Origin of the sequence: Morganella psychrotolerans (assembly GCF_965118875.1) — a bacterium.
GTDB lineage: Bacteria > Pseudomonadota > Gammaproteobacteria > Enterobacterales > Enterobacteriaceae > Morganella > Morganella psychrotolerans_C.
Genome location: NZ_CBCPJD010000007.1, coordinates 57,672 through 115,342 on the forward strand (window position 1 = coordinate 57,672; position 57,671 = coordinate 115,342).

The 57,671-nt window shown below is 49.1% G+C and carries 53 protein-coding genes and 9 tRNA genes (2 of these 62 cut by a window edge); 37 read left to right on the top strand and 25 right to left on the bottom strand.

Features of this window, described 5'->3' with window-relative positions; genetic code table 11:
- From lnt to miaB, 5 genes are all read right to left on the bottom strand, one after another.
- Window positions 1-832: the 5' portion of an apolipoprotein N-acyltransferase gene (lnt, locus tag ACMHKJ_RS09425; protein ID WP_413493400.1), read on the bottom strand. The gene continues 722 nt to the left of window position 1, outside the view; the window shows 832 of its 1,554 coding nt (coding positions 1-832); the start codon lies at window positions 830-832; the stop codon falls past the left edge of the window.
- Entirely contained in the window at window positions 829-1,719 is an 891-nt protein-coding gene (gene corC, locus ACMHKJ_RS09430; RefSeq protein ID WP_413493402.1) for a CNNM family magnesium/cobalt transport protein CorC, read from the bottom strand. Before corC ends, lnt begins: the two co-directional genes overlap by 4 nt.
- A 70-nt stretch (window positions 1,720-1,789) precedes the next feature.
- Window positions 1,790-2,257: an rRNA maturation RNase YbeY gene (gene ybeY, locus ACMHKJ_RS09435; protein WP_413493404.1), complete on the bottom strand. Its 468-nt coding sequence runs from the start codon at window positions 2,255-2,257 to the stop codon at window positions 1,790-1,792.
- Entirely contained in the window at window positions 2,250-3,332 is a 1,083-nt protein-coding gene (locus tag ACMHKJ_RS09440; RefSeq protein WP_413493405.1) for a PhoH family protein, read from the bottom strand. Before ACMHKJ_RS09440 ends, ybeY begins: the two co-directional genes overlap by 8 nt.
- Window positions 3,333-3,380: 48 nt before the next feature.
- Window positions 3,381-4,820 carry a tRNA (N6-isopentenyl adenosine(37)-C2)-methylthiotransferase MiaB gene (gene miaB / locus ACMHKJ_RS09445; RefSeq protein ID WP_413493407.1) on the bottom strand — a complete coding sequence of 480 codons (1,440 nt, stop codon included), beginning with the start codon at window positions 4,818-4,820 and terminating at the stop codon, window positions 3,381-3,383.
- A gap of 204 nt (window positions 4,821-5,024) precedes the next feature.
- Here miaB and ubiF point away from each other — a divergent pair, with 204 nt between their 5' ends.
- Window positions 5,025-6,206 carry a 3-demethoxyubiquinol 3-hydroxylase gene (gene ubiF / locus ACMHKJ_RS09450; RefSeq protein ID WP_413493409.1) on the top strand — a complete coding sequence of 394 codons (1,182 nt, stop codon included), beginning with the start codon at window positions 5,025-5,027 and terminating at the stop codon, window positions 6,204-6,206.
- Window positions 6,207-6,440: 234 nt separating this feature from the next.
- Here ubiF and ACMHKJ_RS09455 read toward each other — a convergent pair.
- The 9 genes from ACMHKJ_RS09455 to nagB form a co-directional block, all read right to left on the bottom strand.
- Window positions 6,441-6,515 (bottom strand) — tRNA-Gln (locus tag ACMHKJ_RS09455).
- 5 nt (window positions 6,516-6,520) lie between these two features.
- Window positions 6,521-6,597: transfer RNA gene (locus ACMHKJ_RS09460), tRNA-Met, on the bottom strand.
- 41 nt (window positions 6,598-6,638) lie between these two features.
- Window positions 6,639-6,713, bottom strand: a tRNA-Gln gene (locus tag ACMHKJ_RS09465).
- A 48-nt stretch (window positions 6,714-6,761) separates the two neighbouring features.
- A tRNA-Gln gene (locus ACMHKJ_RS09470) sits at window positions 6,762-6,836 on the bottom strand.
- 44 nt (window positions 6,837-6,880) lie between these two features.
- Window positions 6,881-6,965 (bottom strand) — tRNA-Leu (locus ACMHKJ_RS09475).
- Between the two features lie 7 nt (window positions 6,966-6,972).
- Window positions 6,973-7,049, bottom strand: a tRNA-Met gene (locus ACMHKJ_RS09480).
- A gap of 200 nt (window positions 7,050-7,249) precedes the next feature.
- Entirely contained in the window at window positions 7,250-8,485 is a 1,236-nt protein-coding gene (gene nagC, locus ACMHKJ_RS09485; protein WP_413493411.1) for a DNA-binding transcriptional regulator NagC, read from the bottom strand.
- Between the two features lie 13 nt (window positions 8,486-8,498).
- Complete coding sequence (nagA, locus tag ACMHKJ_RS09490) at window positions 8,499-9,662, bottom strand: N-acetylglucosamine-6-phosphate deacetylase (RefSeq protein WP_413493413.1); 1,164 nt, start codon at window positions 9,660-9,662, stop codon at window positions 8,499-8,501.
- A gap of 43 nt (window positions 9,663-9,705) precedes the next feature.
- The gene (gene nagB, locus ACMHKJ_RS09495; RefSeq protein ID WP_413493415.1) at window positions 9,706-10,512 is read right to left on the bottom strand and encodes a glucosamine-6-phosphate deaminase; all 807 of its coding nucleotides are present in this window, start codon (window positions 10,510-10,512) and stop codon (window positions 9,706-9,708) included.
- A gap of 457 nt (window positions 10,513-10,969) precedes the next feature.
- On the opposite strand from nagB, the gene nagE reads away from it, so the two are divergent.
- A complete protein-coding gene (gene nagE / locus ACMHKJ_RS09500) occupies window positions 10,970-13,006 on the top strand; it encodes an N-acetylglucosamine-specific PTS transporter subunit IIBC (protein WP_413493417.1) in 2,037 nt (678 codons plus the stop codon).
- Between the two features lie 174 nt (window positions 13,007-13,180).
- Entirely contained in the window at window positions 13,181-14,848 is a 1,668-nt protein-coding gene (gene glnS / locus ACMHKJ_RS09505) for a glutamine--tRNA ligase (protein WP_413493419.1), read from the top strand.
- Window positions 14,849-15,062: 214 nt separating this feature from the next.
- On the opposite strand, the gene fur is transcribed toward glnS, so the two are convergent.
- The 3 genes from fur to ybfE all read right to left on the bottom strand — a co-directional run bounded on the left by fur (window position 15,063) and on the right by ybfE (window position 16,676).
- Window positions 15,063-15,509 (bottom strand): ferric iron uptake transcriptional regulator, encoded by a 447-nt coding sequence (gene fur, locus ACMHKJ_RS09510; RefSeq protein WP_067370238.1) that lies wholly within the window; start codon window positions 15,507-15,509, stop codon window positions 15,063-15,065.
- A 179-nt stretch (window positions 15,510-15,688) separates the two neighbouring features.
- A complete protein-coding gene (fldA, locus tag ACMHKJ_RS09515) occupies window positions 15,689-16,219 on the bottom strand; it encodes a flavodoxin FldA (RefSeq protein ID WP_067370243.1) in 531 nt (176 codons plus the stop codon).
- A gap of 163 nt (window positions 16,220-16,382) precedes the next feature.
- Window positions 16,383-16,676 carry a LexA regulated protein gene (gene ybfE, locus ACMHKJ_RS09520; RefSeq protein ID WP_067370359.1) on the bottom strand — a complete coding sequence of 98 codons (294 nt, stop codon included), beginning with the start codon at window positions 16,674-16,676 and terminating at the stop codon, window positions 16,383-16,385.
- Between the two features lie 309 nt (window positions 16,677-16,985).
- Between ybfE and ACMHKJ_RS09525 the strand changes: the two genes are divergently transcribed.
- On the top strand, window positions 16,986-17,240 hold the full coding sequence (locus tag ACMHKJ_RS09525; protein ID WP_413493421.1) for a hypothetical protein: 255 nt from the start codon (window positions 16,986-16,988) through the stop codon (window positions 17,238-17,240).
- Window positions 17,241-17,256: 16 nt separating this feature from the next.
- Here the strand turns inward: ACMHKJ_RS09525 and ACMHKJ_RS09530 are convergent, their stop codons facing one another.
- A complete protein-coding gene (locus ACMHKJ_RS09530; protein ID WP_413493423.1) occupies window positions 17,257-18,036 on the bottom strand; it encodes an alpha/beta fold hydrolase in 780 nt (259 codons plus the stop codon).
- Between the two features lie 259 nt (window positions 18,037-18,295).
- Here ACMHKJ_RS09530 and seqA point away from each other — a divergent pair, with 259 nt between their 5' ends.
- The 4 genes from seqA to ACMHKJ_RS09550 all read left to right on the top strand — a co-directional run bounded on the left by seqA (window position 18,296) and on the right by ACMHKJ_RS09550 (window position 22,153).
- Window positions 18,296-18,844 carry a replication initiation negative regulator SeqA gene (gene seqA / locus ACMHKJ_RS09535; protein ID WP_413493425.1) on the top strand — a complete coding sequence of 183 codons (549 nt, stop codon included), beginning with the start codon at window positions 18,296-18,298 and terminating at the stop codon, window positions 18,842-18,844.
- A 77-nt stretch (window positions 18,845-18,921) separates the two neighbouring features.
- Window positions 18,922-20,562, top strand: coding sequence for a phosphoglucomutase (alpha-D-glucose-1,6-bisphosphate-dependent) (gene pgm, locus ACMHKJ_RS09540; protein ID WP_413493427.1), 1,641 nt, complete (start codon window positions 18,922-18,924; stop codon window positions 20,560-20,562).
- A 502-nt stretch (window positions 20,563-21,064) separates the two neighbouring features.
- Entirely contained in the window at window positions 21,065-21,277 is a 213-nt protein-coding gene (locus ACMHKJ_RS09545; protein ID WP_067370256.1) for a YbfA family protein, read from the top strand.
- 132 nt (window positions 21,278-21,409) lie between these two features.
- Entirely contained in the window at window positions 21,410-22,153 is a 744-nt protein-coding gene (locus ACMHKJ_RS09550) for a type 2 GTP cyclohydrolase I (protein ID WP_413493429.1), read from the top strand.
- 66 nt (window positions 22,154-22,219) lie between these two features.
- Here ACMHKJ_RS09550 and ACMHKJ_RS09555 read toward each other — a convergent pair whose 3' ends face one another.
- Window positions 22,220-23,365: a multidrug effflux MFS transporter gene (locus ACMHKJ_RS09555; protein ID WP_413493431.1), complete on the bottom strand. Its 1,146-nt coding sequence runs from the start codon at window positions 23,363-23,365 to the stop codon at window positions 22,220-22,222.
- A gap of 105 nt (window positions 23,366-23,470) precedes the next feature.
- Between ACMHKJ_RS09555 and ACMHKJ_RS09560 the strand changes: the two genes are divergently transcribed.
- Window positions 23,471-24,235, top strand: a complete 765-nt coding sequence (locus tag ACMHKJ_RS09560; RefSeq protein ID WP_413493434.1) for an AraC family transcriptional regulator — start codon at window positions 23,471-23,473, stop codon at window positions 24,233-24,235.
- Window positions 24,236-24,313: 78 nt separating this feature from the next.
- Here the strand turns inward: ACMHKJ_RS09560 and ACMHKJ_RS09565 are convergent, their stop codons facing one another.
- Complete coding sequence (locus ACMHKJ_RS09565; protein WP_413493436.1) at window positions 24,314-25,600, bottom strand: citrate synthase; 1,287 nt, start codon at window positions 25,598-25,600, stop codon at window positions 24,314-24,316.
- 712 nt (window positions 25,601-26,312) lie between these two features.
- On the opposite strand from ACMHKJ_RS09565, the gene sdhC reads away from it, so the two are divergent.
- The 12 genes from sdhC to ybgE all read left to right on the top strand — a co-directional run bounded on the left by sdhC (window position 26,313) and on the right by ybgE (window position 40,391).
- A complete protein-coding gene (gene sdhC / locus ACMHKJ_RS09570) occupies window positions 26,313-26,702 on the top strand; it encodes a succinate dehydrogenase cytochrome b556 subunit (protein WP_413493574.1) in 390 nt (129 codons plus the stop codon).
- Complete coding sequence (gene sdhD, locus ACMHKJ_RS09575; RefSeq protein ID WP_067370269.1) at window positions 26,696-27,055, top strand: succinate dehydrogenase membrane anchor subunit; 360 nt, start codon at window positions 26,696-26,698, stop codon at window positions 27,053-27,055. Before sdhC ends, sdhD begins: the two co-directional genes overlap by 7 nt.
- Window positions 27,056-28,822, top strand: coding sequence for a succinate dehydrogenase flavoprotein subunit (sdhA, locus tag ACMHKJ_RS09580; RefSeq protein WP_413493439.1), 1,767 nt, complete (start codon window positions 27,056-27,058; stop codon window positions 28,820-28,822).
- A gap of 34 nt (window positions 28,823-28,856) precedes the next feature.
- Window positions 28,857-29,573, top strand: a complete 717-nt coding sequence (locus tag ACMHKJ_RS09585) for a succinate dehydrogenase iron-sulfur subunit (protein WP_413493440.1) — start codon at window positions 28,857-28,859, stop codon at window positions 29,571-29,573.
- Window positions 29,574-30,144: 571 nt separating this feature from the next.
- Window positions 30,145-32,967: a 2-oxoglutarate dehydrogenase E1 component gene (sucA, locus tag ACMHKJ_RS09590; RefSeq protein ID WP_413493442.1), complete on the top strand. Its 2,823-nt coding sequence runs from the start codon at window positions 30,145-30,147 to the stop codon at window positions 32,965-32,967.
- A complete protein-coding gene (gene odhB, locus ACMHKJ_RS09595) occupies window positions 32,964-34,175 on the top strand; it encodes a 2-oxoglutarate dehydrogenase complex dihydrolipoyllysine-residue succinyltransferase (RefSeq protein WP_413493444.1) in 1,212 nt (403 codons plus the stop codon). The genes sucA and odhB overlap by 4 nt, the downstream gene beginning before the upstream one ends.
- 167 nt (window positions 34,176-34,342) lie before the next feature.
- Window positions 34,343-35,509, top strand: coding sequence for an ADP-forming succinate--CoA ligase subunit beta (gene sucC / locus ACMHKJ_RS09600; RefSeq protein WP_413493446.1), 1,167 nt, complete (start codon window positions 34,343-34,345; stop codon window positions 35,507-35,509).
- Entirely contained in the window at window positions 35,509-36,381 is an 873-nt protein-coding gene (gene sucD / locus ACMHKJ_RS09605; RefSeq protein ID WP_413493448.1) for a succinate--CoA ligase subunit alpha, read from the top strand. Before sucC ends, sucD begins: the two co-directional genes overlap by 1 nt.
- Window positions 36,382-37,260: 879 nt before the next feature.
- Window positions 37,261-38,823: a cytochrome ubiquinol oxidase subunit I gene (gene cydA, locus ACMHKJ_RS09610; protein ID WP_413493449.1), complete on the top strand. Its 1,563-nt coding sequence runs from the start codon at window positions 37,261-37,263 to the stop codon at window positions 38,821-38,823.
- A 14-nt stretch (window positions 38,824-38,837) separates the two neighbouring features.
- On the top strand, window positions 38,838-39,980 hold the full coding sequence (cydB, locus tag ACMHKJ_RS09615) for a cytochrome d ubiquinol oxidase subunit II (protein ID WP_413493451.1): 1,143 nt from the start codon (window positions 38,838-38,840) through the stop codon (window positions 39,978-39,980).
- A gap of 13 nt (window positions 39,981-39,993) precedes the next feature.
- Window positions 39,994-40,101, top strand: a complete 108-nt coding sequence (cydX, locus tag ACMHKJ_RS09620; RefSeq protein WP_067370303.1) for a cytochrome bd-I oxidase subunit CydX — start codon at window positions 39,994-39,996, stop codon at window positions 40,099-40,101.
- A gap of 5 nt (window positions 40,102-40,106) precedes the next feature.
- Complete coding sequence (gene ybgE / locus ACMHKJ_RS09625) at window positions 40,107-40,391, top strand: cyd operon protein YbgE (protein WP_413493453.1); 285 nt, start codon at window positions 40,107-40,109, stop codon at window positions 40,389-40,391.
- A 56-nt stretch (window positions 40,392-40,447) separates the two neighbouring features.
- Here the strand turns inward: ybgE and ACMHKJ_RS09630 are convergent, their stop codons facing one another.
- Window positions 40,448-41,341, bottom strand: a complete 894-nt coding sequence (locus ACMHKJ_RS09630) for a LysR family transcriptional regulator (RefSeq protein WP_413493455.1) — start codon at window positions 41,339-41,341, stop codon at window positions 40,448-40,450.
- A 91-nt stretch (window positions 41,342-41,432) separates the two neighbouring features.
- On the opposite strand from ACMHKJ_RS09630, the gene ACMHKJ_RS09635 reads away from it, so the two are divergent.
- The 12 genes from ACMHKJ_RS09635 (at window position 41,433) to ACMHKJ_RS09690 (ending at window position 49,495) form a co-directional block, all read left to right on the top strand.
- Window positions 41,433-42,821, top strand: coding sequence for an MFS transporter (locus tag ACMHKJ_RS09635; protein WP_413493456.1), 1,389 nt, complete (start codon window positions 41,433-41,435; stop codon window positions 42,819-42,821).
- Entirely contained in the window at window positions 42,808-43,215 is a 408-nt protein-coding gene (locus tag ACMHKJ_RS09640; RefSeq protein WP_413493458.1) for a hypothetical protein, read from the top strand. Before ACMHKJ_RS09635 ends, ACMHKJ_RS09640 begins: the two co-directional genes overlap by 14 nt.
- A gap of 427 nt (window positions 43,216-43,642) precedes the next feature.
- Entirely contained in the window at window positions 43,643-44,035 is a 393-nt protein-coding gene (gene ybgC, locus ACMHKJ_RS09645; RefSeq protein ID WP_413493460.1) for a tol-pal system-associated acyl-CoA thioesterase, read from the top strand.
- On the top strand, window positions 44,032-44,718 hold the full coding sequence (gene tolQ / locus ACMHKJ_RS09650; protein WP_067370319.1) for a Tol-Pal system protein TolQ: 687 nt from the start codon (window positions 44,032-44,034) through the stop codon (window positions 44,716-44,718). The genes ybgC and tolQ overlap by 4 nt, the downstream gene beginning before the upstream one ends.
- A 14-nt stretch (window positions 44,719-44,732) precedes the next feature.
- Window positions 44,733-45,158, top strand: a complete 426-nt coding sequence (gene tolR, locus ACMHKJ_RS09655) for a colicin uptake protein TolR (RefSeq protein ID WP_413493462.1) — start codon at window positions 44,733-44,735, stop codon at window positions 45,156-45,158.
- A 46-nt stretch (window positions 45,159-45,204) separates the two neighbouring features.
- Entirely contained in the window at window positions 45,205-46,278 is a 1,074-nt protein-coding gene (gene tolA, locus ACMHKJ_RS09660) for a cell envelope integrity protein TolA (RefSeq protein ID WP_413493464.1), read from the top strand.
- A gap of 133 nt (window positions 46,279-46,411) precedes the next feature.
- Entirely contained in the window at window positions 46,412-47,704 is a 1,293-nt protein-coding gene (gene tolB, locus ACMHKJ_RS09665; protein WP_413493466.1) for a Tol-Pal system beta propeller repeat protein TolB, read from the top strand.
- 42 nt (window positions 47,705-47,746) lie between these two features.
- Window positions 47,747-48,241: a peptidoglycan-associated lipoprotein Pal gene (pal, locus tag ACMHKJ_RS09670; protein WP_067370330.1), complete on the top strand. Its 495-nt coding sequence runs from the start codon at window positions 47,747-47,749 to the stop codon at window positions 48,239-48,241.
- Window positions 48,242-48,250: 9 nt separating this feature from the next.
- Window positions 48,251-49,042: a cell division protein CpoB gene (cpoB, locus tag ACMHKJ_RS09675; RefSeq protein WP_413493468.1), complete on the top strand. Its 792-nt coding sequence runs from the start codon at window positions 48,251-48,253 to the stop codon at window positions 49,040-49,042.
- A gap of 166 nt (window positions 49,043-49,208) precedes the next feature.
- A tRNA-Lys gene (locus tag ACMHKJ_RS09680) sits at window positions 49,209-49,284 on the top strand.
- 25 nt (window positions 49,285-49,309) lie between these two features.
- Window positions 49,310-49,385: transfer RNA gene (locus ACMHKJ_RS09685), tRNA-Lys, on the top strand.
- Window positions 49,386-49,419: 34 nt separating this feature from the next.
- Window positions 49,420-49,495: transfer RNA gene (locus tag ACMHKJ_RS09690), tRNA-Lys, on the top strand.
- Between the two features lie 68 nt (window positions 49,496-49,563).
- Here ACMHKJ_RS09690 and ACMHKJ_RS09695 read toward each other — a convergent pair.
- Window positions 49,564-50,430 carry an aminoglycoside 6-adenylyltransferase gene (locus ACMHKJ_RS09695; RefSeq protein WP_413493470.1) on the bottom strand — a complete coding sequence of 289 codons (867 nt, stop codon included), beginning with the start codon at window positions 50,428-50,430 and terminating at the stop codon, window positions 49,564-49,566.
- A gap of 225 nt (window positions 50,431-50,655) precedes the next feature.
- On the opposite strand from ACMHKJ_RS09695, the gene pnuC reads away from it, so the two are divergent.
- The 3 genes from pnuC (at window position 50,656) to aroG (ending at window position 53,686) form a co-directional block, all read left to right on the top strand.
- A complete protein-coding gene (gene pnuC / locus ACMHKJ_RS09700; protein ID WP_413493471.1) occupies window positions 50,656-51,357 on the top strand; it encodes a nicotinamide riboside transporter PnuC in 702 nt (233 codons plus the stop codon).
- A 149-nt stretch (window positions 51,358-51,506) separates the two neighbouring features.
- Window positions 51,507-52,436: a DUF808 domain-containing protein gene (locus ACMHKJ_RS09705; protein WP_413493473.1), complete on the top strand. Its 930-nt coding sequence runs from the start codon at window positions 51,507-51,509 to the stop codon at window positions 52,434-52,436.
- Between the two features lie 197 nt (window positions 52,437-52,633).
- On the top strand, window positions 52,634-53,686 hold the full coding sequence (aroG, locus tag ACMHKJ_RS09710) for a 3-deoxy-7-phosphoheptulonate synthase AroG (RefSeq protein WP_413493475.1): 1,053 nt from the start codon (window positions 52,634-52,636) through the stop codon (window positions 53,684-53,686).
- 147 nt (window positions 53,687-53,833) lie between these two features.
- Here the strand turns inward: aroG and gpmA are convergent, their stop codons facing one another.
- The 3 genes from gpmA to modF all read right to left on the bottom strand — a co-directional run bounded on the left by gpmA (window position 53,834) and on the right by modF (window position 57,407).
- Window positions 53,834-54,586, bottom strand: a complete 753-nt coding sequence (gene gpmA, locus ACMHKJ_RS09715) for a 2,3-diphosphoglycerate-dependent phosphoglycerate mutase (RefSeq protein ID WP_413493477.1) — start codon at window positions 54,584-54,586, stop codon at window positions 53,834-53,836.
- A gap of 362 nt (window positions 54,587-54,948) precedes the next feature.
- Window positions 54,949-55,767 carry a CPBP family intramembrane glutamic endopeptidase gene (locus ACMHKJ_RS09720; protein WP_413493478.1) on the bottom strand — a complete coding sequence of 273 codons (819 nt, stop codon included), beginning with the start codon at window positions 55,765-55,767 and terminating at the stop codon, window positions 54,949-54,951.
- A gap of 188 nt (window positions 55,768-55,955) precedes the next feature.
- Window positions 55,956-57,407 (bottom strand): molybdate ABC transporter ATP-binding protein ModF, encoded by a 1,452-nt coding sequence (gene modF / locus ACMHKJ_RS09725; RefSeq protein WP_413493480.1) that lies wholly within the window; start codon window positions 57,405-57,407, stop codon window positions 55,956-55,958.
- 213 nt (window positions 57,408-57,620) lie between these two features.
- On the opposite strand from modF, the gene ACMHKJ_RS09730 reads away from it, so the two are divergent.
- Window positions 57,621-57,671 carry the beginning of a WG repeat-containing protein gene (locus tag ACMHKJ_RS09730; RefSeq protein ID WP_413493482.1) on the top strand. Its footprint extends 1,881 nt past the window's final position, so 51 of the gene's 1,932 nt are visible here — the first part of the coding sequence; the start codon lies at window positions 57,621-57,623; its stop codon lies beyond the right edge, outside the window.

Consider the following 57,671-nt stretch of genomic DNA (forward strand, 5'->3'; position numbering starts at 1 on the left):
CCGTCTGACTGGCAGCAAAATCAGGAATAGCGGATTCAGGCCAGATAATCAGCGTGTCAGGGCGGAAATACGGGCGGCTCTCTTTGAGATAGATTCCCAGGGTTTTATCCAGCATGCCGGATTCCCATTTCAGGGATTGTGCGATATTACCCTGTACCAGCGCGACCTGTGTCGGGTCATTGTTCATCTGATACCACTGATAATTTCGCGCCAGCCACGGGGCGAACAGGAGCACCAGCGCCGGGATTAGCGGCCACATCCGGCGTTTGACCACTGTGAGTGCGGCAAAGCCGCTTATCATCATCAGCAGGAAGGTAATCGCATTGACGCCGAGCAGTGGCGCAAGCGCCCGCATAGGCCCGTCAATCTGGGTGTAACCAAATTGCAGCCACGGAAACCCGCTCAGCACCCATCCGCGTAAAAATTCAGTCAGTTGCCATAATGCAGGCGCGGCAATCACCAGGCGCCAGAGTGTGGCATTGGGGAAGCATTTTACCAGCAATCCGGCAAACAGCATCGGATAGAGCGAGAGATAGGCGGCCAGCAGCACGACCAGGAACAGATTGACCGCTTCCGGCATGCCGCCGAAATCAGCGATACTGACATAAACCCAGTTAACACCGCTGCCGAATAAACCCAGTCCCCATGCAAAGCCGATAGCACAGGCTTGTTTTGCCGTCCGGTTCAGAGTTAAAAGCAACAGGGCGGTCAGCGCTGTCAGCGCAAAGAACCAGATATCAAATGGCGAAAAGGCCAGCGTTCCGCCGGCCCCGAAAACAAGCGCCAGCAGCAAACGCGGCCACTGGCGTAAACCATGAGACGATTTCATCATGTCAGATTATCTTCATCTAAAGTCGGGATGGGAGCATCGTCCGGAATCTTAACATGTAACTGGATAATTTTACGACTGTCCGCCATCGCAACTTTAAACATATAGTTATCTATTTCTATCGTTTCACCGCGTGTCGGCAGATGACCGAATGCCTGCATAACCAGCCCGCCGACAGTATCCACCTCTTCATCACTGAAGTGTGTACCGAATGCGTCGTTAAAGTCTTCTATCTGCGTCAGGGCGCGGACTGAGTAGGAATGCAGACTGAGCTGACGGATATCCACATCATCCTCGTCATCATACTCATCTTCAATTTCCCCGACGATTAACTCCAGAATGTCTTCAATGGTGACAAGCCCGGAAACCCCGCCGAATTCATCGATAACAATCGCCATGTGATAGCGCTGCGAGCGGAACTCTTTGAGCAGGCGATCCACCCGCTTACTTTCAGGCACGACAACGGCATGGCGCAGCACTTTATCAATACTGAACTCTTCGGAATCACTGCGCATAAACGGCAGTAAATCTTTCGCCATCAGCAGCCCTTCGATGTGATCTTTGTCTTCGCTTATCACCGGAAAGCGGGAGTGGGCGGAGTCAATAATTACATCCAGGCACTCGTCGAGTGTCTGATTGCGTTTGAGAGTCACGATTTGTGAGCGCGGGATCATGATATCGCGAACCCGCTGATCTGAAATATCCATCACCCCTTCGAGCATGTCACGGGTGTCGGGATCAATCAGTGAGTTTTGTTCGGAATCACGGATGACCTCTACGAGGTCTTCACGGCTTTTTGGTTCGCCGTGGAACAGTTGCTGACGCAACTGAGAAAAGAAGCCTTTCTTCTGGTTCGGTGTATCGCTACCCGATGGATGGTCGTCGCTCATGGCGGTTTTTTTTAATTCCCCGGTTCAATAAAAGTTGCCGTCATATTTAGCATATAAACGGCACCTCTGACTATGCTTTTTCTGTGATATAAGGGTCAGAATAGCCTAATTTTTTTAAGATTTCCGTTTCCAGCCCTTCCATTTCTTCGGCTTCATCGTCTTCGATGTGGTCATAACCCAATAAATGCAGGCAACCGTGGATGACCATGTGCGCCCAGTGCTCTTCTTCTGTTTTCTCCTGTTCGGCGGCTTCACGTTCAACCACCTGGCGGCAGATAATCAGATCACCCAGCAGCGACAGTTCAATTTCCGGCGGCGCTTCAAACGGAAAAGAGAGTACGTTGGTCGGCTTATCCATGCCACGATATGTCAGATTCAGCTCATGACTTTCAGCTTCATCCACCAGACGGATGGTGACTTCGCTTTCTGCCTGAAACATCGGCAGCACCGCGTCAATCCAGCGCTGAAACATCGCTTCAGCGGGCATTCCGTCTACATTTTCGCAGGCGATTTGTAAATCCAGAACCGGTTTACTCATGAGATTGTTCCTGCTGCGCCTGTGCGCGTTCAGTTTCGCGCTGCTGTTTCAGTATCTGTTTGCGTTTCTGATCTGCGGCTTCCCACGCTTCATAGGCAATAACCACTTTTGCCACAATTGGGTGGCGCACCACATCTTCGCTGTGGAAGAAGTTAAAGCTCAGTTCCGGGACGTCTGCCAGCACTTCAATAGCATGGCGCAGCCCGGATTTATTGCCGTTCGGCAGGTCAATCTGGGTAATATCCCCGGTAATGACCGCTTTGGAATTAAAGCCGATGCGGGTCAAAAACATTTTCATCTGTTCGATGGTGGTGTTCTGGCTTTCATCGAGAATAATAAAGGCATCGTTCAGTGTGCGTCCGCGCATGTAAGCCAGCGGAGCAACTTCAATCACGTTGCGCTCAATCAGTTTTTCCACTTTTTCAAAGCCGAGCATCTCAAACAGTGCGTCATAAAGCGGGCGCAGATACGGATCGACTTTCTGGCTCAGGTCGCCGGGCAGAAAACCGAGTTTTTCACCGGCTTCAACGGCAGGGCGGGTCAGCATGATGCGGCGCACTTCCTGACGTTCCAGGGCATCTACGGCGGCGGCAACAGCCAGGTAGGTTTTCCCGGTCCCGGCAGGCCCTATGCCGAAGGTAATATCATGATCCAGAATATGGGCGATATATTGCGCCTGATTCGGCGTGCGGGGTTTGACCACGCCACGTTTGGTTTTGATATTGACGGCTTTGCCGTAATCAGGAACGTGCCCGTCATTCTGCTCAAGTACACGGCTCTCTGCGACCGCGAGGTGAACCTGTTCCGGGTCAATATCACAGATAACGCCGCGCACCGGCGAGGTATCCACATAGAGCTGACGCAAAATAGCCGCAGCGGCTTTGACGCAGTGTGGTTTGCCGGTCAGCCGGAAGCGGTTTTCGCGGCGGCTGATTTCGGTGCCCAGGCGGCGCTCCAGGAGTTTGATGTTGTCATCAAACGGTCCGCACAGGCTCTGCAGGCGCGCATTTTCTGCAGGCTCCAGGAAAATTTCCTGTGTGGCAACCTGTGAAGGTGATGTATAGGTATCTGTCACTGAATCTCTCTGTTTTTTATTACGGGCATGAATAACTGCCCGCAATGATTAATGTGTGGTTGGCCGATATGAGCCCACACCCAGTTCATCTTCTTTACGGGTACGGGCGATAACGGATGCCGGTGTTTCATGAACACGCAGGTTCATCTGGTCTTCCGTCCGGATAACCTTTCCGCGCAGTGAATTGGTGTAAACGTCGTCAATTTCAACGTCCACAAATTTACCGATCATCTCAGGGGTTCCCTCAAAGTTGACCACGCGGTTGCTTTCAGTGCGTCCGGATAACTCCATCACGTTTTTGCGGGACGTTCCTTCCACCAGGATGCGCTGAACGGTTCCCAGCATCTGACGGCTGTGGATCATCGCCTGTTGGGTGATACGCTGTTGTAACAGGTACAGACGCTGTTTTTTCTCATCTTCGCTGACATCATCGGGCAGGTCTGCCGCCGGTGTTCCGGGACGTGCGGAGTAAACAAAGCTGTAGCTGATATCAAATTTGATATCATCAATCAGCTGCATTGTTTTTTGGAAATCATCTTCTGTCTCGCCCGGGAAGCCGACGATAAAATCAGAGCTGATAAGCACATCCGGACGCGCTTTGCGCACCTTACGGATGATGCTTTTGTATTCCAGCGCGGTATGGGCGCGTTTCATCATCGTCAGAATACGGTCTGAGCCGCTTTGTACCGGCAGATGCAGGAAGCTGACCAGCTCCGGTGTATCTTCATACACAGTAATAATATCATCTGTAAATTCAATCGGATGGCTGGTGGTAAAACGGACACGATCGATACCGTCAATAGCCGCAACCAGGCGGATAAGTTCGGCAAAGCTGCAAATTCCGCCGCCGAATGCTGGTCCGCGGTAGGCATTTACGTTTTGCCCCAGCAGGTTAACTTCGCGCACACCTTGTGCGGCTAACTGTGCGATTTCATACAGAATATCGTCACACGGACGGCTGACTTCCTCACCACGGGTGTAAGGTACCACACAGAACGTGCAGTATTTATTGCAGCCTTCCATGATAGAGACAAATGCAGAAGGGCCGTCAGCACGCGGCTCCGGCAGATTGTCAAATTTTTCGATTTCCGGAAAGCTGATATCAACAATCGGGCTGCGATCGCCTCTGAGCCTGTTGATCATTTCCGGCAGACGGTGCAGGGTCTGCGGGCCGAAAACAATATCAACCGCAGGGGCGCGGCGGCGGATAAAATCCCCTTCCTGTGACGCAACACACCCGCCGACACCAATAATAATGTCCGGATTCTTGTCTTTCAGGTTTTTCCAGCGACCGAGCTGATGAAAAACTTTCTCCTGTGCTTTTTCCCGGATAGAGCAGGTATTTAACAGGAGAATATCGGCTTCATCAGAGTTGTCTGTTAAAGTGTAGCCGTGGGTGCTTTCCAGCAGGTCTGCCATTTTGGATGAATCATACTCATTCATCTGACAGCCCCAGGTTTTTATATACAGTTTTTTACTCGTCGACATTTTCTCAATCCGCTGTTTTCAGTGAAATAATACCCGCAACACTGAAAAGCATTGTGCGTATCCAATCAGGTTTTGATAGAACCAATGGTCGATATTGTATTCATTTGACACACCGGTGACCAGACCCGGTAGCACGGATCTTCACCTTTCCCGGTGAATTTACGGCAATTGAACAAAAAATCAACGTTTTAAAGTAGGTATCTTATGGATAACCCGATAACACATTCTGAAGTCACCGTCGTCGGCGGAGGTATGATTGGTGCCGCCTGCGCACTGGGACTGGCTGAGGCCGGTTTTCGTGTCACGGTTGCCGAGCAGCAGGCTCCCGCACCTTTCGATGCACAGGCGCGCCCTGATGTGCGGATTTCCGCTGTCAGCCGCGCATCAATTGAATTATTAACCGCACTTGGCGTGTGGGATGCGGTCCGCGCGATGCGCTGTGTGCCGTACCGGGCACTGGAAACCTATGAAACGCCGGGGTCTGAAGTTACCTTTACCGCTGAGAGCCTCGGGTTACCCGAACTTGGGTATATGGTGGAAAACCGGATATTGCAACTGGCGTTGTGGGAGAAAGTCACCGGGCACGAGCGCATCACTTGCTTGTGTCCGGCTCAGTTACAGACAATGACGAAGCAGGCAGATGAATGGCTGCTGACGTTCGGCGGCGGGGAGCAGATAAGCAGTCGCCTGGTGATTGGTGCTGATGGCGCGCGCTCGCAGGTCAGAACACTGACCGGCATCGGCAGCCGTGGCTGGCAGTACCGTCAGTCCTGTATGCTGATTTCGGTCGATACTCACAGGGCGCAGCAGGATCTCACCTGGCAGCAGTTTTCCCCGTCGGGTCCGCGCGCATTTCTGCCACTGTTTGATTCATATGCGTCACTGGTTTGGTATGACTCACCTGCCCGCATCCGCCAGCTCAGCAAGTTGCCGATGGCACAGTTGCAGGACGAGATCCGCACGGCATTCCCGGCACGTCTGGGTGAGGTTACCCCTCTGGCTGCCGGTTCGTTTCCGCTGGTGCGCCACCATGCCGCGCATTATGTTCAGGATGGCGTTGCACTGATTGGTGATGCGGCACATACCATTAATCCGCTTGCCGGGCAGGGGGTGAACCTCGGATACCGGGATGTGGATGCGTTGCTGGATATATTAATTAATGCGCGGGCGTGTTGTGAGGACTGGAGCAGTACTGAGGTGCTGAAACGCTATGAGCGCCGCCGCCGTCCGGATAACCTGCTGATGCAGGCGGGGATGGATGTATTCTATCTGGCGTTCAGTAATACGCTGCCGGGATTGCAGCCGCTGCGTAATTTGGCACTGACGGTGGCGCAACGTGCCACTCCGCTGAAGAAGCTGGCGCTGAAGTATGCGCTGGGGGTTTGAGTATATGATTCAGGCGGGGCAGGAGAATTTCTTCTGCTCCGGGGATCGCCTGACAGCAGGCAAAAACGAAAAGTCGCTGTAAACACCTCCCTGTGCGCTCAGGTGCGCCATCCATGGCGCACATGCTTTTCGTTTGTTTTGCCTGCTGACGCGCGTTGTACATTAGAAAACAGATAAAACAAATGTCCTGATTCAGAAAAGCAAAAAGCCCGTCATAGACGGGCTTTCAGAATTTGGCTGGGGTACCAGGATTCGAACCTGGGAATGCTGGAATCAGAATCCAGTGCCTTACCGCTTGGCGATACCCCAAAAGATGGTGGCTATGACGGGATTCGAACCTGTGACCCCAACATTATGAGTGTTGTGCTCTAACCAACTGAGCTACATAGCCATCCCGTACTTCTTACTTCTGACATCGTTTTTCAGATTAAATGGCTGGGGTACCAGGATTCGAACCTGGGCATGCTAGGATCAAAACCTAGTGCCTTACCGCTTGGCGATACCCCAACTGAAAAACGACATCTATCATACTTCATTTTTCCACAAAGTGGAAGATGGCTGGGGTACCAGGATTCGAACCTGGGCATGCTAGGATCAAAACCTAGTGCCTTACCGCTTGGCGATACCCCACCTGAAATACAATAAACAACAACGAACAACAAATGTCACGAGAATGGTGCGGAAGGCGAGACTTGAACTCGCACACCTTGCGGCGCCAGAACCTAAATCTGGTGCGTCTACCAATTTCGCCACTCCCGCAAAAAGATGGTGGCTATGACGGGATTCGAACCTGTGACCCCAACATTATGAGTGTTGTGCTCTAACCAACTGAGCTACATAGCCATCTTTTTCGCGTGACCTTCTATCGGCGTTGCGGGGCGCATTATGCTGATTACAGGCAAAAGCGTCAACTTCTTTTTGCAGATATTTTGACGGAATCCGTTTGTTTGCCTGCATAATAATCACTTTGCAGATAAAGAGAACAAAAAACAGGATAAAATCACGGAGTTGACGTATTTCTTTGTGGCTGACGCACCTTGTATTCACCCGGCGTCCGGTGGTTTATTTTCCAGAATATGCTGAAGTAATTCGCCGTATAACATCGCCCGTTTTATCAGGGCAAATGCTCCGATTGCTGAATTAGACGGTAATTGTGAAATCACCACCGGCAGATCCTCACGGAAATTTTTCAGCACCTGGGTGTTGATGCAGCTTTGCAATGCCGGTAGTAAAACCGTACTTGCAGCGGTAATTTCCCCTGCAATCACCACTTTTTGCGGGTTAAACAGGTTAATCATGATAGCAATGGCTTTTCCCAGGGAATTCCCCACCTGTTTAATCACTTCGGTTGCCAGCGGGTCGTTGCGGTTTGCGGCGAGGCAGATAGCGTCAATGGTACAGGTTTCCGGTGTCAGTTCACTTTTAAAGCCCTGTGCCAGCTGATGACGGACCCGGTTTTCGATTGCCGCATTGGATGCTACTGTTTCCAGACAGCCGAAATTGCCGCAGTGGCAGCGCTCGCCCAGCGGATCAATCTGAATATGACCGATTTCACCTAAACTTCCGCGCCGGTTCAGCAGAATCTGATGATTGATAATGATCCCCGCGCCGGTGCCACGGTGAATGCGCACAAGCAGGGAGTCAGCGCAGTCCTGTGTCGCGCCGGAGTAGTGTTCTGCCAGTGCCAGGCTGCGGATATCGTGACCTGCATAGCAGGGCAGCTGAAAATGTTGATGCAGGTTATCGGTCAGCGGCCATTCATCAACGGTAATATGCGGCATATAGCGCACTATACCGCGTTCAGGATCGACAAGCCCGGGCATGATAACCGCAATCGCAATAAGTTCGCGGATACGCCGCTGGTGCGTCTGAATAAACGTATCGATAAGCGTGATGAGCTGCGCCTGGGCATCATCCTGAGAAATAACATTCAGTGCTGTGTTGTGCTCGGCAATTGCCCGTCCGCTGAGATCATAAAGGGCAATGGTGGCATCAAAGCGCCCGAGACGCACACCGATAGTCTGAAATGCGCGGTGCTCTGAAATAATAGAGATAGCGCGGCGCCCGCCGGTGGATGCCTGTTGATCCACCTCTTTTATCAGGCCGCGCTCCAGGAGCTGACGGGTGATTTTTGTGACACTTGCCGGCGCCAGCAGGCTGTGCTCGGCAATCTGAATACGTGAAATGGGGCCGAGCTGGTCTATCAGGCGATACACCACCGCCCCGTTAAGCTGCTTGACTAAATCAATGTTTCCTATCTGCGGATTTCCGTTACCCATCGACGTATTTTACTCACGATATTGTGACCTCTTTCCCGTTAACCACTGTCATGCAGATGGAAAAATCAGCGGTAAAGGCGGTCAGATTGGCAATATTGCCGGCTTTTATGCTTCCCAGTCTGTCCGCAACACCGATTGCCCGTGCCGGATAGAGCGTGGCCATACGCAGTGTTTCGTCCAGCGGGATACCAACGTGCTGAACACAATTTTGTACTGCGCGGATCATGGTTAATGAGGAACCACTTAATGTGCCGTTTTCGTCAACACATAAACCATCACGATAATATATCGTTTTGCCTGCAAATATAAAATGATCCAGACCGCTGGTTTGCGGATCAAGACCCGCCGGAGCGGTTGCATCAGTGACTAATATCAGCTTGTCGCCCTTGAGTGCCTTGCTGTTGCGGATATTTGGCCAGGAAACATGCAGTCCGTCAGCTATAATTCCGGCGTATATTTCGCTGGTATCATAAATAGCACCAATCAATCCCGGCTGACGACCGGAAATATACGGCATAGCATTAAACAGGTGAGTGGACAGTGTAATACCATTTTCAAACCCGGCTCGGGCCTCTTCATAGGTCGCATTAGAGTGTCCGGATGAGACAACAATCCCGGCATCTGTTAATTTGCGGATAACCGCAGGGTCTGCCATTTCAGGTGCCAGGGTGAGTTTGGTGATGACATCAGCATTTTCACACAGAAAATCAATCATGGTGGCATCCGGTTTGCGGATATAGGCCGGGTTATGAGTCCCTTTTTTTACCGGATTGATGTAAGGCCCTTCAAGATGCAGTCCCAGCGCCTGATTTTTATAAGTTTTAAGGTATTCACGCATAGTGCGGATGCTCAGTTTCATCAGCGCATCCGGGCTTGTTATCAGCGTCGGCAGGAAACTGGTGCAGCCGGTGCGTTCATTGGCTTTTTGCATAATTTCAAGCGTACGGACACTGATATCCGCTTCGTTATCATTAAATTGTACGCCGCCGCAGCCGTTAACCTGTAAATCGATAAAGCCCGGGGAGAGGATAGCGCCGCCCAGATCTTTTTTCTCAATATCTGCGGGTAGTTCATTTTCCGGACACACCCGGTGGATTAACTCTCCGTCAATAATAACCGCGTGGTTTTCCAGACGATCATGACCGGTGTAAATAACAGCATTGGTTAACGCGTACATAGGACCTCCGTGAAAACTGCCCGTGAAGGGCAGTCAGCATCAGTTATTCAGAAAATTGCGTAATAATGTCAGACTCAAGATGACAGAAATATTTCAGTGTTTTCACTTTGAGTTCCAGTGTGGCCGGCTCGTCGCACACTACGATGGCTTTCGGGTGGATCTGCACGCAGGTGATGGTCCACATGTGGTTGACGGAACCCTCCACCGCCTGCTGTACCGCCATGGCTTTATTATGACCGGTTGCGAGGATCAGCAGCTCTTTTGCATCCATCAGCGTACCGACACCTACAGTGAGTGCGTATTTCGGTACTTTATTGATATCATTGTCAAAGAAACGGGAGTTCGCGTTGCGGGTTTCCGGTGTCAGTGTTTTGACCCGGGTGCGTGAGGCGAGAGAAGAGCCCGGTTCATTAAAGGCGATATGTCCGTCATTACCCACGCCACCCATAAAGAGCTGCACGCCGCCGTATGCTTTTATTTTATCTTCATAGCGGGCACATTCAGCATCGGTATCCGGTGCGTTACCATTGAGCAAATTGATATTTTCTGCTTGAATATCAATATGATTAAAGAAATTTTCATGCATAAATGAGTGATAGCTCTGCGGATGTGCTTCCGGCAGACCAATGTACTCATCCATATTAAATGTCACGACGTGCCGGAAACTGACAACACCGGTTTGGTGCAGTACAATCAGTGCCTTATACGTCGCCAGTGGTGTTCCGCCTGTCGGCAGACCCAGAACAAACGGGCGATCTGCGGTGGGTTTAAACGCATTAATTTTGTCAGCAATATATTGTGCTGACCACTGACCGACATCCTGCGCGCGGGCAAGAGGGATTAAACGCATATCAGTTCTGCCTTATTAGATTTATACCCTTATTCATTCAAACTGCAGGTTTGTTGGCTGAACACAGCCTGCCTGCATCCTGAATAACGTTGGGTAGACCGGTTCATCGGATTCAGGTATCTGTTGTCTCAGGAAGATAGTTCCTGCTTTATCTATAGCATGAATATCCGTGATTTATTAGTCACGGGGACTGAGACTGCCGGACAAAAGATATTTTTTATCTTAAAATAAGTTTTGAGTGACCGCCAGCATTTTAACCATACGATAACGAATATTGGTGATTGAAGTCACAAAACATAGCTATTTAATTTGCGATGCAAAATAAACTTTTTAGACTGATACGTACAGTTAGCAGTAAAATAAGCTGTAATAAAATAAATGCGGACCAATCATAATTGGCCGCGATAATAATGCTGTAAAACAAAAAGCCATCCGTGAGGGCGGCAAGGGGGAGTGAGTGGGTATATTGAATTATTTGCAGCGGATTGGCCGTGCACTGATGGTGCCGGTTGCCACACTGCCGGCTGCGGCAATTCTGATGGGGGTCGGATACTGGATCGACCCGACTGGCTGGGGTGCGGATAACGTTGTCGCTGCTTTCCTGATCAAGTCCGGTGCAGCTATCATCGAAAATATGTCGATGTTGTTCGCTATCGGTATCGCTTATGGTATGTCAAAAGACAAAGACGGTGCGGCTGCACTGACCGGCTTTATCAGCTTCATGGTGGTGACAACACTGTGTTCTACCGCTACAGTCGGTATGATTCAGGGGATACCTGCCGCAGACGTCCCGGCTGCATTTGGTAAAATCAACAATCAGTTTGTCGGTATCCTGGTCGGTGTTATTTCTGCTGAGCTGTATAACCGTTACAGCAGTGTTGAACTGCCGATGGCGCTTTCCTTCTTCAGCGGACGTCGTCTGGTGCCGATTCTGGCATCATTTGTGATGATCCTGGTCTCTGCAATTCTGATGTATGTCTGGCCGCTTATTTATGATGCGCTGGTCTCTTTCGGCAAGAGTATTAAAGACCTGGGCGCATGGGGCGCGGGGATTTATGGCTTCTTTAACCGCCTGTTAATTCCTGTCGGTCTGCATCACGCGCTGAACTCGGTATTCTGGTTCAACGTGGCAGATATTAACGATATCCCTAACTTCCTCGGTGGTCAGCAATCGATTGATTCGGGCAGTGCGATAGCCGGGATAACCGGCCGTTATCAGGCCGGGTTCTTTCCGATCATGATGTTTGGTATTCCGGGCGCTGCGCTGGCGATTTATCACTGCGCCAAACCGGAGAATAAAGCAAAAGTTGCCGGTATCATGCTGGCGGGGGCATTTGCGGCATTCTTTACAGGTATTACCGAGCCGATTGAGTTCTCCTTTATGTTTGTGGCGCCGGTGCTGTATGTCATCCACGCATTCCTGACCGGTGTTTCACTGTTCATTGCGGCATCAATGCAGTGGATTTCCGGTTTCGGCTTCAGCGCCGGGCTGGTGGATATGGCACTCTCTTCACGTAATCCGCTGGCGACCAACTGGTATATGCTGATTGCGCAGGGGCTGGTTTTCTTCGCACTTTATTATGTGGTCTTCCGTTTTGTTATCAAAAAATTCAATCTGTTAACCCCGGGACGTGAAGCGGCAATGGCCACAAACGATACCATCGATGGTTACAGTGAGAATGTCAGTACATCCGCAAGCGCCAAAGATGAGAAAAAATCCATTCACAGCGAAGCGCGTCAGTATATTGCGGCAATCGGCGGCTCAGATAATCTGACCGGCATTGACGCCTGTATCACCCGTCTGCGACTGAATGTAAAAGATTCTGCGCTGGTGAGTGATGCGTATGCGAAGCAGATTGGCGCCTCAGGGGTTATCCGTCTGAATAAAGAGAGTGTGCAGGTAATTGTCGGCACACGTGCAGAACTTATCGCCAGTGCGATGCGTGATGTGCTCAAAGATGGTCCGGTTCCTGCAGCTCAGGTCACTGCTGCTGCACCGGCAGAAAGTAAAGCGTCTGCAAAAGGGAACGGAAAAATTGTTCTGAGCCTGGTGGCGCCGTTTGACGGTGAAGTGGTGGACTTATCCGATGTACCGGATGAAGCATTTTCCGGGCGTGTGGTCGGCGATGGTCTGGCGATCAAACCGGAAAGTGAGCTTGTTCTGGCACCGGCTGCCGGTACGGTAGTGAAAATTTTCGATACTAACCATGCATTTTGTCTGGAAACAGATGAGGGTGCCGAAATTATCGTCCACATCGGTGTTGATACGGTGATGCTGAAAGGTAACGGTTTTACCCGCCTGATTGAAGAGGGCGCACAGGTTGCTGCCGGCGACCCGGTGCTGAAACTGGATCTGGTGTATCTGAATGAACATGCCAAATCTATGATAAGCCCGGTGATCATCAGTAATATCGATGATTATGATACGGTAGAGATAGTGGCGAAAGGGTTGGTTAAAGCGAATGAATCTGTGCTGTACCATGTCATGAAATAAGTGATTGCAGTTATGATAATAACGGGAGGCTTCGGCTTCCCGTTTTTTTATTCGTTTTTTATGCGATGGTGTCCGTTCTGCTGATATTTACGTGATCAAGTGGTTGTATATAAGCGCGGCATATTAGATGATAACAAGTTATTACTGCGCATATTGCATTGAGGAATTATGACAATGAACGAGGCTGATGCCCGCCCGACAAATTTTATTCGCCAAATTATTGACGAAGACCTGGCTACCGGAAAACACACCACGGTTCACACGCGTTTCCCGCCTGAGCCGAATGGCTACCTGCATATTGGTCACGCAAAATCTATCTGCCTGAATTTCGGCATTGCGAAAGACTACCAGGGGCAATGCAATCTGCGTTTTGATGACACCAATCCCGCAAAAGAAGACGTCGAATACGTCAATTCTATTGAAAATGATGTCAAATGGCTCGGTTTTCAGTGGAGCGGAAAAGTTTGTTATTCCTCTGATTATTTTGACTCGCTGTATGATTATGCTGTTGAGTTAATTAATAAAGGTCTGGCATTCGTTTGTGAATTAAGTGCAGAGCAAATCCGCGAATACCGTGGCTCACTGAAAGAGCCGGGTAAAAACAGCCCTTACCGTGACCGCACTCCGGAAGAGAACCTTGCGCTGTTTGAAAAAATGCGTGATGGCGGCTTTGAAGAAGGGAAAGCGTGTCTGCGTGCCAAAATTGATATGGCATCCTCCTTTATCGTAATGCGCGACCCGGTTATTTACCGTATTAAATTTGCCACACATCACCAGACCGGTGATAAATGGTGCATTTATCCGATGTATGATTTCACCCATTGTATTTCTGATGCGCTGGAAGGGATCACGCATTCACTTTGTACTCTGGAATTCCAGGACAACCGCCGTCTGTATGACTGGGTTCTGGATAACATTACGATTGCCTGCCATCCGCGTCAGTACGAGTTTTCCCGTCTGAATCTCGAATATACGGTGATGTCAAAACGTAAACTGAACCAGTTGGTGACAGAGAAATTTGTTGATGGCTGGGATGATCCGCGCATGCTGACTATTTCCGGTTTGCGCCGTCGTGGTTATACCGCCGCGTCTATCCGTGAATTCTGCCGCCGTATCGGTGTTACCAAGCAGGATAATAATGTCGAAATGGCCGCACTTGAATCTTGTATCCGTGATGATCTGAATGACAGCGCACCGCGCGCAATGGCAGTGATTGATCCGGTGAAACTGGTGATTGAAAACATGGCGGAAGGTGATGTTGTGTTAGCCATGCCTAATCATCCGAATAACCCGGATATGGGCACGCGTGAAGTGCCGTTCAGCCGTGAAATCTGGATCGACCGTGCCGATTTCCGTGAGGAAGCTAATAAACAGTACAAACGCCTGGTGCTGAATAAAGAAGTCCGTCTGCGTAATGCGTTTATTATCAAAGCAGAGCGTGTGGAAAAAGACAGCGAAGGTAATATCACCACGATTTTCTGTACTTACGATCCGGAAACGCTGAATAAAGACCCGGCTGACGGGCGCAAAGTACGCGGTGTTATCCACTGGGTCAGTGTGAAGCACGCTGTACCGGCTGAAATTCGTTTGTATGATCGTCTGTTCAGTGTGGCAAACCCGGGCGCACAGGATGATTTCCTGTCTGTTCTGAATCCGGAATCATTAGTTGTTCGTCAGGGTTTTGTGGAACCATCACTGAAAGGTGCTGACAGCGCGAAGCCGTACCAGTTTGAGCGCGAAGGGTATTTCTGTGCCGATGTTAAGTTATCATCAGAAGACCGCCCTGTATTTAACCGCACAGTCGGTTTGCGTGATACCTGGGCAAAAATTGAGAGTAAATAATACGGATAATATATTGTAATTATTCAACTATACCCTTATTCATTCAAACTGCAGGTTCGTTGGCCGCATTCAGATAGCCGGGTCACATACTGGTGTATGCTCCCCGTCTATCCTTCCCTTGCCGCCTGCCTGCATCCTGAATGACGTTGGGTATATAAAAAAAGCCGTTCATCTGAACGGCTTTTTTATGTCTGAAACAGCACATAACGAAAAATTATTTTTCGTTATGAATACCGTCATCTGAGCGGCAGTCACCATCTGCACAGTGACCATACAAATACAGGCTGTGGTTGGTGAGTTTGATACCGTGGCGCTGCGCAATATCTTTCTGGCGTGACTCAATAGATTCATCACTGAACTCAATGACTTTTCCGCAATCCAGGCAGATCAGATGGTCATGGTGATGTTGCTGAGTCAGTTCGAAAACTGATTTTCCGCCTTCAAAGTTGTGGCGGGTGACAATGCCTGCATCATCAAACTGATTGAGTACGCGGTAGACTGTTGCCAGTCCAATCTCTTCACCGATATCAATCAGTTTTTTATAGAGATCTTCCGCACTGACGTGATGGCACGTCGGATCCTGCAACACTTCCAGAATTTTCAGGCGGGGAAGTGTGACTTTCAGTCCTGCATTTTTCAATGCTTTATTGTTATCTGTCATGCGGATTTAGTCCTATATTGTCGCGGGTAAGCGTATGCACAGTGAATGCGCTCAACGGCTGAACACAATGTCCGGCTATCGTGTACTGTCAGGTGCGATTCGCCTGACCGATACCGGATCGGATTGTAATATCATTACATAAATAAGCCGGATTATCATTCGCAATTTAAGGGAAATACTTAAATTGCGAGGATCTCGTTGAGGCTCATCTCTTCACGGATTTGTTCAACCCACTTTGCAACGCGCTCGTTGGTCAGTTCAGGCTGGCGATCTTCATCAATAGCGAGTCCGATAAAATGAGTGTCATCTGCCAGACCTTTCGACTCTTCAAAATGATAGCCTTCAGTCGGCCAGTGGCCAACAATCACGGCACCGCGCGGCTCAATGATGTCACGGATAGTCCCCATGGCGTCACAGAAGTATTCAGCATAATCCTCCTGGTCACCACAGCCGAAAATGCCCACTATTTTTCCTTCAAAATCAATCTCTTCCAGTGTCGGGAAGAAATCATCCCAGTCGCACTGTGCTTCACCGTAATACCATGTCGGGATACCGAGCAGTAAGAAATCATAGCCTTCGATGTCCTCTTTGCTGCACTTGGCAACATCGCGGACGTCGGCAACACCATCACCAAGTGATTTCTGGATCATTTTAGCGATATTTTCTGTGTTCCCGGTGTCACTGCCGAAAAATATACCTGTGATTGCCATAACTAGCCTCTTAATCGAAAATCTCTGTGCCTGCAAAAGGACGCCGCAGCGACAACAAGCAGAAATTATAACTATTTCATCTTTGTAAATACCATTCTGACTAAAACAGTATTTGAAGTCTGTCAAATTTGTGTGGTGTGTCGTCTCACAACCGTGTGTCGTCTCACAACTTAGTACACAGATTTAAACTCTGAAGGTGTTCGAGCAGAATTTGTTCAATCAACTCACCCCGGGTTACATTTTCCTCATACGCCCGCTCATTTAAGGCATCCACGATATCAGCACTCAGTTTGAGTTCAACGCGGCGCAATCCGTTGACCTTATCACGCCGTAACTGATTGCGTTTGTTAATACGCAACTGCTCATCGCGGGAGAGCGGGTTTGTTTTCGGTCGCCCGGGCCGGCGTTCATCTGCGAACAAATCCGGGGTGGTACGATCTGTTTGTTCTTTGGCCATAATTTTACTACGAAAAGGCGGATAACGATGATAAACGCGCAATGATACACCGGCGTCCTGTATATCGCTACCGCTTAGCACATTGTTCTCTGTGATTTCAGGCAGATTGCTTAACATCCCGCCATAAGGGGCTTGCAGAGATAAACAGTCGCACAGGCATGAATAATGGGATCAATGAGTCCGTCCTGGTGATTATTCTGATGAATATATTAGGAAAAAAGGAATTTATTGCTCAGGATAACGGAGTGTTTTTGCCGCAATGCATTGCGTAGTATGTATTTTCAGCAGGCGAACCGCAGGGAAACGCGCATGGAACGCATCACCGGACAGCACGAACCACAGAGTATTCAACGCAGGAAAGCCGTGCTTCAGAACCGGGTATTGCGGCTTTTGGGAATTATCAGTTGGCCGTTGCAGTATACTGTCTTTATTTTATCCGGCTGTTTTTTACTGGATCTCTGTTTTGATTTACCGGGCCATGAAGTGAAATACCATGTAAAGCTGCTGGTTTCCTGGTGGCAGGAAAGTGGCGCAGAAAATATGTTGGTGAGTTTCCGCCACTGAATTTTTGTTTTTGCTGTCAGATTTTTTCCAGAAACCGCCCGATGGCACGCAGGACCGCATCCGGTTTTTCGGCGTGAACCCAATGCCCGCATCCGGCAATAACATGCGCGGTTGCCTGCGGAAACTGCTGCATAATGGCTTCGCGGTATTCAGGTTTGACATAGGATGATTTTCCGCCCGGGATAAGCAGCAGCGGAACATTTTGTGCGGGTAGCGGCTCCCAGCCGATTATAGATTCATACTGCGCTTTTATGACCGGCAGGTTGAATTTCCATTCTCCCTGAGCGAAGGATTTGAGCAGAAACGGGATCACACCGTCTTCTCTGATGCGCTGTTCCATTACAGATGTGGCCGCCTGACGCGTTGTGACACCGGCATTGGTCACGTCTTCGAGTGCAGCGATGATTTCATCATGACGGCGCACTCCGTAAGCTACCGGCGCTATGTCTATCACCACAAGGGCTTTCACTGTTTCCGGTGCCAGTGCCGCCAGCGCCATCGCTATTTTTCCACCCATGGAATGTCCGATAACAATGACTTTTTCAAATGTCAGTGCGGTGATGAGATCAAGCACATCCTGCGCCATTTCGGCATAACTCATCGTGTTCGCACGCGGTGAATCGCCGTGGTTACGGACATCAATCTGCACGACGGTGTGTGTGGTGCGCAACCCGCGCCCGAGCACACCCAGATTATGCAGATCACCGAATAACCCGTGGATAAGAATAACAGGAGTGGCAGATTGTGATATTTCAGGCGTAAACATTTCATAGTGCAGTAATGCAGGTAATTTCATAATAACGGCCGATCCGCAGAGCAAAACATATCCACTATGATGACATGCCTGCGCGGGGAAACCAAGATGTTGCGAAGATGTATCTGCAGGAAAAACAGCGTCTGAAAACGATAACTTACTGATTTATTTTTTAAATGAGGATGAGGAACATAACCGGATGTTTTTAGTTTAAGTTATTGAAATTTTACTTGTTTTGTTTTGCTGTTTTCTATCTTATAATAAAGCGTTTCGCGTTAACGAATAAAAGAACCGGGTAGAAATGAAAACAATCGACGTAGATGAAGAGCTTTATCGTTATATTGCAGGCCATACACAGCATATTGGTGAAAGTGCATCGGTGATTTTACGCCGTATGCTGAATTTAGGGCCGCAGGCACCGGATGTCAGCAGCGCACCAGTCAGCGCCACAGACAATAAGACGCCGGCTGCCGCATCCCGTCCGGTGAAAACCGCCCCTTTGGATCCTGTCCGTGCGGTGCGTGAGTTGCTGTTATCTGACAGCTACGCGGAAAAAAAGAAAACGATTGATCGCTTTATGCTGGTGCTCTCCGCGTTGTACAGTATTGATCCGCTGAGTTTTCAGAAAAGTACGGATGAGCTGCATGGTCGCACCCGCGTTTACTTTGCCGGTGATGAACACACACTGCTGGCCAGTGGTAAAACCAGCAAACCCCGGCATATTCCGGGTACCCCGTTCTGGGTTATCACCAACACAAATACACAACGAAAACAGAGTATGATCGAGCAGATCATGCAGGGAATGGGCTTCCCGGTAAATACGGTAGAGAAAGTCTGTAATACCCTGTAAGGGGTATTTTGCCTGTCTGTTTTTGTAAAAAGCATGAGTACCGGCCGGTAACGGCATAATCAGGGAGAAATGACACAGTGGCTCACACGCATCCGCGGGCTGGTCAGCCTGCGCAACAATCTGATTTAATCAATGTGGCGCAGCTTACATCTCAGTATTATACCCTTACACCTGATGCGGCAATCACTGCCCAGCAGGTGAAGTTTGGTACTTCGGGGCACCGTGGCAGTGCCGGACGCTGTAGCTTTAATGAAGCGCACATCCTGGCGGTGACGCAGGCTATCGCCGAAATTCGTCAGCAGCAGGGTGTTTGTGGTCCGTGTTATGTGGGCAAAGACACTCACGCTTTATCTGAACCGGCTTTCCTGACCGTATTATCCGTACTGGCTGCAAATGGTGTTCGCGTAATCATTCAGGAAAATAATGGTTTCACCCCGACCCCGGCTGTCTCTCATGCGATCCTGACTTACAACCGTACACATGCGGATAAAGCTGACGGCATTGTTATCACCCCGTCACACAACCCGCCTGAAGATGGTGGTATCAAATATAATCCGCCAACCGGTGGTCCTGCTGATACAGATCTCACTTCGGTGATTGAAAAACGCGCTAATTATTTGCTGGCAGGGCATTTTGATCAGATAAAACAGATGCCGGTCAGTGATGCGCTATGCAGTCCGCTGGTCAGTGCCGTTAATCTGATCGACCCGTATGTCTGCTCTCTCAGTGATGTGGTCAACATGGATGCTATTCGTAACGCGAAGCTTAAAATTGGCGTTGACCCGCTGGGTGGCGCCGGTATTGAGTACTGGAAGCGCATCCGTGATTTTTATGATCTTGATATTGAGCTGGTCAATGACCAGGTTGATCAAACCTTCCGTTTTATGCCGCTGGATCATGACGGCGTGATCCGCATGGATTGCTCATCCAAATGGGCGATGGACGGGCTGCTAAGTATGCGGGATAAATTTTCACTGGCGTTCGCCAATGACCCCGATTATGACCGCCACGGCATTGTGACCCCTAAAGGGCTGATGAATCCGAACCATTATCTGGCGGTAGCGATCAATTACCTGTTTCAGCACCGTCCGGACTGGCCTGCCTCAGTGAATGTCGGGAAAACCCTGGTATCCAGCGCCATGATCGACCGTGTTGTCGCGGATTTACAGCGCGAGTTGATCGAAGTCCCGGTCGGGTTCAAATGGTTTGTTGACGGTTTATATCACGGCACGCTGGGTTTCGGCGGCGAAGAAAGCGCCGGTGCATCTTTCCTGCGTTTCGACGGTACGCCGTGGTCAACAGATAAAGACGGTATTATTCTCTGTCTGTTAGCCGCAGAACTGACCGCCGTGACCGGTAAAAACCCGCAGCAGCATTATGATGAGCTGGCTGAAAAATTTGGTTCACCGTGTTACAGCCGTATTCAGGCCGCCGCCAGTTATGATGAAAAGTCACGCTTATCAAAATTGTCACCTGAGATGGTAAAAGCAGATACGCTTGCCGGAGATCCGATCACCGCCCGTCTGACAACGGCCCCCGGCAATGGCGCGTCTATCGGTGGTCTGAAGGTTATGAGTGAGCAGGGCTGGTTTGCCGCCCGCCCGTCCGGCACAGAAGATGCGTATAAAATCTATTGTGAAAGTTTCCGCGGACCGGAACATCTGGCGCAGATTGAAAAAGAAGCGATTGAGATAGTAAATCAGGTGATAGCTGACTGATTTTCTCAGGACAAAAAAACGCGGACGGATTTTTCCTCCGCGTTTTTTTATGTCTGCAAAACAATATAATTTGGCAGAGAACCAGTGGCTATATACCCTTATTCATTCAAACTGCAGGTTCGTTGGCCGCACGATGCCCGCCGGGTCACATACTGATGTATGCTCCCCTGTCTATCTTCCTTTGCCGCTTTCCTGCTTTTCTGCATCTTGAATGACGTTGGGTATAAATGATTCGTATTCTTAATAATTCATTATCAATTATTTCGTCTGTAATTCATTGGCTGGTAAGCATGGCTTGATTTTTTTAGCATGAAATGCTGATAAAATGATAAATAAATAACAATATTGCAACACAATTACAAAAAAAGGGGCATTTTGTGCCTATCACTGCCCTTGATAGTGGTCGGATGAGTGGCAAAGTTTAAGCAAACAGGTTATTATAAGAGCTGATCATATTCAGGATTAGCGCATTTCGCGATAATCCGCAAAAAGGGGAGTCTCAATGTCAACATATCAAACATATCCGTTGCATAAGGTTCTCTTGCGCCGTACCGGTGTAGTCACTTTAGGTATCCTGGCGTTCCCGTTTATGCTGTTTTACCGGGATCGCGCCCGCTTCTGGAGTTATCTGTATCGTGTGTGGTCCAAGACGAGCAATAAGCCTGTCTGGCTGGCCCGTTCAGAAATGACCCTGAACAGCGGACAACAGCACTGATACCGGCAGGTTAACCGGCGGCAGTAAAGAGGCGCCCGGCGATATTATCGCGGGGCGTTTTTTTATCTGTAAATTGCTATTATTTTCTGTGGCAGGTATGGTAAACCTATTCTTCAGGGCAGGATAAAAAGCATGAACCATCTTGAATTAGAACAGATTATTAATGAAAAACTCGCGGTACATGAGTATCAGGATTATGCCCCGAACGGGTTACAGGTTGAAGGGCGGAAAACGGTAAAACGAATTGTTACCGGTGTGACTGCATGCCAGGCACTGCTGGATGAAGCGGTCAGGCTGAATGCTGATACTGTTTTGGTGCATCACGGCTATTTCTGGAAAAATGAACCCGTTGCTATCCGTGGTATGAAGCAGCGCCGGATCAAAACACTGCTGTGCAATGACATCAATTTATACGGTTACCACCTGCCGCTGGACGGGCATCCGGTGCTCGGTAATAACGCGCAACTGGCCTCTCTGATGGGGGTAACGGTAACGGGACAGTTGGATCAATTAGTTCCCTGCGGTAAATTTGCCGTACCTGTGACCGGAGAAGCGCTGGCACAGCGGTTACAGCAGGGGTTAGGTCGTGACATTTTGCATTGCGGGGATAATGCCCCGGCACAGATTAAAACACTGGCATGGTGTACCGGCGGCGGTCAGAGCTTTATTCAGATGGCGGCCGATGCGGGTGTAGACGGTTTTGTGACAGGTGAAGTCTCAGAACAGACTATTCACATTGCCCGTGAAATGGGGCTGCATTTCTTTGCCGCAGGACATCATGCCACCGAACGCGGTGGCATCCGTGTGCTGGGTGAGTGGCTGAAAAATGAAAAAGGGCTGGATGTGATATTTGTGGATATTCCGAATCCGGCGTAACTATTCAGTCAACAATATTCAGCAAGTAATATTAAGCCGATCAGATGATCGGCTTAATATTGCGTATTACTTAGCCTGCGTTACCTGAGCAGCCTTGTGTGGCGCAAAAAGCAGTGTCCCGGCAGCACAAAGAAATAACGTCCATCCGAGGTGCTGGATGAACCCGGAAAGTGCCAGACCTGCACCAATCAGCAGATAATACATCAGCCCCAGCAATGCGCCTGCGGTGCCTGCACGATCCCGGTAATCCTGTAATACATTTGCCAGGATATTCGGGACAGCAATCCCGTAAGCGGTAACGATACCCGTCACAGGCAGAACAAACAGGATAGTATTTTGCAGCGACCAGACTCCGGCTGCACTGATAATACCAATGACTGACGCCAGGCGGATCAGCGAATGACTGTGCCATCCGCGCTTGAGCAATATCCGGTTAGTGGCAGAACCGACAGCCACTCCTGTCGCCATGAGTAATCCGCTGTAGCCGAATTCCTGTTGTGTGAACCCCAGTTTGCTGAAACAGAACGGGGCTAACTGATAATAGCTGAACAGACTGATATTCAGGAAAGCGATTAATAACACATTGCGCAGAATAAACCGGTCCCTGAGCATCCGGACAGCCGTTTCCGGCAGCGAAATCTGCGCAATATAAGTCGGGCGGGTTTCCGGTAATGCAGCGACTGTCCATATCAGCAGGATGACAGCCAGTACCGCCAGCCCGGAAAATACCCCCTGATAACCCGCAAAGCCGGTGAGTACCGCACCGCTGAACATTCCCAGCGCCGGGCTGATGGCCAGTGCAATTCCCATAACGGAAAATACGCTGGCCAGTTCATCACCCCGGTAACTATCGCGCATAATGGTTTGTGTGCCGACAGAACCGACCGCTGCCCCGAATGCGGACAGCATCCTCAGTATCAGCAATATACTGAATTCTTGTGTGAAGACAGTGCCGGCAGAGGCTGCCGCATACAGCAGCAGCCCGCTCAGCATGGTACGCCTGCGTCCGGCAATATCACATAAACGTCCCCAGGTGACCACGCCGGCGGCAAAGGCAAAGAAATACAGCGACAATGTTTGTCCCGCCTGCGCCGCGCTGATGCTGAAGCCCTGTGCAATATCCGTCAGTGCCGGGCTGTAAATTGTTTCCGCTATCTGCGGGAACATCATCAGCGCAACCATTAAGGCTAATGCTGGTTTTTGTATTGTCATTTTGGTTTCCTTTTGTTGTCACTGAAATGAACGACGCAGAGATTAGCAAAAGAATGAGTGTCTTATTATAATAATAAGGACAGTTTGTTTATCAAAAGGGACAATATGGCGTGGCTGAAACAACATGACCCGTTTAATGCCGATTCGCATACGGCACCGCTTGTCGGGATCGCGGCTGAAATGGCGGCACAGCATGACTCCGGTTTTCATCAGCATCAGCGGGGACAATTTCTGTTTACGGAGCGGGGCGCTATCCGGATCACGCTGACGGATACGTTGTCTGTACTGCCGCCGACGCGAATTGCATGGATACCACCGGTAATGCCGCACCGGGTGCAGATGTTTGAAGCTGTGGGCTACCGATCCCTCTATCCGGATGCACAGCTCAGCGCACAGTTACCGGCGACCTGTGAAATTATGGATATTTCGCCGTTGTTGCGGGAAATTTTGTTTTTGTTTGCACAACTCGCGTTTGACAGTGACTGGACGCAGCCGCGTTTACTTCATTTACTTGCTGTATTTTTTGATGAACTGGCACTTGCCGGACGGGAACCGATGAGGCTGCCATTACCAACTGATCGGCGGCTGAGCGGGCTGGATACACACACATTACCGCCGCTGCTGAATGAACTGGCAGGTCACTGTGGTGCGGGTGAAAAAACTATTACGCGGATTTTCCGGCGCGAAACCGGGCTTAGTTATCAGCAGTGGCGTCAGCAGTGGAGATTGATTAAATCTGTTGAACTGTTGGCTAAAAAGTACCGTTACAGCTACATAGCTCAGGAGCTGGGCTTTACCAGTGACAGTGCGTTTGTGTCATTCTTCAGGGGAATGACAGGGAAAACGCCCGGGGATTATATGGGTAAATGAATAAAAACAAGATAATTATGAATAAAAAACCCTCCTGAGAGGGTTTTATTACCGGGTATTTTTGTCTTGTTACTATTATTAACGGTTGTTAACTTTAGTCTCAAACGGGCGCTCAGTGTAGCCGGTATAGAGCTGACGCGGACGGGCGATCTTGATACCGTCGTCGTGCATTTCGCTCCAGTGGGCTATCCAGCCGATGGTGCGTCCGATAGCAAAAATCACCGTAAACATATTTGACGGAATACCCAGTGCTTTCAGAATGATACCTGAATAGAAATCCACATTAGGGTAGAGTTTTTTCTCAATAAAGTACGGGTCGTTCAGCGCAATACGCTCAAGCTCCATAGCCACTTCCAGCAGGCTGTCATTCAGCCCCAGCTCGTTGAGGACTTCATGGCAGGTTTCGCGCATTACTTTGGCACGCGGGTCATGATTTTTATACACGCGGTGACCAAAGCCCATCAGGCGGAAAGAGTCATTTTTATCTTTCGCACGCTCAATAAAGGCAGGAATGTGCTCCACTGTCTGGATCTCTTCCAGCATACGCAGGCAGGCTTCGTTTGCTCCGCCGTGTGCAGGTCCCCAAAGGGATGCGATACCGGCAGCGATACAGGCAAACGGGTTGGCACCGGAAGAACCGGCTGTCCGTACCGTTGATGTGGATGCATTTTGTTCATGATCCGCGTGCAGAATAAGAATTCTGTCCATCGCGCGTTCCAGCACCGGATTGACCACATACTCTTCACAAGGTGTGGCAAACATCATGCGCAGGAAATTACCGGCATAGGAGAGATTATTCTTAGGATAAACAAACGGCTGACCGGTTGAATATTTATAGCACATTGCGGCAACAGTCGGCATTTTGGAGAGCAGGCGGTAAGCGGCAATTTCGCGGTGACGCGGGTTGTTCACATCCAGAGAGTCATGATAAAACGCCGCCAGCGCCCCGGTAACACCACACAGAACGGCCATCGGATGAGAGTCACGGCGGAACCCGTTGAATAAGCGGGTGATTTGCTCATGGATCATGGTGTGACGTTTTACCGTCTCTTTAAATACTTCATACTCTTTCTGGTCAGGTGCTTCGCCATACAGCAGGATATAGCACACTTCCAGGTAATCAGATTTCATCGCCAGCTCTTCAATCGGGAAGCCGCGGTGTAACAGGATACCTTCATCACCATCTATATATGTAATTTTTGATTCACATGACGCGGTGGAGGTGAAGCCGGGATCAAAGGTATAGTAACCCTGGTTACCCAGCGCCCTGACATCGATCACAGACTGACCGAGAGTAGGAGTCAGGACATCGAGATCAGTTACCTTGATACCGTTAATTGTCAGCTCCGCCTTTATATTAGACATGTAGGTCTCCTTAGCGCATTTATTATTTGTTTTATACCCTTATTCATTCAAACCGCAGGTTCGTTGGTTACGGCTCAGCCCGCCGGGTCACATACTTGTGTATGCTCCCCGGCGGTCGGAGCTTGCCGCCTGCCTGCATCCTGAATGACGTCGGGCATACAATCATTTCGATAATTACAGCAGCCTCTGTCCTGAGGATACCGTACCTGGTGTTACGTTATCCGGCACGGCGCACTGTTAGTTATCAGATTGTTAATTAAGTATTGTGCTGCGATAAAAATAATGTTGTGTGACAAGATGCCGGGTTATTTTTGCAGATAACACTTTTGCATAAGTTTGCACTTACGGGAAGTCTTTCTTGCCGGTAACCGTCGTTTTAATATTCACATTTAACCACAAGATGTAAGTCTATTGTTGTCAAAATGTCACAAGTAATAAGAATGGACGTTTTTATTGTGTGAACCGTGATCTTATTCACTGTTCTGGCTAAATCTGACCAAACATTTTGTATGGGAATTGTAATCATATTGTGAAGCCAATATACTGCCCCAAGGTCTCCGGAATACCCCGAAGCAGGAGCACCCAGCGTAACTGAATGATTACTTTTGTAAAACATTACGGATGTGTATTTTACTTAAGTGTTTTTCGTACTTTCCCAGCGCTGTCTGATTTCCGCCCCGGTCCGGAGGAAGGAAAAATAATAAAAAGCTGTGTGGGCAAAATTGTGAAAAAACAACGACCTGTCAATTTAGACTTGCAGACGATCCATTTTCCGATTACTGCAATCGCTTCAATCTTACATCGTGCCTCCGGCGTCATCACTTTCATTGCTGTAGCGATTCTGCTGTGGCTGTTAGGGCTGTCGCTGTCATCACCGGAAGGTTTCAGAGAAGCTGCTTTTCTTATGAGTGGTTTTTTCGCGAAGTTTATCCTCTGGGGCATTCTCACCGCACTGGCTTACCACATCTGTGGGGGCATTCGTCACATGTTAATGGATTTTGGTTTTGTTGATGAAACACTGGCTGCCGGTATTTCATCTGCGAAGATTTCCATGGTTCTGGCTGTGATTTTAGCTGTGTTGGCGGGGGTTCTGGTATGGTGACAAATTCAAAAAACAGTGCAACCACACTGGGTCGCAGCGGTATTCAGGATTGGTTAATTCTGCGTGCCAGCGCCATTGTGATTACGCTTTATGTATTCTACATCATCGGTTTTGTCGCGTTTACGTCTGATATTACTTATGACGTCTGGCGTGGCTTCTTTGCCTCTTCATTCACTCAGGTTTTCACTACCCTGACACTGATCGCCATTCTTGCCCATGCGTGGGTCGGATTATGGCAGGTACTGACGGATTACGTTAAGTGCGTGAGCCTGCGTTTAATATTGCAATTCATTGTTATTATTGCACTATTATCCTATGTCATTTACGGTTCAATCATTGTGTGGGGTGTATAAATGAGCTTACCTGTCAGAGAGTTTGATGCCGTTGTTATCGGCGCAGGCGGCGCAGGCATGCGCGCAGCCCTCCAGATTTCGCAGTCCGGTCTGTCTTGTGCCTTGTTATCCAAAGTCTTCCCGACCCGCTCCCATACGGTATCTGCCCAGGGCGGTATCACCGTTGCGCTGGGAAATACCCATCCCGATAACTGGGAATGGCACATGTATGACACAGTAAAAGGGTCGGATTATATCGGCGACCAGGACGCTATCGAATACATGTGTAAAACCGGACCGGAAGCGGTTCTGGAACTTGAGCATATGGGCTTGCCATTCTCCCGTCTGGATGACGGCACGATTTATCAGCGTCCGTTCGGCGGACAATCCCGTGATTTCGGCGGTGAACAGGCGGCGCGTACTGCGGCTGCCGCTGACCGTACCGGCCATGCACTTCTGCACACGCTTTATCAGCAGAACCTGAAAAATCACACCACTATTTTTTCCGAATGGTATGCCCTTGATCTGGTGAAAAACCAGGATGGCGCCATTATGGGCACGACCGCTATCTGTATCGAAACCGGCGAAGTTGTTTATTTTAAAGCGAAAGCAACGATTCTGGCGACCGGCGGTGCAGGGCGTATTTATCAGTCCACAACCAACGCCCATATCAATACCGGTGATGGTGTCGGCATGGCAGTCCGTGCCGGGGTACCGTTGCAGGATATGGAAATGTGGCAGTTCCACCCGACCGGGATTGCCGGTGCCGGGGTGTTGGTCACAGAAGGGTGCCGTGGTGAGGGCGGGTATCTGCTCAATAAAGATGGCGAACGCTTTATGGAGCGCTATGCGCCGAATGCCAAAGACCTTGCCGGGCGTGATGTGGTAGCCCGTTCTATTATGATCGAAATCCGTGAAGGCCGCGGTTGTGATGGTCCGTGGGGTCCGCACGCCAAACTGAAACTCGACCACCTGGGTAAAGATGTCCTGGAATCCCGCCTGCCGGGTATTCTCGAACTGTCACGGACATTTGCGCATGTTGATCCGGTGAAAGAGCCTATCCCGGTCATTCCTACCTGTCACTATATGATGGGCGGTATTCCGACCAAGGTTACCGGTCAGGTACTGACAGTCAATGAACAGGGTGAGGATGTGCTGGTTCCGGGCCTGTTTGCTGTCGGTGAAATTGCCTGTGTTTCTGTTCACGGTGCAAACCGCCTCGGCGGAAACTCACTGCTTGATCTTGTGGTGTTTGGTCGTTCTGCCGGTCTGCATCTGAAAGAGTCTATTCTGGAGCAGGGTGCTATGCGCGATGCCGCGGAATCAGATGTGGAGGAAGCGCTGATCCGCATGAACCGCTGGAACAATACCCGTTCTGGTGAAGATCCGGTTGAGATCCGCAAAGCACTGCAAGCTTGTATGCAGAATAATTTCTCGGTATTCCGTGAAGGGGATGCTATGGCGAAAGGGCTGGAAGAGCTGAAAACCATCAAAGAGCGTCTGCAATATGCGCGTCTGGATGATACTTCCTCTGAATTCAATACTCAGCGTATTGAGTGCCTGGAGCTGGATAACCTGATGGAAACTGCCTATTCCACAGCGGTGGCCGCAAACTTCCGTACTGAAAGTCGTGGCGCGCACAGCCGTTTTGACTATCCGGATCGCGATGATGCGAACTGGCTGTGTCATTCCCTGTATCTGCCGCAATCCGAAACCATGACACGCCGTGCGGTGAATATGCAACCTAAGTTGCGTGATCCGTTCCCGCCGAAAATTCGGACTTACTGATGTGTGGTGATAAGGCAATTGCGGAGAGAATACTATGAATGTTGAATTTTCAGTTTATCGCTATAACCCGGATGTTGATAACGCACCTCACATGCAGAATTATCAGTTGGATGTGGAAGAAGGCCGCGACATGATGGTGCTGGATGCGTTAATCCAGTTGAAAGAGCAGGACCCGACTTTGTCATTCCGCCGTTCCTGCCGTGAAGGCGTGTGTGGTTCGGACGGGATCAACATGAACGGCAAAAACGGTCTGGCTTGTATCACGCCGCTGTCGGTACTGATGAAAGGCGGCAAAAAGGTGGTGATCCGCCCGCTGCCGGGTCTGCCGGTTGTGCGCGACCTTGTCGTAGATATGGGGCAGTTTTATGCACAATATGAAAAAATTCGCCCGTATCTTATCAATGACAGCAAAAACCCGCCTGCGCGTGAGCACATACAGTCACCGGTACAGCGTGAAAAGCTGGATGGTCTGTATGAATGCATTCTGTGTGCCTGCTGCTCAACATCCTGCCCGTCGTTCTGGTGGAATCCGGATAAATTTGTCGGCCCCGCCGGTTTGTTAGCCGCATACCGTTTTCTGATCGACAGCCGTGATACTGAGACAGAATCCCGTCTCGATGATATCAGTGATGCTTTCAGTGTTTTCCGCTGTCACGGCATTATGAACTGCGTCAGTGTTTGTCCGAAAGGGCTGAATCCGACAAAAGCAATCGGGCATATTAAATCAATGTTACTTAAACGCAGTGCATAATTTTATTCTGTCTATACCCAACGTCATTCAGGATGCAGGCAGGCGGCAAGCTCCGACCGTCGGGGAATGTGACCCGGCGGGCTTCGCGCCGCCAACGAACCTGCAGTTTGAATGGATAAGGGTATAATTGGTTGATAATAATAAGATGTCTGCTGTCAGGCATCTTTTACCAACGTGTAACAATAGGTATAATCTATCGCAGTAAGTGTTAGATGCGGGAAGAAATGTAGCTAATTGTGATTAAGATGTGAGTTTTTTGATTCAAATGTAAGTATGGTGATAGACATCACAGGGATTTTCAGCAACGGTCAGCCGTTGCTAAAGGTTCCTCAGGGATACTCAGAACAGAAGATGCACAAGCACGGCCCGGGAATCCATTACGCACCGCACTATATCGCGGTATTAGTTATCACGGCGAAAACTATACCCAACGTCATTCTGGTTGCACGACGGCGGCAGACGAGACAATCCGCAGAACATATTTTGGTATGTTTTCCGGACATGCAGCGCGGCCGGTTCATTGCAGTCCGGAAGATAAAGGGGATAAAGCTCTAAGCTTAAAGGGATCACAATGCAGAACGGCGTACTGAAGGACTGGCTGGATTCCAGCTTTCTTGCTGGAGAAAACCAGGCTTACATAGAAGATATCTATGAAGACTATCTGAAAGATCCGTCCTCCGTCGATGAAAGTTGGCGGGTAATTTTCGATTCACTGCCGAAAGCGGATGTTACAGAACAACCTCACTCGCAAACCCGCGACTATTTCCGTCGTCTGGCGAAAGATTCAACCCGCTATCATACCTCCGTCAGCGATCCGGCGATGGATTCCAAGCAAGTTAAAGTTCTCCAGCTTATTAACGCATTCCGTTTCCGTGGTCATCAGAATGCGGATCTTGATCCGCTCGGTCTGTGGAAACAGGAGCCGGTTCCGGATCTGGATCCTGCATTTCATAATCTGACCAAAGCTGATTTTGACGAAACCTTTAATATCGGTTCATTCGCTGTTGGTCGTGAGACCATGAAACTGAGTGAGCTGTACGACGAATTAAAACGTATTTATTGCGGCGCTGTCGGCGTCGAATACATGCATATCACGAATACCGAAGAGAAACGCTGGCTCCAGCAGCGCCTGGAATCCGTGGTTGTCAGTAAGCAGTTCAGTGCGGATGAAAAACGGCGTTTCCTGGCAGATTTGACTGCCGCGGAAGGGATGGAGCGTTATCTCGGGGCTAAATTCCCGGGGGCAAAACGTTTCTCTCTGGAAGGGGGCGATTCCCTCATTCCGATGCTCAAAGATCTTATCCGCCATGCCGGTAAACAGGATACCCGTGAAGTGGTTCTGGGAATGGCGCACCGTGGTCGTCTGAACGTGCTGATTAACCTGTTCGGTAAAAAACCGGCAGACCTGTTTGATGAATTTGCCGGCAAGCACAAAGACCATCTGGGCACCGGTGACGTGAAATATCATCAGGGTTTCTCTTCTGATTTCGCCACAGAAGGCGCACAGGTTCATCTGGCGCTGGCATTTAACCCGTCTCACCTTGAAATTGTCAGCCCGGTGGTTATCGGTTCTGTCCGTGCCCGCCGTGATCGCCTGCCGCAAAGCCTGAGCAAGATGGTATTGCCTATCACCATTCACGGTGACTCTGCGGTGACCGGTCAGGGGATTGTTCAGGAAACCCTGAATATGTCACAGGCACGGGGATATGAAGTCGGCGGGACAGTTCGTATTGTTATCAATAACCAGATTGGTTTCACTACCTCGAACCCGAAAGATACCCGTTCCACTGAATACTGTACTGATGTAATGAAAATGGTGCAGTCGCCGATTTTCCATGTGAACGCGGATGACCCGGAATCAGTGGCATTTGTTACCCGCCTGGCGCTGGATTTCCGTAACACCTTTAACCGCGATGTCATGATTGATCTGGTCTGTTACCGCCGTCACGGGCACAACGAAGCGGATGAGCCGAGTGCAACCCAGCCGATGATGTACCAGAAAATTAAACAGCACCCGACGCCGCGTAAGATCTATGGCGACAGACTGATTGAAGAAGGCATTGTGACCGCCGGTGATGTGACTGAAATGGTCAATATGTACCGTGATGCTATGGATCGCGGAGACTGTGTAGTGGAAGAGTGGCGTGAAATCGGCAAAGCGTCTCTGACGTGGGAGCCGTACCTCAATCATGACTGGAATGACGATTACGCCAATAAAGTTGAACTGAAACGTTTGCAGGATCTGGCCCGCCGTATCAGTACCGTGCCGGAAGAAGTACAGATGCACCCGCGTGTTGAGAAAATTTACACTGACCGTGCAGACATGGCGGAAGGTAAAAAATTATTTGACTGGGGCGGCGCTGAAACTCTCGCGTATGCCACATTGGCGGATGAAGGTGTGCCTGTCCGTCTGTCCGGTGAAGATGCCGGGCGCGGAACTTTCTTCCATCGTCATGCCGTTATCCACAATCAGGCCAACGGCTCTTGTTATGTGCCGTTAATGAATGTTCATAATGCTCAGGGACGCTTTAATGTCTGGGACTCGGTTCTGTCTGAAGAAGCGGTTCTGGCCTTTGAATATGGCTACGCAACAACAGATCCGCGTGGTCTGACTATCTGGGAAGCTCAGTTCGGTGATTTTGCCAACGTGGCCCAGGTTGTTATTGACCAGTTCATCAGCTCCGGCGAACAGAAATGGGGCAGAATGTGCGGGCTGGTGATGTTACTGCCGCACGGCTACGAAGGTCAGGGACCGGAGCACTCCAGTGCCCGCCTGGAACGCTATCTGCAACTTTGTGCTGAGCAGAATATGCAGGTGTGCATTCCGTCAACACCGGCGCAGGTTTATCACATGCTCCGCCGTCAGGCACTGCGCGGTATGCGCCGTCCGCTGATTGTCATGTCACCGAAATCACTGTTACGTCATCCGCTGGCCGTTTCTTCTCTGGAAGAGTTAGCTGAAGGTCGTTTCGAAGCGGTTATTAATGAAGTCGATAAGCTTAATCCTGCGGATGTTAAGCGTGTGGTGCTGTGCTCCGGTAAAGTGTATTACGATTTATTAGAGCAGCGCCGCAAAAATAATCAGACAGATGTTGCCCTGATCCGTATCGAGCAGCTCTATCCGTTCCCGCATGATGATATTCATGACATTCTCGCGCCGTTTGCGCATGTGAAGGATTTCATCTGGTGCCAGGAAGAGCCGCTGAATCAGGGCGCCTGGTACTGCTGCCAGCACAATTTCCGTGAGGCGGTCCCGGCAGGTGCAGCACTGCGCTACGCGGGTCGTCCGGCCTCGGCATCTCCGGCTGTGGGCTATACGTCTGTTCACCAGCAACAACAACAAGAGCTGGTGAATGATGCACTGAACGTTGAATCAACTAAGGATAAGAAATGAGTAGCATAGAAATTCTGGTTCCCGAGCTCCCCGAGTCTGTCGCCGATGCCACTGTTGCAACGTGGCACAAAAAACCGGGTGACCGTGTTGAACGTGATGAAGTGCTGGTGGAAATTGAAACAGACAAAGTGGTGCTGGAAGTGCCTGCCTCTGACGCTGGTATTCTGGAAGCGGTGCTGGAAGAAGAAGGTGCGACAGTGCTGTCTAAACAGTTACTGGGGCGTATCCGTCTGGGCGACAGCACCGGCTTACCGGCTGAAGTAAAAGAAAAAGTACAGTCCACACCGGCGCAGCGTCAGAACGCCGGGCTGGATGAAGAATCAAATGATGCACTAAGCCCGGCTGTCCGCCGTCTGATTGCAGAGCATGGTATGAATGCCGCAGATATTGCCGGCAGTGGTGTCGGCGGTCGTCTGACCCGCGAAGATGTGGAAAAACATCTGGCACAACAGCCGAAAGGCGTTGATAGCGCGGCTGTTGAGTCTGTTTCTCCGGCGGCATTGTCACACCGCAGTGAAAAACGCGTGCCGATGACGCGTCTGCGCAAGCGTGTGGCGGAGCGTCTGCTGGAAGCGAAAAACAGCACTGCGATGCTGACTACCTTTAACGAACTCAGCATGAAGCCGGTGATGGATCTGCGAAAACAGTATGGCGAATCGTTTGAAAAACGCCATGGTGTGCGCCTGGGCTTTATGTCGTTCTATGTGAAAGCTGTGGTTGAAGCGCTGAAACGTTATCCGGAAGTGAACGCGTCTATTGATGGCACTGATGTTGTGTATCACAACTATTTCGATATCAGTATTGCCGTCTCCACACCGCGTGGGCTGGTTACACCGGTATTACGTGATGCTGATGCGCTGAGCATGGCTGAGATTGAAAAACGCATCAAAGAACTGGCTGTTAAAGGTCAGAACGGCAAGCTGACAGTGGAAGATCTGACCGGCGGTAACTTTACTATCACCAATGGTGGTGTATTTGGTTCACTGATGTCAACGCCGATCATCAACCCGCCGCAGAGTGCGATTTTGGGTATGCATGCAATTAAAGATCGCCCTATGGCCGTCGATGGTCAGGTGGTTATCCTGCCGATGATGTATCTGGCTCTTTCTTATGACCATCGCCTGGTTGACGGGCGTGAATCAGTCGGGTTCCTCGTGACTATTAAAGAGATGTTAGAAGACCCGACCCGTTTGCTGCTTGACGTGTAGTGTTCTTTAGTTTTGAGCTTTAACTCATCCGGGCGGCATCGCGCTAAAACCCGCCCGGCTGAACTCGCATTAGTGAATCTGTGTCCCTGCGCCGGGAAACCGGTGCTATCCAGGCAACAACAATAAGAGAGTCCGCTCTCATCAGACAAAATAATGGATAGAACATCATGAATTTACACGAGTATCAGGCAAAACAACTTTTCATGCGGTATGGATTACCTGCACCGGCAGGCTATGCCTGCTCCACACCCCGTGAAGCAGAAGAAGCAGCATCAAAAATCGGTGGCGGTCCGTGGGTCGTCAAATGTCAGGTTCATGCAGGTGGCCGCGGTAAAGCGGGCGGCGTGAAACTGGTGAAAACCAAAGAAGAAATTCGTGCATTTGCCGAACAGTGGTTAGGCAAGCGCCTTGTGACCTATCAGACAGATGCGCTGGGTCAGCCGGTTCATCAGATACTGGTGGAAAGTGCGACAGATATCGCCAAAGAGCTCTATCTGGGCGCCGTTGTTGATCGCAGCTCGCGTCGTGTGGTCTTTATGGCGTCAACTGAAGGCGGCGTTGAGATTGAAACGGTGGCTCACGAAACACCGGAGCTTATCCATAAAGCAGTGATTGACCCGCTGACCGGTCCTATGCCGTATCAGGGGCGTGAGCTGGCATTTAAACTGGGTTTAACCGGAAAATTAGTTAACCAGTTTACTAACGTTTTTATGGGTCTGGCGACCCTGTTCCTGGAGCGCGATCTTGCGATGGCGGAGATAAATCCGCTGGTTATTACCTCAGAAGATCAGCTTATCTGCCTTGACGGTAAATTAGGCGTTGACGGCAACGCGCTGTACCGCCAGCCGGAGCTGCGCGAAATGCATGATCCGTCTCAGGAAGATGCCCGTGAAGCACAGGCCGCGCAGTGGGAACTGAACTATGTCGCGCTGGACGGTAATATTGGTTGTATGGTGAACGGCGCCGGGCTGGCGATGGGCACCATGGATATTGTTAAACTGCACGGCGGTGAGCCGGCTAACTTCCTGGATGTCGGCGGCGGCGCGACCAAAGAGCGCGTCACTGAAGCTTTTAAAATCATTTTGTCCGATGAAAATGTTAAAGCGGTATTTGTTAATATTTTCGGCGGAATTGTCCGCTGTGACCTGATTGCAGACGGTATTATCGGCGCGGTTGAAGACGTTGGCGTCAATGTGCCGGTTGTTGTGCGTCTTGAAGGTAATAATGCGGAGCTTGGTGCTGAAAAACTGGCGAAAAGTGGCCTGAATATTATTGCGGCAACCAGCCTGACGGATGCTGCGGAACGTGTTGTTGCAGCAGTGGGAGCGAAATAATGTCTATTTTAATCGATAAAAATACCAAGGTTATCTGTCAGGGATTCACAGGCAGCCAGGGGACTTTCCACTCTGAACAGGCGATTGCCTACGGCACCAAAATGGTCGGTGGTGTGACACCGGGTAAAGGCGGTTCCACTCATTTAGGGCTGCCGGTCTTTAATACTGTACGTGAAGCGGTAGAGAGCACAGGTGCGACTGCATCGGTTATTTATGTCCCTGCACCATTTTGCAAAGATTCTATTCTGGAAGCTATTGATGCAGGTATTAAGCTGATTATCACTATTACCGAAGGTATCCCGACCCTGGATATGCTGACGGTAAAAGTGAAGCTGGATGAAGCAGGTGTCCGGATGATCGGTCCGAACTGTCCGGGTGTTATTACCCCGGGACAGTGCAAAATCGGGATTATGCCGGGTCATATCCATCTGCCGGGCAAAGTGGGCATTGTGTCCCGTTCCGGTACGCTGACGTATGAAGCGGTGAAACAGACGACGGATGCCGGTCTGGGGCAGTCTACCTGCGTGGGGATCGGTGGCGACCCGATTCCGGGATCTAACTTTATTGATATTCTGCGCATGTTCCAGAATGATCCGCAGACAGAAGCGATTGTGATGATCGGTGAAATCGGCGGCAGTGCGGAAGAAGAAGCGGCTGCTTTTATTAAAGAGAGCGTCACAAAGCCGGTTGTAGCATATATTGCGGGTGTGACTGCACCTAAAGGTAAACGAATGGGTCACGCCGGAGCGATTATTGCCGGCGGGAAGGGAACCGCAGATGAAAAATTTGCTGCCCTTGAAGCCGCAGGCGTAAAAACAGTCCGCAGCCTGGCTGATATTGGTGAGGCAGTGAAAGCTATCCTCAGCAAGTAATTATGTATCTGACTATCTGTTATATCTAACGTCATTCAGGTTGCAGCCATGAAGCTGCAGTTTGAATGAATAAGGGTATATATCGCAACCTGAGCCGTGAAATATAGGCTTAGGTTGTTTTTTGATCTGACCCCGATAAGAGGAATCGGTACATTTTTACTCTTTTTACGACACATCTTAATACCCTCCGGTTGTTCTTGTTACATTCAGTCATTTTCTCAATTGTCTCAGAACCTCGGTTGTGTCGTTTACAACACAAACAGTCTCAGGTATAAAAGGGCGTTTTTTATCATATTGATTTATACTTGTTTTTCCCGCCCAAAATGAGCGGATTTGTATCTTAATACAAAAGAGCAATAACAGTTTTAGCGATAATTTATTTATTATTGAATTACCCCGGTAATGGAATTAACCAGGAATATTAATGAAAATAAAACGTTAATTAAAGGTGCATTTATTATTGTTATTTTTCAGTTTGGTTATATTTTCGCGAACATTGCATTAACAATAAACTAACGCAGACGATATATATGCGATATTGATTAACACTGACCTGGAAAATTGACATAAATCAATCTATTGCGCTGGCATTATTTTGGAAGTTTGATTAAATTGGGTCAGATCAAAGTAACCGAAAATGGCTACCATGTGCATTATTTGATATAACATCAGAATTCCAATCTGAATCACGTAAAAGCGGTTTATTGTGTGCAAATATAAGCGTACTATTATTAGGGTGTTTATTTAGGTGTTTTTTTTGTTACTAATTTGTTATTGCATTTAGAGGCATTTATTGCTGGTAGTTATGTTGCTTTCTTTCTTCAGGAAAGCTTGGGTTGCCGCATGTCGGTGTCTTCCTGCTAGGAGCAAGGAGTCAAGATGTTTGATATTGTCGAACTGTCGAGATTACAGTTTGCCTTAACAGCGATGTATCACTTTTTATTTGTACCGCTAACATTAGGTATGTCCTTTGTGTTAGCGATCATGGAAACTGTGTACGTCCTGTCCGGTAAGCAAATCTATAAAGATATGACAAAGTTCTGGGGTAAGTTATTTGGTATTAACTTTGCCCTGGGTGTTGCTACAGGTCTGACTATGGAGTTCCAGTTCGGGACTAACTGGTCATACTACTCTCACTATGTTGGTGATATCTTCGGTGCGCCTCTGGCAATCGAAGGTCTGATGGCATTCTTCCTCGAATCCACATTTGTTGGTCTGTTCTTCTTCGGCTGGGATCGCCTCAGCAAGAAGCAGCATCTGATGGTAACCTGGTTCGTTGCTATTGGTTCTAACTTCTCTGCACTGTGGATTCTGGTTGCAAACGGCTGGATGCAAAATCCGATTGCAGCTGATTTCAACTTTGAAACCATGCGTATGGAAATGTTAAGTTTCTCTGAGCTGGTTCTCAACCCGGTTGCACAGGTTAAATTTGTGCATACCGTTGCTGCAGGTTACTGTACAGGTGCTGTTTTCGTCCTGGCTATCAGTGCATGGTATCTGCTGAAAGGCCGTGATATTGCATTCGCAAAACGCTCTTTCGCCATTGCGGCAAGTTTTGGTATCGCTGCGGTGTTATCCGTTATTGTACTGGGTGATGAATCTGGTTATGAAATGGGTGACGTGCAGAAAACCAAGCTGGCTGCGATTGAAGGCGAATGGCATACTCAGCCGCCTCCGGCTTCATTCAATGTGATCGCATTCCCGAATCAGGATAAAATGGAGAACAGTTTCTCTATTGAAATCCCGTATATGCTGGGGATCATCTCGACGCGTTCTATTGATACACCGGTTATTGGTCTGCGCGACCTGATGGTGCAGCATGAAGTCCGTATCCGTAACGGTATGACGGCTTATGATCTGTTACAGCAATTGCGTCAGGGTAATACTGATGCTGCGGTACGTGATGCATTTAATCAGAGCAAAAAAGACCTCGGTTATGGTTTACTGCTCAAACGCTATACTGATGATGTAGGTAATGCATCAGAAGAACAAATCAAACAGGCAGCAAAAGACTCTATTCCGCGCGTTGCACCTCTGTTCTGGGCATTCCGTATCATGGTTGCCGCTGGTGGTCTGATGCTGATCGTTCTGGGTCTGGCGTTCCTGAGTGTTCTGCGTAACCGTGTTGGTAAATCAAAATGGTTGCTGCGTGCATCACTGCTGAGCCTTCCGTTACCATGGATTGGTGTTGAAGCAGGCTGGTTCGTTGCTGAATATGGCCGTCAGCCATGGGCTGTGGGTGAAGTATTACCAACAGCATATGCAACGTCGAATCTGGCAGCCGGAGACATTCTGTTCTCTATGGCGCTGATCTGCGGTCTGTACACATTATTCCTGATTGCTGAAATGTTCCTGATGTTCAAGTTTGCACGTCTTGGTCCAAGCAGCTTAAAAACCGGCCGTTATCACTTTGAAACGTCACCGGCACAAGACGCTAAGTAAACAGGAGCCCACTTATGTTTGATTATGAAATATTACGGTTTGTATGGTGGATACTGATCGGCGTTCTGCTGATTGGCTTCACTGTGACTGATGGTTTTGATATGGGTGTGGGTATTCTGCTGCCGATTATCAGCAAAGGTGATACAGAACGCCGTATCATGATTAATACCTTAGCACCGCACTGGGAGGGCAACCAGGTATGGTTGGTCACCGCAGGTGGTGCACTGTTTGCTGCATGGCCGATGGTCTACGCTGCTGCATTCTCAGGTTTCTATATCGCAATGATTCTGGTCCTGGCGGCATTATTCTTCCGCCCGGTCGGTTTTGACTATCGTTCAAAACTGGAATCACCAAAATGGCGCGGTATGTGGGACTGGGGTATTTTTATCGGCAGTTTCGTTCCGTCATTAGTCATCGGTGTGGCATTCGGTAACCTGTTACTGGGTGTGCCGGTTGAAGTGAACTCGAATCTGCAGGTTTCTTATGCAGGGAGTTTCTTCGGTCTTCTGAACCCGTATGGTCTGTTAGCCGGCTTAATCAGTCTGATGATGATTGTGGCGCACGGCGGAACTTACCTGCAGATGCGTACTACCGGTGATTTACACCTGCGTGCGCGCAAAGCAACCACTATTACCGCATTGCTGACATTTGTTCTGTTCGCAGTGGCCGGTGCGTGGCTGATGTGGGGTGGTATCGAAGGTTTCCGTGTCGTATCTGACCTGGATCATTTCGGTCCTTCCAACCCGGTAACGAAAGAAGTGGTTCAGGAAGCGGGCGCATGGATGGCAAACTTTACTGCGCATCCAATCCTGTGGATCCTGCCGGCTGTCGGCCTGGTGTCTCCGCTGCTGGTGGTTCTGTTCACCCGTCTGGATAAAGGTGCGTTTGCATTCCTGTTCTCTGCACTGACTATTGCGGGGGTGATCCTGACCTGTGGTACAGCCATGTTCCCGTTCATCATGCCTTCAAGCATTGATCCGAACGTCAGTCTGACCATGTGGGATGCAACATCCAGTCTGCTTACCCTTCAGGTAATGACCGTTGTTGCGATTATCTTTGTACCAATCGTTCTTCTGTACACTATCTGGTGTTATGTGAAGATGGCGGGTCGTATGGATAAATCCTTCATCGAAGACAACAAACATTCACTGTACTAAGGAGCAGACGCATATGTGGTATTTTGCATGGATCCTCGGAACGCTCCTGGCATGCAGTATTGCAATTATTGCAGCACTGGCCATTGAGCATAATGAAGACAAAGCCGCGTCAGGCGAATAAGACGTATGTTGGATAAATCTTACCAACTACTGGATAAGGGTCCCTTACGGGTCCTTGTCCTCATCATGGCGCTGGGGCTGGCATTTTGTGTGATTTGGGATCCGTCGCGTTTTGCGGCGAATACCAGTTCATTACAGATCTGGCAGGGGTTAGTGATGATCTGGGCCGTATGCAGCGGTGCAGTTTTCGGCACCGCTTTTCATCCGAAACGCGCAGTCTGGAAGATTATCTTTCATCCCATTCCCGCCATTGTGATCCTGGCTTACGGCCTTTATCACTTTTTTAGCTGATAAAGTCGTTTTTCATTAAAAAAGCCGTTCATCTGAACGGCTTTTTTTTGTCTGTCTTACGGATAGCGCAGTTGCTTAGTATTCTCACTGAAATACCGGACAAAATAGTCGATAAATACCCGCACTTTCTGTGGCAGATGTGCTGCAGGCGGGAATACCATATTGATGCTTTGATCCGGCGTATCCCGCTGTGTAAAGACCGGTACTAATTCTTCCTGCATCAATTGCTCTCTTATATACCAGACCGGCAGCAGGCTGTATCCCTGATGTGCCAGTGTCATGGTGCGGATAGCCTGAATCGAGTTGGACACAAACGCGGTATTGTCCGGGGCAGGCAAATGCTGACGCCAGGCGCTCTGGCTTAACAGATTACTGTTGGCGATAAACGGCAGTAAAGCGGGATCGCTGTTATCCGTTACCTGATAGCGGCGGATAAAGTCCGGTGTTGCCACATAACATACCGGAAAATCTGCCAGTCTGCGGTAACGCAACCCGCTGTCGCTCAGTGTGCCGAGCCTGAGTACCACATCCAGTTTCTGGGCAATCAAATCACTCAGAGTATGATCGACGCGATAATCCAGCTGAATAAGCGGATATTGCATCCGGAATGACGGAAGCTGCGGCAGCAGAAACTGTCCGCCGAATTCGGCTGTGGCGCTGAAACGCAGAGTGCCCTGTGGCTGAGTCGTGCCCGCCATTACTGCATCAAGCGCACTGTCAAACTGTTGTAACAGCGGTCTGAACTGCTGATACAGCGCATGACCGGACTCTGTCAGGGTAAACTGGCGTGTTGTCCGGTGCAGTAGTGTGGTGTTCAGCTCTGTTTCCAGGGCTTTGATATGCAGGCTCACCATCGACTTACTTAAATTCAGACGGGTTGCCGCGCGGGTAAATGACCCGGTATCCACTACATATATAAAGGTATTAATTTTTTCAACTGACGTCAGCATAAATTTGTTTAATTTTACCAAACAATATTGTTTATATTGACGCATAGACGCCGCAGGTCAACAACTTTTACACTGCTGACCGGAGGAAATTATGACCTATCGTTATCGCATCGCCCTGATTTTTTTACTGGGCTTCTTTATTGATTGCATCAACATTTTTATGTCTGCCATTACATTACCGGCTATAGCGGCGTCATTGCAGGTTTCATCCCTTTCCGTTACCTGGGTGGCGAACAGCTATATTCTCGGGCTGACCCTGATCATTCCGCTGAGCCGCTGGCTGGCTGACCGTTTCGGGATACGTGAACTGATGACCTTCTCGATGCTGCTGTTTGCGGGAACTGCTGTACTGGCAGGCGGGGCGGATTCATTCACATCCCTGATCACCTGGCGCTTTTTACAAGGCGTGGCGGGCGGATTACTTATTCCTGTCGGGCAGTCTCTGACATTTCAATATTTCCAGGGACATGAGCGCAGCAAGATTTCCACTATTATCATGATGATCGCTCTGATTGCACCGGCGCTGTCGCCGATGCTGGGCGGGGTGATTGTTGATGTGGCCGGCTGGCGTCCGGTGTTTTATGTCAATGCACCGTTTGCGCTGCTTACCGCACTGCTGGCGTGGTGCTGGATAAAGGAGCCGAAAACAGTCACATGCCCGGCGCCTGATCTCAAAGGGCTTTTGCTGGTCAGTATTGTGCTGGCATCACTGCTGATTGCCCTGTCACTCTACGGGGAGTATCACAATATCAGTGGTGCGCTGGCACTCGCTGCGCTGATGTTGCTGAGTGCACGGCTCTATTATCGTCATTATCAGAGAGAGCCACAGGCGATTATTGACCTTGCTCTGCTGAAAAATACCCGGCTGTGGTTATCTGTCGCTGTCTATTATGCGGTGCCCGGTGTGTTTACCGGGGTAAATATCCTGGCTATTTTTTATCTGACAACGGTTCTTAACCTGACAACCGGCGTCACCGGTGCCTTTATGCTGCTGTATGCAGCGGGAGCACTGATGTCGATGCTGGTCAGTGGTGCGCTCTACAACAAAGCAGGTGCAGGGCGGCTCTTTTTTATCAGCTTGTTATTGCACAGCGGCGGGATAGCATTGTTTGCTCTGACTGACGTGAATACACCGCTCTGGTTTATTGGTCTTATCTATCTTCTTACCGGAACCGGCGGTGGGATAGCCGCTAATTGTGCTCAGACTACGGCGCTGTATGATTTTCGTGATACACAACTGACCAAAGCCAGTGTTATCTGGAATATTAACCGGCAAATCGTATTCAGTATCGGTGCGGCGTTATTAATGACGCTGTATCAGACGCTGAATATCATCATCCCGGAAAACGCATTTAAAATGACATTCCTGTGTGCGGCAGCTACCGGGCTTATCCCGCTTATCTTTTTATGCAGCTCCCGCTATCGTTCATCATTAAGACCGGCAGAATCTGCCGCGGAGACATCTCATGAGCCATCCTGACATTCAGAAAGCTGTTAATAGTATCAATATCGTTCACGAACTTATTTATCAGGTGTTCACCACACCGGGTGAGGAAGGTAAAGCAGCACTGCACGCTTTACTGATGCATTTTACTGACGATTTCTCTATGACAGGGATTAGCGGGGCGGTTGTTGATCATGACACTGTGGTGGCGGTATTTACGCGGATGCAGGGACAGAAACAGGGGGCGCCGATAGAAACATCAGATTATGAGTGTGTCAGCCGGACAGAAAATACACTTGCCATGCGTTATCTTGAAACTCAGCACTTCTCCGGGGTGACAACAGCACGGCGTTCTGTGGTGATCCTGTCTAAAAACGATGACGAAATGTGGCAGTGGCATTATCTGCATGAAACACCGCTGGTATTATAACCGGTCTGAACTCCGGGTATTCTGACCCATAAACAGGACAAAAAACCAGTTTCTGTAAAATAAAGATAAATTGATTTTATTTAAGGTATTACAATAAGTTAGATTGCCATGTAAATAAATCGGTAGCACAAAAATCCGGAATTATCCGGATTTTTGCGTATTAGTGAGGAGAAATGTCTTTTAATAAGTGTTTAATGATAGCGGCTGAAGGCGAAAGTAACGCTGCTAACGTGTTGTAATTCGTAACAAAATATTTTTTCGCAGCAACCTCTGAATGAGCTTGCGTGTTGCATAAAGGCGAGTATGATTAGCGCGCGGACAAACGGGCTTTTCTTATCTTTACGTACTAAGCATTTTCAATACGTTTGGTCTTCACGTATAGTTTGCAGGGCAAGTCTGCTGATAAGAGTTAGTTGCGGGATATTCAATGTTTAGTTGGCCGGTACGGATTTACTACGAAGATACTGATGCTGGTGGTGTTGTGTACCACGGGCAGTATGCTGCGTTTTTTGAGCGTGCCAGAACTGAAATGTTACGGGCGCGGGGCTTTCACCAGCAGCGACTGCTGGAAGAGCAGGTTGGGTTTGTGGTCCGCAAATTAACTATCGATTATCATCATCCGGCAAGGTTAGACGACCTGTTAGAGGTACAAAGCGCGATTACAGAGATTCGCCGCGCGTCCCTGACATTTACGCAAACACTTATGCATAAAAACGGAACTCTTTTATGTCGCGCAGAGGTACTTGTCGCCTGCGTGAATATTTCTTTAATGAAGCCGATAGCGCTTCCCGAGTCTATTGTCGCGGAGTTTAAGCAGTGACTGACATGAATATCTGGGATTTATTCCTGAAAGCAAGTTACCTCGTGCAATTTATCATGCTGGTATTGCTGGGCTTTTCTGTTGCATCGTGGGCAATTATTATTCAGCGGACCAAAATCCTGAATGCTGCGACGCGTGAAGCGGAAGCGTTTGAAGACAAATTCTGGTCAGGTATCGAACTGTCCCGTCTGTATAAAGAGAGCCAGGCGCGTCGTGACGAATTAAGTGGCACAGAACAGATTTTCCATTCCGGCTTTAAAGAGTTTGCCCGTCTGCATCAGGCCAATATTCACTCTCCGGAGGCGGTTGAAACCGGTGCGGCGCGTGCGATGCGCATTTCAATGAACCGTGAAATGGAAAACCTGGAAAACAATATTCCGTTCCTGGGAACTGTCGGCTCTATCAGCCCGTATATCGGTCTGTTCGGGACAGTCTGGGGAATTATGCACGCCTTTATCGCATTAGGTGCGGTAAAACAGGCAACATTACAGATGGTGGCACCGGGTATTGCAGAAGCACTGATTGCAACGGCAATTGGTCTGTTTGCGGCAATCCCTGCGGTAATGGCCTACAACCGTCTGAATAACCGTGTGAATAAATTAGAACAGAACTACGATAACTTCAGTGAAGAGTTTCTGGGGATTTTACACCGCCAGGCGTTTGCATCTGCTGATAAGAAATAAGGCAGGAGATTATTATGGCACGTCAACGCAGACACAAGCGGGAGCTGAAATCTGAAATTAACATTGTTCCTTTACTGGACGTGTTGCTTGTGTTGTTGCTTATCTTCATGGCAACAGCGCCGATAATCAGTCAGAGTGTGGAAGTGGATCTCCCTGATGCCTCCGATTCTCAGGCGGTATCTACCAATGATAATCCACCGATTATTCTGGAAGTATCCGGAGTGGGGCAATATACCCTGGTGGTAAAACAGGATCGCCTGGAATTACTGCCGGAAGAACAAATTATTGCTGAGGCAAAAGCACGCCTGGCGGAAGATCCGAAAACGATTTTCCTGGTCGGTGGTGCAAAAGATGTGCCTTATGAAGAGATTATTAATGGTCTGAATATTCTGAAACAGGCCGGAGTGAAATCTGTAGGTCTGATGACGAAACCGATGTAAGGTTTGTTATGCCGTTGTTTTCACTCAGTGTGTTAGGGAATTAAGCGTGAGAAAGCTGAAAGAGCGTAAAGATAAATTAAATCGTTCTGTCATCACATCTGTTGTGTTGCACCTTCTGCTGGTTGCGCTGGTGATTTGGGGATCATTTGTCACTAAATCAGGACTGATGGGCGGCGGTGAAGGCGGGCAGGTGATCGACGCTATTATGGTTGATCCGAACGCTATGGTTGAAAATTTCAATCAGCAACAACAACAACAGGCAAACGCAAAACAGGCTCAGGCGCAGCGCGAGAAAAAAGAGAAGCAGCAGGAAGAAGAATTACGTCAGAAAGAATCGCGTGAGCAGGAGCGTTTAAAAGCCATTGAAGAAGAGCGTCTGAAAACTGAGCAAAAGGTCGACGATCAGAAAAAAGAAGCTGAAGAACAGCAGAAACAGGCTCAGGACGCACTGAAAAAAGCGAAAGAAGAACAGAAAATTGCAGAAGCCGCCGCTGCCAAAGCGCAGGCTGAAAAAGAAAACGTAATAAAAGAGCAGGCGCTGGCGAAGAAAAAGTCAGATGAAAAAGCGGCTGCACAGCAAGCGGCAGAAGAAGAAAAAGCGAAAGCCGAAAAAGCGGTAAAAGAAAAAGCCGAAGCGGCAAAAGCTGAAAAAGAAGCTAAAGAAAAAGCCGCTAAAGAGAAAGCAGCAAAAGAAGCTAAAGATGCGAAAGCCAAAGCAGCGGCTTCAAAGAAGCAAGCCAGCGAAGTGGATGACCTCCTGGGTGGATTAGCGTCTAATGCGCCGGGAACAGAAAGCGGCGGCGCATCCGCTGCCGGTCAGGGCGGTGGTAAAAAGAGCGGTACTAACTCTGATGCCGATATGAACGGCTATATGACGCAGGTGCAGTTAGCGATTCAGGCAAAATTTTATAATGCTGACCTTTACAGCGGCAAAACATGTACATTAGAGATCAATATCACGAACAAAGGGTCGTTAATTGATGTCAAACCAGTGGGCGGTGATCCTGCACTCTGTACTGCGGCAGTGACTGCAACCAAACAGGCTCGTATACCGGCACCGCCGAGTGATGCAGTCTGGCGGGCATTTAAGAATTCGAAAGTGGACTTTAAACCGAAATGAAAGATGTGATACAACGGGATAACCGGGAAGGATTACGTTAATAATGTGTTTTTGTGACGATATCTGGTTTTGGTTATGAACGTTTGTTAAAATACTTATTTCACGCGGGCATTGGCGCAACAAGGGAGAGAAAATGAAGCAGGCAGTTAAATATATGCTCGGTTTTCTGATGCTGTGGGCGGCAGTTGCTCAGGCTGAAGTTCGTATCGAGATAACACAGGGTGTTGATTCAGCGCGTCCTATTGGTGTTGTGCCTTTCCAGATGGCGGGTGGCGGTAGTGCACCTGAAGAGATTGGTGCCATTGTTGCGGCTGATTTACGTAACAGCGGAAAATTTAATCCGATTGACCCGGCCCGTATGCCTCAGTTACCGGGAACCGCGTCCGAAGTGGTTCCGGAATCCTGGACAGCACTGGGTATTGATGCCGTTGTTGTCGGTCAGGTTCAGCCGGGTGCTGATGGTAATTATCTGGTGAGCTACCAGTTAGTTGATACGTCGGGCGCTCCGGGCAGTGTGCTTGCTCAGAACCAGTTTAAAGTGACAAAGCAGTGGCTGCGTTATGCGGCACATACTGCCAGTGATGAAGTTTTTGAAAAATTAACCGGTATCCGTGGCGCATTCCGCACGCGTATCGCTTATGTGGTAGTGAAGAACGGCGGCGGCTATCGTTATGAGCTGCGCGTATCTGACTATGACGGTTACAACCAGTTCACGGTTCACCGTTCACCGGAGCCTCTGATGTCTCCGGCATGGTCACCTGATGGCGAAAAAATTGCGTATGTTACCTTTGAAAGCGGAAGCTCAGCACTGGTTATCCAGAACCTGTCCAGCGGACAAGTTCGCCAGGTTGCGTCATTCCCGCGTCACAACGGTGCACCTGCATTTTCACCGGATGGTTCTAAACTGGCATTTGCGTTATCGAAATCCGGTAGTCTGAATCTGTATGTGATGGATCTCGGCTCAGGCCAGATGCGTCAGGTAACAGATGGTCGTAGTAATAATACTGAGCCTTCATGGATGCCGGACAGCCAGACGTTAGCCTTTACATCTGACCAGGCTGGTCGTCCGCAAATCTATAAGGTCAATATTAATGGCGGTGCTCCCGAACGTCTGACTTGGGATGGGACTCAGAACCAGAACGGCAACGTCAGTTCTGACGGTAGTTTCCTGGTAATGGTCAGTTCAGGCGGCGGGAAACAGCATATCGCCAAACAAGATCTAGTAGCGAACAATTTCCAGATTTTAACGGATACGTTCCTAGATGAAACGCCAAGTATCGCACCAAACGGCACTATGGTTATTTATAGCTCCTCGCAAGGTATGGGAACTATATTGCAGCTGGTTTCGACCGACGGGCGTTTCAAAGCGCGTCTTCCGGCGACTGACGGACAGGTTAAATTCCCTGCCTGGTCGCCGTATCTGTGATGCATTAAAATATGTATGGCAAATTATAAAAGGATCAAAGAGATGCAACTTAACAAAGTGCTTAAAGGGCTGATGATAGCTTTACCTGTTCTGGCCGTCGCTGCATGTAGTTCTAACAAAAACGACCAGGCTGATGCGGGCACTGTCGACAATAGCGCAAACACTGGTATGTCAGCTGAAGATCTGGCTCGCCAGCAACTTCAGGAACTTCAGAACAACAATATCGTATACTTCGGTTTCGACAAATACGACATTTCTCCTGAATTCCAACAGCTGCTGGACGCACACGCTGCATTCCTGCGTAACAACCCGTCTTACAAAGTGACTGTTGAAGGTCATGCTGATGAGCGTGGTACTCCAGAGTACAACATCGCACTGGGCGAACGTCGTGCTAACGCTGCTAAGATGTATCTGCAGGGTAAAGGCGTAAACGGTGAACAAATCTCTATCGTTTCTTACGGTAAAGAAAAACCAGCAGTTCTGGGTCACACCGAAGCTGACTACGCGAAAAATCGTCGCGCAGTACTGGTATACTAAGAGATATACATGAAAAGTAACTTCAGACGCCTGATGGTGAGTCTGTCGTTATTGATAGGTGTAGCGGCCCCCTGGGCCGCTATTGCTCAGGCACCCATCATCAATATCGGCTCAGGCTCCACTGATGACCGCCTCGTACAGCTCGAGCGTATTTCCAATGCGCATGGTCAGCTATTAACTCAACTCCAGCAACAAGTCATGGATAACCAGCGTGATATCGATACACTGCGCGGGCAAATCCAGGAAAGTCAGTATTTACTGAATCAGTTGACGGAGCGCCAACGCGAACTTTTCTCACAGCTGGATACTCTTTCCGGCGGCACATCTAATGGTGCATCAACAGACAGCGGATCATCTGCAGGTGGTTCACCGGCGTCTGCCGCTGTACCTGCGGATACCTCTGCACCTGATGCTGCTGCAAGTAAGGGCAATGAGAAAGATGACTATAATGCCGCGGTGAATATGGCGATGAACACCAAAGATTACGATGGTGCAATCGGCGCATTTCAGAGTTTTATTAAAAGCTACCCAAAGTCGAGTTATCTTCCTAATGCCAATTATTGGTTAGGTCAGATGAATTACAACAAAGGCAAAAAAGATGACGCTGTGGCGTATTTTGCTTCTGTGGTGAAAAACTGGCCGAAATCTCAGAAAGCAGGTGAATCCTTTTATAAAGTCGGATTGATCATGCAGGAGAAAGGGGATAAAGCGAAGGCAAAGGCCATCTATCAGCAAGTTATCGCGAAATATCCCGGTTCAACCGGTGCGAAATTAGCTGAGAAAAAATTGTCTGGTTTATAACCGGGCAGACAGTACCGTTGTTCATAAAATAGCCCCGCACTGAGAGAATATGGCTCAAACGGGGCTAAGTGAGTGAATTGTAAGCGTTTGAACAAGTTTTTTTGAAATAATCATTGCACCTGACGGATAAATCAGTAATATACCGTGCCGTTGGACAGAGAGTATTGGGGCGTTAGCTCAGTCGGTAGAGCAGTTGACTTTTAATCAATTGGTCACAAGTTCGAATCTTGTACGCCCCACCATCCTCTTTTGTACAATGCCTGAAATGGGGCGTTAGCTCAGTCGGTAGAGCAGTTGACTTTTAATCAATTGGTCACAAGTTCGAATCTTGTACGCCCCACCATTTCAGCACAGTTAGTCCGAAAGATCCCCCCGATGGGGCGTTAGCTCAGTTGGTAGAGCAGTTGACTTTTAATCAATTGGTCACAGGTTCGAATCCTGTACGCCCCACCATCGAACTGTTATTCCTCACTGTTTCTTCCTCCCCCGGCATAACACCGGAGGTCATCTTTATCTTCCTGCTATTTTTCAGTAACCGGCGCTAATAAATCATCTGCATTCAGCCTGTCAGCAACCAGCGCAATAACCTTATCCGCTAACGTAATATCAATCTCAAACTGATGTGCTTCAATTACCTGCAATGCGATATCCCGATAGAGTGTGAGCATCGCCATGTAGGCCCGTGCGGCATGCATCCGATCTTTGTTATCCAGAGTCGCTATAAAGCGCCCGTACAGCCCCGGTGGCAGCCAGCGGCTGAGATGCTCCCCTTTGTACCAGACATGTGGTGTTTCGCTCTGTCTGAGCAGCACATGCCACTCCAGCAGCATCACCAGCTTTTGTTTCATCTCCACATTCCGCAGGCGGGCGCTCCACAAATCATTACGCAGATAGTAAACAGGTACCTGAGGCGCTTCCAGCCAGAAATTTTGCCAGTTCGCTATAAAAGTTTCTTTATCGGGCTCGGTAATGACAGTTGCAGGATCTGCATAGCCCGGTAATTTAGCGGTGATCCCGGTTTTATCCAGCAAAACGGCATAACCCCGCTGATAAATCGGATCCAGCCCGTGAGACACCATCTGTGTGATTCGCTCACGTCCGGCGAGGACAAAATCGACTTTGCGGCCTTTTTCATACAGCACCTGACATGCGGGCCAGGCAGTATCGTGTGTTTTTTGTATGATCAGCGGATTTCCGAACCGGTACAGCCAACGTTCATCCTGTATTAATTCCTGATAATTACTGCCGACCAATTCGGTATTAATATCAGAAAAACGGTCTGCCTGATTGGTTCCGGCCATTGAACCGGTCACAATAACCGCATCAATACGGGGATCCAAAAGGGCAAAAGAGATAATGCTGTTAATAATTTGCTCAATTGATTCCATTACGCATCTCATTTATATAATTAATATCCCGGCTGATATTACGTCATAACTAAAAATAGCGGGAGTAGTAAAGTTAAAAAAACGTTACTATGTTTATTATATTAAACAAAATTTGTTATCATGAGATATTCATCACTGAAGTGACAGAAAAATACACACTAAACTAAACCTGCAAAGGCTTAAAATCCGTAAATGACAGGGTAAATACCTAAGAAAGGTGGCGGAATGGAATTTTTTGACATCAATAATATTCTCATGGTGATCCCGCTCGGTAAAGACGGAGCGTATGAATTATCGTGGATTGAAGCGGTCGGTGCCGTTGCCGGGTTGCTGTGTATCTGGCTGGCAAGTCTGGAGAAAACAATCAATTATCTGTTTGGTCTGATTAACGTCACATTATTTGCGGTGATTTTCTTTCAGATCCAACTCTACGCCAACTTACTGTTACAAATCTTCTTTTTTGCTGCCAACGTCTATGGCTGGTATGCCTGGAGCCGGCGTAACAGCAACGCAGAAGCGGAACTGAAAATCCGCTGGATGTCGCCGCTGAAAACCGGCGTGACGGCGGTAGTGTGCCTGGTCGCTATCCTGCTGTTGGCCCGCTTTATTGACCCTGTATTTACCCGGCTGGCGCAGGGTATGGTCAGTATGCTGAATATGGCAGGGGCAGAGCTTGCTATGCCGGTACTACCGCCGGATGCCTTCCCGTTCTGGGATGCGGCAATGACAGTGCTCTCCGTGGCGGCAATGATCCTGATGACCCGCAAACTGGTGGAAAACTGGCTGTTGTGGGTGGTGATTAACATCATCAGTGTCGTGATTTATTACCTGCAGGGTGTATACGCCTTGTCACTGGAATACATCATTTTACTGGGTGTGGCGCTGAATGGCTCAAGAATGTGGATAAAAGCGGCGAAAAAACGCTGAATTTATTTTCAGATTGCCTCCTGATAATTATAATGATGGGTATTTGGTAATAATCAGATACCTATTAATCAGCTATATACCCAACGTTATTCAGGATGCAGCCAACGAATCTGCGGTTTGAATGAATAAGGGCATAAAAGGAAACTCTTGTGGCAGGTGGAAGCTTACTCGCGTTACTTGATGATATTGCAGCCGTTTTAGATGATGTTTCTGTCATGACAAAAATGGCCGCCAAAAAGACTTCCGGCGTACTGGGTGATGACCTGGCACTGAATGCCCAGCAGGTCACCGGCGTGCGCGCAGAGCGCGAAATACCGGTGGTCTGGGCGGTTGCCAAAGGGTCTTTTTTCAATAAACTGATCCTGGTACCGCTGGCGCTGTTGATCAATGCCTTTGCCCCATGGGCGGTAACCCCGTTGCTGATGGTCGGCGGTGCCTTTTTATGTTTTGAAGGTGCAGAAAAACTGGCACATAAATTTTTGCACAGTCCTGCGGATGACAATCACGACACTGCAGAAACGCAAACACTACAGACGCCGGAAGAATTAGCTGATTTTGAAAAACGCAAAATTAAAGGCGCTATCCGCACGGATTTTGTGTTATCGGCAGAAATTATTGCGATCACATTAGGCATTGTCGCGACATCCGCCTTTATCAATCAGGTTGTGGTGCTCTCGGTGATTGCGGTCATTATGACTGTCGGGGTGTATGGTCTGGTGGCGGGTATTGTCAAACTGGATGACCTGGGCTTTTATTTACAGAAAAAGAGCATGGCAGTTCTGAAGAAAACAGGCAATTTTCTGATCAGCTCCACGCCTTATCTGATGAAAACACTCTCTGTGGTGGGAACGGCGGCGATGTTTATGGTCGGCGGGGGTATTTTAATCCACGGCATTCCGGTTATTTATCATTGGATCGAAAAGCTTGCCCTGACGGGGGCAGATATCCCGGCATTCGGCGGATTTATTCACTTTATAACGCCGCCGGTAGTTAATTTAGTGTTCGGTCTTATCGCCGGTATGATTATTGTTTTGCTGATTACGATGATTCAGCGGATCAGAACCAGGTTAGTGTCATAAAGAACCCTTTCACTTACAGCGGCTGATAAAGCCGCTGTTTTCCTTCTGAACGACAACGGTTTGTCCTGTTAATCCGAATATTTTCGGGGCGAAAAATTAATTTCGTTTCCTGTGCAGCTAATTGTTTACAGCTTGTTGACGAGCGGTTAGATTAAAATTACCACAATAAACACACAGGACAGCGGAAGATACGGGTTATGAACTATCAGAACGATGATGTAAAAATAAAAGAAATTCGGGAATTATTACCACCAGTGGCGTTACTGGAGTCGTTTCCCGCGACGATGACTGCCGCTGCAACCGTTCGCCAGACCCGTCACGCCATTCATGAAATACTGGAAGGGCGGGATGACCGCTTGTTGGTTGTTATCGGACCGTGCTCTATTCACGACCCGAAAGCCGCCGCTGAATATGCAGATCGCCTGCTGGTGCTGCGTAATTCACTTAAAGGTGAGCTGGAAATTGTTATGCGCGTCTATTTTGAAAAACCGCGCACCACGGTCGGCTGGAAAGGGCTGATTAACGATCCGCATCTTGACCACTCCTTTGCCATCAATGACGGCCTGCGCATTGCGCGCAAGCTGCTGCTTGATATTAATGACAAAGGGCTGCCGGCAGCGGGTGAGTTCCTGGATATGATCACCCCGCAATATCTGGCAGATCTGATGAGCTGGGGCGCTATCGGCGCGCGTACAACCGAATCACAGGTTCACCGTGAACTGGCGTCCGGGCTCTCTTGTCCGGTCGGATTTAAAAACGGTACGGACGGCACCATTAAAGTCGCGATTGACGCTATCAATGCCGCCGGTTCACCGCACTGTTTTCTTTCCGTCACCAAATGGGGTCATTCTGCCATTGTGAATACCACGGGTAACGGCGACTGTCACATTATCCTGCGCGGTGGTAAAAAACCGAATTACAGCGCGGAAGATGTCAGTGTTGTAAAAGACGGATTGGCACAGGCCGGTCTCGCTCCGCGTATTATGATCGATTTCAGCCATGCAAACAGCAGCAAGCAGTATCAGCGCCAGATGAATGTTAGTACAGATGTGGCGCAGCAGATTGCCGGTGGTGAAAAAGCGATTATGGGCGTGATGGTGGAGAGTCATCTGACAGAAGGTAATCAGAATCTGGAAGGTGACGCACCTCTGGTGTATGGCAAAAGTGTTACAGATGCCTGTATCGGCTGGGAAGACACTGAAATCCTGCTTAAACAGCTTGCGGATGCAGTAAAAGCCCGCCGCAAATAATATATTCGGTATACCCAACGCCATTCAGGTTGCAGGCAGGCGGCCTAGCTCCACGCCGCTAACGAACCTGTAGTTTGAATGAATAAGGGTATATACAAAAAACCCTGACAGTGTCAGGGTTTTTTTATGACTCAGAGAAGAGAAGAATTACTTCGCTTTACCCTGATTAGCCACTGCGGCAGCTTTGGCAGCTATCGCGTCCTGGTCACCCAGGTAGTAGCGGCGGAGAGGTTTCATGTTTTCATCAAACTCATACACCAGCGGTACAGCAGTCGGGATATTGAGTTCCAGAATTTCATCTTCGCTCATGTTATCCAGATATTTTACCAGTGCACGCAGGGAGTTACCGTGTGCGGCAACAATGACTTTCTCACCTGATGCAACGCGTGGTTTGATAATATCAGTCCAGTAAGGAATAACGCGATCGATGGTGATGGCAAGGCTTTCTGTTGCAGGCAGCTCGCTTTCAGGCAGTGCTGCATAGCGCGGGTCGTGACCCGGGAAGCGTTCGTCACTTTTTTCCAGTGCCGGCGGGGTGATTGCAAAACCACGACGCCATAATTTCACCTGCTCATCACCATATTTGGCGGCAGTTTCCGCTTTATCCAGACCCTGCAATGCGCCGTAATGGCGTTCATTCAGTTTCCAGCTTTTCTCAACCGGCAGCCATTGCTGATTAACCTGGTCCAGAATACTCCACAGGGTGTGAATTGCGCGTTTCAGTACAGAGGTATAAGCGAAATCAAAAGAGAAGCCTTCTTTTTTGAGTAACTGACCGGCTTCCTGTGCTTCTGCACGGCCTTTTTCAGATAACTCAACATCCGTCCAGCCGGTAAAGCGGTTCTCTTTGTTCCACTCACTTTCACCGTGACGTACAAGCACCAGTTTAGTTACTGCCATAGCGTAAACTCCTGTCGTGTTTCAAATAGAGGGTTTCAGAATTGAAGCGGGTCTGACACGCTGCCCATTATATTGGTTTGTACCGCTTTTCGGCAAACTTTCCGCACAGTAATTTTGGGGGACAGTGTGCTGAAGGTATCCGTTTCGTCCTGTTTTCCCGATATACCCGTCATACTTCAGGATGCCTGGTTGTTGACTGCGCTCAGCTCGCCGGGTCACATAGTTTATCTATGCTCCCCGTCTGTCTTCGCTTGTCGCCTACAGGCATCCCGAATTATTCAGAGTATACTGTATACTATAACTGAATCGATTCCGCTATAAATGTTTGCGCAAAGTATAATAGCCGGAGGAAAACGGTTTTTTCAGCCAATCCTGAAAGGATAGGTAAAAAACAGCAAATGGCACAGGTTCAGACCGAAATGAAATAGTGTTGCGACCCACAACCGCCCGCTCCACATCCATGCCAGCCCGTAGATAACCCCGGCGAGTGCGGCAAACACGACCAGCAGCGGACCCCCTGCAATATGTACCAGACCGAAAACAGCGGCAGCAATAAACAGCGCGACATACGGTGGCAACCGGCGGGAGAGCACTTGCTGGAGCGCACCACGGAACAGCGCTTCTTCAGCCAGTGAAACCAAAAAGAGATTTGCCACGATGAAGACCGGCAGCCAGTCCGGGAAATGCAGCTCAAACCCTAATCCGCCCAAGGCCGTTGCCAGCAGCAGAAGTGCCGGGACAGAGAGTATCAGCAGGATCCAATGCAATCGTGTCACCCGTTTCTGTGGTGTGGTCACAAACAGCTGCGGGATGATAATCAGAAGAACAAACGGCACCAGGGCTTTATCGGCATTGAGCCAGAATGAAAACGGCGCACTGTGCGGTCCTGCCTGTGTGGGTTCCAGATAATGCAGGTTATGAAATCCCGGAAACAAGTGAAACGCAAGACCGGCAGCGGTAGCAGCAACCAGTAATGCCAGTCCCCTGCGCAGCCACGGGTATTGATGAGTGCGGGGGTAGGCTATTGCGATAGCAATAATACCCCAGAGTGCCATTAATGCGCGCCAGTCCATTACACCGCTGAACAGCGCACTGACCGTGGTGGCGAGCAGAGCTGCCAGTGATAGTGTCCGGTGAAATTGTAATAAAAGCAGAGATAAGATGAGTAAAAACCAGGTCATGAATATCCGTCGGACATCAGAAAAGTAAAAAGAGCGCTCAGGGTAAAAGAGTCAGCGGACAGATACCAGCAAAAACAGCGGAAGAATAGCTATAAACTAAGATTGTTCTTAATAATTAACTGATTAAAAACAGAAAATAACGGATGCTTTTTTAAGGTGAAAAATAAAACATCCGTTTGATGAATGACTTACAACTTACTGATTTCATAACGGTAGTGATTATTATCAGGAATAAACGCCAGCCGCCGGTTAATGCAGGCGGGGGTATCTTCACTGTGATGACTGACAAACAACAGTTGAGTATCACCACGGCTTATCATGATATCGATAAAGCGCAGAACCAGCAGACGGTTAAGTGCATCCAGCCCCTGTAACGGCTCATCCAGGATCAGCAGCGCCGGATGTTTTACCAGTGCGCGTGCTATCAGCACAAGCCGTTGTTGCCCCCACGACAGGCTGTGAAACGGGCTTTCGCTCACAGACGTCAACCCCAGCAGCACGAGCCAGTCAGCCGCCAGTTTTATCTGCCGGTCGGAGGGTTTCTGATACAGGCCGACGGAATCAAAGAAGCCGGAAATAAGGGTGTTGCGCACATTAATACTAACGCGGTAGCCCAGATGAACACTATTACTGACATAGCCGATATGCTGTTTGATATCCCACACGGTTTCACCACTGCCCCGGCGGCGACCAAACAGTGTCAGGTCATTGCTGTATCCCTGCGGGTGATCGCCGGTGATAAGACTGAGCAGGGTGGATTTTCCCGCGCCGTTTTCGCCGGTAATCTGCCAGTGTTCTGTGGGTAGTACCTGCCAGCTCAGATCGTGCAGAATAGGTTTATCGTGATAACTGACTGTGCCGTGATTAAGAATAACCCGCGCAAGATCAGGTGAGAGCCGCTCAGAAGGCGCGTTATCCCGCTCCGGCAGTGTGAGATGTTCATTTTGTTCACTGTGACTCAGCTGGGATTGTAAAACATCAGACAGAGCCTGAGGTTCGGATAACTGACCGTTCACCAGTAACCCCGCGCGGGTAATAAAGTCCGGAATATCGCTGAACCGGTTAAGAATAAGAATGATAGTCAGCCCGGTTTGTGCAAGTGTGGTCAGCATGTCACTAAGCATTATACGTGAACCGGCATCCAGCCCGTCATAAGGCTCATCAAGCACCAGCAGATCCGGCTCAGACATCAGCGCCTGACACAACAGAACTTTGCGGGTTTCGCCGGTGGAGAGATATTTAAAGCGCCGCGTGAGGCGATCTGCAATACCAAACTGTGATGCCAGCGCCTGACAGCGCGCATCATCCCGGTACGTCAGCTGAATAATATCTGCGGTTGTGCGCCCGTTATCAGTCTCATTATTATCGATAAGATCGGTATTATTGCGGCTCCATTCGTCATCAACGAGTGCCTGTAATGTATCAAATGCCACGCGGACAGGACGGATAAACGAGGATGTCATTTCCCCGGAAAGCAGCGTAAGCTCCCGGGTCAGCGCCCGCGCGAACGTCGATTTTCCGCTGCCGTTAACACCGATAAAAGCATGGTGCTGACCTCTCTCCAGACATAATGACGGAACGGAAAGTGAAGAATCAGGACCTGTGCGGAAGATCCCCTGAGTAATGCGCAGGTGTGTCATAGCAGACAGCCTTAATTAGATTAATTATCATCCAGAAATAAGCGGAACCGTGAGGGATGTCAAGGGATGGCGCGGGTGTTGCATTTCGTATCATGAAAAGCAGATCTGCTTCACAGAATCGTCATCATTTTCCGGTGCGTTTTTGTTATACTTTTATCAGAAAAATAAAGGGTGCCATAAGAATAAAATAACAGTACAGGCAGGGAAGTACAGATGAAAAAAAAAGGTATTATTGTTTTTTGTGTCCTGGTGTTAATCGCCGCA

Excerpts from the sequence above, each read along its gene's own strand:
- corC (WP_413493402.1), bottom strand. The coding sequence starts at position 1,719 with ATGAGCGACGACCATCCATCGGGTAGCGATACACCGAACCAGAAGAAA.
- ybeY (WP_413493404.1), bottom strand. The coding sequence starts at position 2,257 with ATGAGTAAACCGGTTCTGGATTTACAAATCGCCTGCGAAAATGTAGAC.
- miaB (WP_413493407.1), bottom strand. The coding sequence starts at position 4,820 with ATGTCGACGAGTAAAAAACTGTATATAAAAACCTGGGGCTGTCAGATG.
- ubiF (WP_413493409.1), top strand. The coding sequence starts at position 5,025 with ATGGATAACCCGATAACACATTCTGAAGTCACCGTCGTCGGCGGAGGT.
- nagC (WP_413493411.1), bottom strand. The coding sequence starts at position 8,485 with ATGGGTAACGGAAATCCGCAGATAGGAAACATTGATTTAGTCAAGCAG.
- nagA (WP_413493413.1), bottom strand. The coding sequence starts at position 9,662 with ATGTACGCGTTAACCAATGCTGTTATTTACACCGGTCATGATCGTCTG.
- nagB (WP_413493415.1), bottom strand. The coding sequence starts at position 10,512 with ATGCGTTTAATCCCTCTTGCCCGCGCGCAGGATGTCGGTCAGTGGTCA.
- glnS (WP_413493419.1), top strand. The coding sequence starts at position 13,181 with ATGAACGAGGCTGATGCCCGCCCGACAAATTTTATTCGCCAAATTATT.
- fur (WP_067370238.1), bottom strand. The coding sequence starts at position 15,509 with ATGACAGATAACAATAAAGCATTGAAAAATGCAGGACTGAAAGTCACA.
- fldA (WP_067370243.1), bottom strand. The coding sequence starts at position 16,219 with ATGGCAATCACAGGTATATTTTTCGGCAGTGACACCGGGAACACAGAA.
- ybfE (WP_067370359.1), bottom strand. The coding sequence starts at position 16,676 with ATGGCCAAAGAACAAACAGATCGTACCACCCCGGATTTGTTCGCAGAT.
- ACMHKJ_RS09525 (WP_413493421.1), top strand. The coding sequence starts at position 16,986 with ATGGAACGCATCACCGGACAGCACGAACCACAGAGTATTCAACGCAGG.
- ACMHKJ_RS09530 (WP_413493423.1), bottom strand. The coding sequence starts at position 18,036 with ATGAAATTACCTGCATTACTGCACTATGAAATGTTTACGCCTGAAATA.
- seqA (WP_413493425.1), top strand. The coding sequence starts at position 18,296 with ATGAAAACAATCGACGTAGATGAAGAGCTTTATCGTTATATTGCAGGC.
- ACMHKJ_RS09545 (WP_067370256.1), top strand. The coding sequence starts at position 21,065 with ATGTCAACATATCAAACATATCCGTTGCATAAGGTTCTCTTGCGCCGT.
- ACMHKJ_RS09550 (WP_413493429.1), top strand. The coding sequence starts at position 21,410 with ATGAACCATCTTGAATTAGAACAGATTATTAATGAAAAACTCGCGGTA.
- ACMHKJ_RS09555 (WP_413493431.1), bottom strand. The coding sequence starts at position 23,365 with ATGACAATACAAAAACCAGCATTAGCCTTAATGGTTGCGCTGATGATG.
- ACMHKJ_RS09560 (WP_413493434.1), top strand. The coding sequence starts at position 23,471 with ATGGCGTGGCTGAAACAACATGACCCGTTTAATGCCGATTCGCATACG.
- ACMHKJ_RS09565 (WP_413493436.1), bottom strand. The coding sequence starts at position 25,600 with ATGTCTAATATAAAGGCGGAGCTGACAATTAACGGTATCAAGGTAACT.
- sdhD (WP_067370269.1), top strand. The coding sequence starts at position 26,696 with ATGGTGACAAATTCAAAAAACAGTGCAACCACACTGGGTCGCAGCGGT.
- sdhA (WP_413493439.1), top strand. The coding sequence starts at position 27,056 with ATGAGCTTACCTGTCAGAGAGTTTGATGCCGTTGTTATCGGCGCAGGC.
- ACMHKJ_RS09585 (WP_413493440.1), top strand. The coding sequence starts at position 28,857 with ATGAATGTTGAATTTTCAGTTTATCGCTATAACCCGGATGTTGATAAC.
- sucA (WP_413493442.1), top strand. The coding sequence starts at position 30,145 with ATGCAGAACGGCGTACTGAAGGACTGGCTGGATTCCAGCTTTCTTGCT.
- odhB (WP_413493444.1), top strand. The coding sequence starts at position 32,964 with ATGAGTAGCATAGAAATTCTGGTTCCCGAGCTCCCCGAGTCTGTCGCC.
- sucC (WP_413493446.1), top strand. The coding sequence starts at position 34,343 with ATGAATTTACACGAGTATCAGGCAAAACAACTTTTCATGCGGTATGGA.
- sucD (WP_413493448.1), top strand. The coding sequence starts at position 35,509 with ATGTCTATTTTAATCGATAAAAATACCAAGGTTATCTGTCAGGGATTC.
- cydA (WP_413493449.1), top strand. The coding sequence starts at position 37,261 with ATGTTTGATATTGTCGAACTGTCGAGATTACAGTTTGCCTTAACAGCG.
- cydB (WP_413493451.1), top strand. The coding sequence starts at position 38,838 with ATGTTTGATTATGAAATATTACGGTTTGTATGGTGGATACTGATCGGC.
- cydX (WP_067370303.1), top strand. The coding sequence starts at position 39,994 with ATGTGGTATTTTGCATGGATCCTCGGAACGCTCCTGGCATGCAGTATT.
- ybgE (WP_413493453.1), top strand. The coding sequence starts at position 40,107 with ATGTTGGATAAATCTTACCAACTACTGGATAAGGGTCCCTTACGGGTC.
- ACMHKJ_RS09630 (WP_413493455.1), bottom strand. The coding sequence starts at position 41,341 with ATGCTGACGTCAGTTGAAAAAATTAATACCTTTATATATGTAGTGGAT.
- ACMHKJ_RS09635 (WP_413493456.1), top strand. The coding sequence starts at position 41,433 with ATGACCTATCGTTATCGCATCGCCCTGATTTTTTTACTGGGCTTCTTT.
- ACMHKJ_RS09640 (WP_413493458.1), top strand. The coding sequence starts at position 42,808 with ATGAGCCATCCTGACATTCAGAAAGCTGTTAATAGTATCAATATCGTT.
- ybgC (WP_413493460.1), top strand. The coding sequence starts at position 43,643 with ATGTTTAGTTGGCCGGTACGGATTTACTACGAAGATACTGATGCTGGT.
- tolR (WP_413493462.1), top strand. The coding sequence starts at position 44,733 with ATGGCACGTCAACGCAGACACAAGCGGGAGCTGAAATCTGAAATTAAC.
- tolB (WP_413493466.1), top strand. The coding sequence starts at position 46,412 with ATGAAGCAGGCAGTTAAATATATGCTCGGTTTTCTGATGCTGTGGGCG.
- pal (WP_067370330.1), top strand. The coding sequence starts at position 47,747 with ATGCAACTTAACAAAGTGCTTAAAGGGCTGATGATAGCTTTACCTGTT.
- cpoB (WP_413493468.1), top strand. The coding sequence starts at position 48,251 with ATGAAAAGTAACTTCAGACGCCTGATGGTGAGTCTGTCGTTATTGATA.
- ACMHKJ_RS09695 (WP_413493470.1), bottom strand. The coding sequence starts at position 50,430 with ATGGAATCAATTGAGCAAATTATTAACAGCATTATCTCTTTTGCCCTT.
- pnuC (WP_413493471.1), top strand. The coding sequence starts at position 50,656 with ATGGAATTTTTTGACATCAATAATATTCTCATGGTGATCCCGCTCGGT.
- aroG (WP_413493475.1), top strand. The coding sequence starts at position 52,634 with ATGAACTATCAGAACGATGATGTAAAAATAAAAGAAATTCGGGAATTA.
- gpmA (WP_413493477.1), bottom strand. The coding sequence starts at position 54,586 with ATGGCAGTAACTAAACTGGTGCTTGTACGTCACGGTGAAAGTGAGTGG.
- ACMHKJ_RS09720 (WP_413493478.1), bottom strand. The coding sequence starts at position 55,767 with ATGACCTGGTTTTTACTCATCTTATCTCTGCTTTTATTACAATTTCAC.
- modF (WP_413493480.1), bottom strand. The coding sequence starts at position 57,407 with ATGACACACCTGCGCATTACTCAGGGGATCTTCCGCACAGGTCCTGAT.